The sequence below is a fragment of the Ornithinibacillus halotolerans genome, from assembly GCF_014637405.1.
Lineage (GTDB): Bacteria > Bacillota > Bacilli > Bacillales > Amphibacillaceae > Ornithinibacillus > Ornithinibacillus halotolerans.
In genome coordinates, this window is sequence record NZ_BMEY01000008.1 from 115,343 (window position 1) to 173,013 (window position 57,671).

Genomic DNA, 57,671 nt, shown 5'->3' on the forward strand with positions numbered 1-57,671 from the left:
TCTACCATAAAGAACAGAAAGACCCATATATGGCTCTGCCTTTCCTCTAGAAATATTAATCTTTTCCATCATATCTAGTGATGTTTCATAGCATTCCTCAGCAAGTCTTGAATCATATCTTTCTAGTAATTGAACTGCATGTCCCATTCGCATCCATCCACAAGCTTCTACGAATGGAGATTGTGTTGACAGTCCAAGTTGAATACCATCGGAGGCTAATTTTTTACTCTCTTCCCCATTTCCCATAAACGATTCTATAATAGATAAAATAAGATCTGTCTCACGATGGGATTGTGGCAAGTGCTTTTGGAAGGAATCACTAGTTTGTCCTTTACGTTTTAACAAGACTTCTTTAGCCTTTTGTAACTTACCAGTTCGAAGTAGAATTCTACCTTCTAAATTTCCATCTTCAATTGGGATATTTAACGATTTTGCTCGTTCAAACCACGATTCTGCTTTACCAGCTTGACCTAGGTTTAGAAGATTTTCAGCTAGTAATTGATAGAGTTGTGCCATCTCTTCTTTTGGTGTATCCGCCATTTCTCGCATATGAATGGCTTGCTTCACAAAACGCTCCGCTTGATCAGGCTGGATGGTATCTAAGTAAATTCTGGCCTTCCCCTCAAATGCTAGACCAATCAAATTATAATGTCCCTGGTCATAACCAGGAATAATACTAATAATTTTGTCAAAGTTCTTTTCTGCTTTGTCATATTGGGAGCGGTATCTTTCAATCTCACCTTGGTAGAAATATAGAACTGGGTAAATTTGTTTCAACTCGTCTGGAATCGTTATTAATAAATCATATAGGCTTTGTAATCTTCCAGAACGAAGCATAACTAGTCCATATTCCTGCAATATCATTGCCATTTGTGGAAACTTTTCTATCTTACGGTAATGATATAATGCACTTTCGATGTCGCCTTGCCTTTCAAAATATTGTGCTGCTTTAATATGTAATCGATTATATTCATTAGGATAAGTTTTCTGTAATCGATTCTCCAAAAAAGCTTTAAAAAGTGCATGGTAACGGAAGTAATTCTCCTCACCCTCAACGATAAATAAATTTTGTTCTAGTAATCCTTGTAATATATCTTCAGAACCATTTATTTGTAAAACGTGGTCACAAGCTTTTGGTAGTAAAACATCCATAATACTAGATTGTAGTAAGAACTGTTGAATAATTAGTGATTGTTTATTTAATACTTCTGATGCTAGGTAACCGAACAGATCTTCTAAGGAAGTTTGTCGGTTTTGAAAAATCTTTTCTATCGCTGCCTCATCTTCTAATTGCTGGGTCAACATATTAAACGCAATTGCCCAACCTTCAGTCAATTCATAGATTTTATCAATTTTTTCCTCACTTAATTCTATATCTAATATATCCTCTAGCACAAAGTACATTTCTTGAGGAGAAAGGATTAAATCCTCTTGAGTAATCTCTAATAAATCGCCTTTTACTTTTAGCTTAGACAAGATATCCCATTTCGGTCTATTTCTACTGGATATAACGAGGTGGATATTAGATGGTGCATGTTCTAAAATAAACAGGATCCATTTCTCAATCTCGAATGAAGCATGTACATGATGAAAATCATCTAAAATGATGGTGATTTCTTCCTTGATATCCATTAGCTCATTAATAAAAGTAGATGCTAACGCATAAATTTGCTCCGTATCTATGTAGTGTCCAATCTCTTGATATTTTTTATTAATATTTCCCCCAAAATTAGGATATATTAACTTAACTGATTCTACTATCTTCGTAAAGAATGGTAGAATATCATCATCTGTTTCGGAAATAGAATACCAGCATGCCTTCATCTTCGTGTCATGTAAATATAAAGAGAGCGCTGTACTCTTTCCATACCCTGCTCCAGCATAGAGAAGTGTTAGTGTATGAGTCGAAATAGCCGATAGTTTTTTATTCAATTTTCCACGTCGAATAAACCTCTCACGAATTGGCGGGGCTGCATATTGACTTTGAACGATAGGAATATTTCGCATCATAACTCACTCCTTTTTTAAAAGTAATACCACATAAAAGTCTCAATCTTCTATCATTTTATCACATATCTAGCCTTCTGGAGCAAATTCATTGTATACCTTCTTATAAAATATGGTATAGTTTTTAAATAATATATTCTATTGAAAACGAAATTATGTTGTAAAGCTTATTGTTAAATATGGAGGAAATAGAATGACAAACTTTAAAAAAGCTACTTTTGCTGGCGGTTGCTTCTGGTGTATGGTCAAGCCATTTGATCAGTGGGATGGTGTACATGCTGTCATATCTGGTTACACAGGTGGACATGTGGAAAATCCTACTTATGAACAAGTGAAAACTGGGCAAACCGGACATTATGAAGCAGTTGAAATTACATATGATCCTACTATTATCACGTTTGATGAAATATTAGAAGTCTATTGGCGTCAAATTGATCCAACAGATGCAGGTGGACAGTTCCAAGACCGTGGTGATCAGTATCGAACAGCTATTTTTTATCATGATGAAGAACAAAAAGAAATAGCAAGCAACTCGAAACAAACATTAGAAAATAGCGGGAAATTTACTAAACCTATAGTAACCGAAATTCTACCAGTCGCTACTTTCTTCCCGGCTGAAGAATATCATCAAGATTTTTATAAGAAAAGTGAAAAGGAATATAAAGAAGATCGGGCTAAATCAGGCCGTGACGAATTTATTGCGGAAAATTGGCAGTAATTTTTAAGGCACCCTACTAGTTGGGGTGTTTTTTTGAGCGTAGAACTATTCCTATGAAATATTTCTTAATTACATCCAAAGTAGTATAATTACTTATACTTTATTCCTAAAAGGAGCTGACATCTTGGCAAATCACGAATCATTAGTACCATTAAAAATGCTATTATTTAGTTTTCATGCGACAAACACTATTATACTCAGTTTTCTTCCACTCTATCTAGAATACAAGGAACTATCCGAAACAGAGATTGGTTGGGTTCTTGCAATAGGACCATTAGCATCAATCTTTGCTCAACCGTTCTGGGGGTATATGAGTGATAAATTTAAAACGGTTAAATATGTATTACTCGTATGTGTTATTGGTCTTCTTATCTTCAGTACTATATTCTTTCAAATGAATGGTTTAATTGCCATTATGCTGATGGGGGCAGTATTTTACTTTTTCACTACTCCAATCGGTGGACTGGGAGATAGCCTTGCCCAAAGAAGAGCAGATGAAGTTGGTATATCATTCGGATCCATTCGTACTTGGGGTTCAGTTGGATTTGCCATTTCCTCACTTGTAATTGGTGGAATATTAACCAAATACGGTGTCCAATATATGATTTGGCCTTACCTACTCTTTGGTTTTATTGCTTTACTTGTTGTCCTTCGTATTAAAGACGTCAAAGTTGAATCAGATCCAGTAAAACTGAAAGATGTCGGGATTCTAATGAAAAATAAATCATTTCTTTTTTTCTTACTAGCTATTATCTTCCTATCGGTCACCCACAGAACAAATGATAGTTTTATTGGATTGTACATTTCAGAATTAGGTGGAAGTGCAGGATTAGTTGGATTAGGATGGTTTGTTGGAGTTATGACAGAAGCTATAGTATTTGCTACAGCAGGTTTATGGTACCGGAAATTCCATCCATTAATTTTCGTAATGGGAGCAGGAATTTTATATAGTATCCGTTGGTTTATTTATGGAACTGCAACTGACCCAATGTTTATAATCGGTTTGCAATTCTTGCATGGATTAACATTTGGTGTATTTTATTTAGCGGCATTAGATTTCGTAACACGCCTTATTCCAAATATACTCCAATCAACCGGTCATTTAGTTTATTATGCAGTCTTCTTCGGAATTAGTGGTATTATTGGTTCCCTTGGTGGCGGAGCAATTATGGATCACTTTAATGGTGGTACGTTGTATCATCTATTAGGATTTGTCTCGTTAATAGGAACTGCAGCTATCTTGATTTACCATGTTATGTTCTCTCGGAATCGAGCAGTCAGTCAATAAGTAGGAAAAACCCCTTCCACGTGGTGATGGAGGGGGATTTTTTTGCTGTTGGCGTGGATTAGGCGGTGTTAATATTCATTTTGAATGATAGCTGGTTAAGAAATGAGGTTTGACGGGCTCCCATTCTTCATTTTGAAGAGTTGCTTGCACTGAAATGAGGTTTGGCGTGCTTTCATTCTTCATTTTGAATGGATACTTGCACCGAAATGAGGTTTGACGCACTCCCATTCTTCATTTTGAACGGGCGCTTGAACCAAAATGACGTATGACACGCTCCCATTCTTCATTTCACACAGGTGCCACCCATAAAATAATAAATGAAACTCCTCCTCACCAAAAAAAACATGCGAAATTCAATACTGAACTTCACATGTTTTCCTTAGTTATTAAACTATTAATATATTATAGGAAAATAAAATAACAAACAAAAATTACAAATAGGCCATACATTACTGGATGAATTTCTTTTGCTCGTTTAGCAACTAACATTGTAATTGGGTAGAAAATAAATCCAATCGCAATACCTGTAGCGATGCTGTATGTTAAAGGCATCATTAATACAGTTAAGAATGCTGGTACTGCAATAGCAAAGTCATTCCAATCAATATCCTTCAATGCAGTACACATTAGCACACCGACAATAATTAATGCTGGTGCTGTTACTGCTGACGTTACAACACTTAGTAATGGTGAGAAGAATAGAGCTAGTAAAAAGAAACCAGCTGTTACAACAGATGCAAATCCAGAACGAGCTCCTACTCCAACACCTGCAGTAGATTCTACAAATGAAGTAGTTGTTGAAGTACCTACCACAGATCCGACTACAGTTGCTGCTGAGTCAGCAAATAATGCTCTACCTGCACGAGGTAATTTATTATCCTTCACTAATCCTGCTTGAGATGCTACAGCAACTAGCGTACCTGCTGTATCAAAGAAGTCAACGAATAGAAATGTTAAAATAACAACTAGCATTTCCACTGTGAAAATATCACCAAAGTTTACAAAAGCTTGCCCGAATGTTGGTTCAAGACTTGGTATACTACCGATAATTCCGTTGAATTCTGATTGACCAAAGATTAAGCTTACAATTGCTGTGATAACCATCCCATAGAAAATTCCTGCTTTAATTCCTAATGCCATTAATATTACAGTGACAACAAGACCAAAAATTGCAAGTAATACTACAGGAGAAGTTAAGTCACCTAGTGCTACTAATGTAGCATCATCTGCTTTGATAATTTCAGCACTTTGTAAACCAACAAATGCAATAAATAAACCAATCCCAGCACCAACTGCTTTTTTCAACGCAGCCGGAATAGCGTTAATAACTTTTTCACGAAGACCAGTTAATGTTAAAACGATAAAAATAAGTCCAGAAGCTAAAACCCCAGCTAACGCAGTTTCCCAAGGAATACCCATTCCAATAACAACTGAGAAAGCAAAAAATGCGTTTAGTCCCATTCCAGGTGCAAGTGCAATCGGGTATCTTGCAATTACCCCCATAAATAACGTACCAACTGCAGCAGCTATTGCAGTTGCAGTAAATACTGCTCCCGGATCCATGCCTGCTGCACTAAGAATATCTGGGTTAACGAATAAAATATAAGCCATTGCTAGGAAGGTTGTTAATCCTCCCATAAACTCTGTACGATAATTAGTACCTAATCTTTCAAACTCAAAATACTTCTTCATTACTTTTCCCCCTAATAATAGAATAAGTGCAAAGAAAAAGCATGCTTAAATCCCCCATTTTTAGGGATCCAAGCATGCTACCGTAAAACTATGCAAGAAAAGTAATTAGATCATAGTTATAAACAAAAGCAAACTATTATCTATATGTTACTTATCTGCGTAGTCAGACCATTTACGGTGGTCTGGTAGAAACTTTGGGCCGTATTCCCTAAATTATACGCAAAGAATATATTCTTTTTAATAACTTTCTGATGCTATATTACTATTTCATCCGATATCTGTCAATCGTTTTCCGAACGTTTTTTTGTAAACTTTTTTTAACGTTCGTGTTTTACTCCCACTCGATTGTTGCAGGTGGTTTACTAGTAATGTCGTACACTACTCTATTTATATGTGCAACTTCATTAACAATTCGTGTTGAAACTTTTTCTAACACATCAAATGGAATTCGAGCCCAGTCTGAAGTCATTCCATCAATAGATGTTACCGCACGAATACCAATAGTGTAATCATATGTGCGAGTATCTCCCATAACACCTACACTTCTAATATTAGGTAGTACTGTGAAATACTGCCAAACATCACGGTCAAGCCCAGCTTTAGCAATTTCATCGCGTAAAATAGCATCTGATTCACGAACTATTTCTAGTTTTTCTTCCGTTACTTCTCCTAAAACTCGAATAGCAAGACCTGGACCAGGGAATGGCTGACGCCAAACAATGCGATCTGGTAAACCTAATTGTGTACCAAGCTCACGAACTTCATCTTTAAATAATGTATTTAAAGGCTCGATTAATTCAAACTGCATATCTTCCGGTAACCCACCTACATTATGATGGGATTTAATTGTTTGGGCAGTATCTGTACCACTTTCAATAATGTCCGTATATAAAGTACCTTGAGCAAGGTAATCAATATCCTTTAATTTAGCAGCTTCATCATCAAAAACATAGATAAATTCATTTCCAATAATTTTTCGCTTTTTCTCTGGATCATCGACACCTTCTAGTTTACTTAAGAAGCGATCTTTAGCATCAACTTTAATAACATTCATATCAAAGTCCTCCGTAAAGACTTTCATAACATCATCCGCTTCATTTTTGCGAAGTAAACCATGATCAACGAAAATACAAGTTAATTGATTACCAATTGCTTTATGAATAAGTGCTGCAACAACAGATGAGTCTACGCCACCACTTAGAGCACAAAGAACTTTACGGTCGCCAACTCTTTTCTGTATTGCTGCGATTTCTTGATCAATGAAATTCTCAATCGTCCAATCACCTTTAGCTTTACAAATAGTAAAAACAAAGTTATTTAATAATTGATTTCCAAATTCAGAATGACGTACTTCTGGATGAAACTGTACTCCATACATGTTTTTCTCCGTATTACTAAATGCTGTTACGGGAGTAGATGCATTCGTAGCGTCAACTGTGAAATTTGCAGGTGCCTCTACCACTTTATCACCGTGACTCATCCAAACTGTTTGCTCTTCAGGAGTATCATTAAACAATACTGGATTATTGTTTAACGAAATAACTGCTTTACCATACTCTCGTTTCTCTGTTTTACTAACTTTTCCACCATAATGTAAAGCCATTAATTGCATACCATAGCAGATTCCGAGCACTGGTATTCCTAAATCAAATACTCTTTCATCCGGACGAAAACTATTCTCATCATAAACACTATGAGGACCACCAGAAAGAATGATTCCTTTAGGATTCATTGCTTTTATTTCTTCAATGGTAAGTTTATGAGAATGTAGTTCACTATAGACACCAAATTCCCGAATTCTTCTTGTTATTAATTGATTGTATTGACTACCGAAATCGAGTACTAAAATCATTTCATTGTCCATGTCTATTCTCCCTATTCTAGTTTAGTAAAATTGTAAAATTACAAAAAAACCTGGATTTCTCCTTAATCTACACAATGTAAGAATACATTATACAAATAGAAAAAGGCAGAAATCCAGATTTAAATAATCTAGATATTCGGCCTTCATAGTCAAGGTATTTAAGGTACCTCGGTAGAAACTTTCGAACCATATTATCGAGGATATATGAAAGCAAATATATTATTAAACTTATTTTACTAGTGACATGAAACGTACGTCAACCTAATATCCGTTTAATTAAATTTTTCCACAAATTAGAAACTTCTTCATTAAGCAGATTAGAAGGATCTCTTTGATAAATAAGCTTTTCATAGTGGCTAGTTAATTCGCCCATTTCTGTCGTACCATACCAATCATCAATTCGTAACGCATATTCTCTTAATGTCTGGTCTGGTTCTTTATGAAAGCCTTCTTTACTCAGTAATTTTAAAATATAATGATAGGCATCTTGGTATGCTTGAGCATCATTGTGCTTCAATAGTTTCTTTTGCATAAAGTACGTACGTATTTCATATCTCTTCCAAAATAGGATTGAAGCTATCAGAACTATTATTACTAATAAAATGCCACCATGAATAAGTGTGAAACTAAACTTAGTTTCATCCCCTGTAGAAGGACTAAACACATCTTCCACTTGTTTATCTTGTTCACCACGTATCTCGTCTTGCTCAGGAACTTCCGGTGCTACATCTGGTGCGTCAAGGAAGTCATCCTCAGTTGACGTTTCTACAGCATAATTAGTTGGTGCATTGAAACCTTGAGTTGGTTCAAATGGCACCCAGCCAACATCTTCAAAATATACCTCTACCCAAGAATGTGCATTGGCATTTGTTACTTCGTATACATCATATTCTCCATCATTAATATTACTTTCTATTATATCTCCACTTGTAAATCCTTTTACCCATCTAGCAGGTATATCTAAAGTACGTAGCATTACAACCATGGAAGTGGAGAAGTTATCACAATAACCTGCTTTCGTATCAAATAAAAATTGATCAACATAATCCTCTTCCTCACCTGGAACAGCTACATCACTTATTTGATAGACAAATCCATTCCTGGAAAAGTAACTTTCTATAGCACGAACTTTATCAAATTGGTTGGTGTACCCAGAGGTAATTTCCTCCGCTAAATCATAGACCCTTTCTGGTAATGTTGCAGGTAGTCTAGTGTACATAGTTACAAACTCTTCATTACTTGATGGACCACTTTCCCGCATCATCTCACGGGAATAGGTTGGACTATCATAGATCATTCTATAGTTCGTTAAATAAACATCTTTATTGTCAACTTCTGTTTTTATTTCACCATTTAAGTTATCTAACTTTAATTCGATATTATCGCTTGGCAATTGAACTTGTCTAACACCATATGGATAGATTAATTTTGGAATTCTTGCTTTATCATCGAATTCCAATGTAACATCATGTCGTTCTGTTTCTATTACAGGATGAAATGTTTCAAATTCAATATTATTAGCATCCTGTTCCACAAATTGTTGTTTCTCAGAATTAATCCACCCTTTACCAGTATAGAAATCCTTAGATTCTATCCGAAAATAATTCTTTTCTTTCATATACGCTTTAAAAACAGGGGTATAATCCTGAACAAAGGAGCCACCTAATCGTTCATCATTTTCACCGTACCCTACTTTCTGTACTTTTCCATTTCCAAAACCATTACCGTTTACAGCACTTTCAAGATATGGGACTGGATCTGGCCATTGTGGTTCTAATTTCGGTGCTGCATATCCAACAACAGAAGAAAATAAAACAATACTAATGAGCGGCAGAATCCAAATTGGTCCGGTCTTCAACCGACTCACTTGAATATTTTCACGTTGCATTTCTTTCAGCACATTAGCAATACCTAATGACAAGAATACAATAACAAAGGTACGAAAAATGGCCCAATCTGCACTGTACACCGTAAAAGTATCTAGAAGTGTAATATAGACAAAGGTTAATATACTAAACACTAATACTCGTTTAACTTGTACAAACCAGTAATAGATTAAATAACTCATGAGCCAAATAATGACTAGAAATAATAAAGTACGGAATAAATTAGATAAATCAAACCACTGTCTTGCTAGTATTGCTTTAATATTGAAGACAACATCAGATGTTAACTCACTGTACCACAGTTTACTTAACATGCTATGCTCAGAATAAATTCCATTTAGGATAAAAATAATTCCGAAACCTTTTAATAGGAAGGATAGCCACCATTTTACACGAAGTGCTGTAATGAAAAAGCAAAAAAACGTATAAATAATAAATATGCCAATGTATACCGTATCTGTTACTTGTTCAACAGGATATATCCATTCTAAAAACAATAAAAGACCAGCTACATACAATATTGAGGTATAGATAAACGAACTATTTGTTTGGTTTAAGCGACTCATAGCGTATTCACCTCAATCGGATCTGTGACTAATTCTTTTTCTGTTAGTATACTAATGCCCACCCCTTCATTACGTAGGCTATGGATGATTCGATATTCTTCAGCAGAAATACGATTTTCAGCTTGAATAAATAGAATTAGCATCTTTTTCTCTCGTAATCTTACATGTTGTAAGGATTCTTTTAATTCATCGTCTAAATGGGTTGTGAGAATAACAACATAATAGCTATTATGAAGCTTTTTAGTTTCTTCTTTTAGTTTTCTTGAGAATATATAATTTTTGCTTGGTTGAACTTGTGTTAAGTGCTTTCTAATCCACTCCATTTTAGATGGATCATGCTTAACAGGAAAGGAAACGGTGTCTTCCCCAATCGATAGAAACCCTACTTGTGAAGATTGCTTTCTAATTACTTCCATTAAAGAAATACTTAATTCAACGGCCGCTTCATATGCAAGTAAATTTATTCCATTGTGATAGCAACTGTTTAAAATTACTAGAGTATCCGTGCTTTTTTCCTGTTCAAATTCTTTTGTCATAACATCATTTTTCTTTGCGGTTTGCTTCCAGTCGATCCATGAAAACTTATCACCAGGCATATATTCTCGAACACCGGTTGCTACATTTGTATTCTTTAAGTTCGTAGCATAAGTAGAAATAGAGCCTTGTTCATAGCTATTCATTTTTTCTACTAAACGAAGTGACCTTTCTACTGGATAAACAACTAACTCATTATGAAGTGAAAAAAAATGTTCTTTTTTTACAAGACCAAATATATCTCCTGTTCTTACACGAACTGCTGAAAGAATATGATTACCTCTCGGAAGTTGATTAAGATGATAGGTAATACTAAAATTACGTTTGAACCAAGGAAAGATAATTTTTTTCACTTCTCTGTTATTATAAAGTTTATTCGGTTGCTCCAAATACTGATATTTTGCCTGCCTTAAATCCATTCGGTTTAATGACTCAGGAAATGCTTCTTCTATAATTGCATAATAGATGGGAAATGGGATTTTACGTCTTATTTGAATGGTTACTGTTACTCGGTCTCCTGTTGCAACAACATGTTTCTTCATTTTTCTTTCCACTTTCCAATTTGATATAGGATAAAATGAAATTCCAACTATATAAAGAAAAATTGGAAGAAAGCTATAAAATAAAAACCAACTCGTAAAGCCACCTTGAAACATTGCATAAGAAAATAAGATGGCAAATATTAATAAAATGAAGATAACATTTCGCAGGAAACGGAATGCTCCAGCCATTACTTAAAAGTCCTTTCGAATTGGTACAAACGTTTGTTTAACAATTGTTTCTACAATCTGCCTTGCTGTTTTCCCATCATATTTTGCTTCTGACGTTAAAATAATTCGGTGTGTTAATACAAATGGCGCTAAGTACTTCACGTCATCTGGCAGTACAAAATCACGACCTTTAATATATGCAAAGGCTTTAGCAGCTTTCATTAATGCAATAGATCCCCGTGGACTAACTCCTAGGAAAATAGATTCATGATTACGTGTTTCACGAACTAAATTAATAATATATTGCTGAATATTTTTTTCGATATAAACGTTGTGAACTTCTTCTTGGAGTTTAACTAAATCTTCTTTTGTCATTACAGGTGAGATTGTTTCGATAGGGTGCTCTTTAGAAGTTCTTTCTAACATTTCTAGCTCATCCTCAAGTGTCGGATAACCCATTGAAAGTTTTAATATAAATCTATCTAATTGAGCTTCTGGTAGTGGATAAGTTCCTTCATATTCAATAGGGTTCTGAGTCGCCATAACAAAAAAAGGTTTTTGTAATGGAATTGTGTTTCCATCAACTGTAACACTATGCTCTTCCATTCCTTCTAATAGGGCGGATTGTGTCTTAGGTGAAGTTCGGTTAATTTCATCTGCTAGGACAATATTACCAAGAATTGGCCCACCTCGGAATTCAAATTCCATTTCTTTTGGATTATAAATAGAAACACCTGTTACATCAGAAGGTAATAAGTCTGGTGTAAATTGAATTCTCTTAAACTCACAATCTAATGATCTTGCGAGTGTTCGTACGAGCATCGTCTTTCCTACACCTGGCACGTCTTCTAGTAACACATGCCCTTCAGCTAATAATGCTACTAAACTTAAAATAGCAACATCTTCTTTACCAATCATTACTTTGTTTACATTATTAATAACTCTTTCTACTTTTTCGTTATATACCATGGTCTCCTGCATCAACTACGCCCCTCTAATCTATAATTACTATTTCTCTTTTACTATACTAAAAATATGGTAGTTAGTAAAAGGTTACTTAAAATATATTATTTTCAAAAAAGTTAAATTTTAAACTAGGGGGAAAGTCCCCCCTAGTTTAATTTGTTGCTACTATTTCCTTCAAAAATGGATTTTGCATTAAATCAATCCACATATCTGTTTGTTCTATTTGGTAGGCAAGTTGAAGTAGTCGGTGTTCTTCTCCTTTTGATGCCATTACTTGAACACCTAATGGTAGACCTTCTTCTGATAAATAGACAGGTAAGGAGACTGCTGGTTGACCAGTAAGATTAGCTAATTGGGTAAATGGTGTATACGTTAAACTCGGAAGGAACATTTCATAAATCAGTTCCTGTTTTCCATCCTTGTCCAACTTCTCAATCCTTTCCCTAAGTTCCATTTGACTTTCCTCTGAATGAGTTAATTCTCCTACTTTTGGAGCAGTGTAGGCAGTTGCAGGTGTAATGTAAAAATCATAATGTTCGTGTAGTTTTGCCATTTGTGCTGCAGCAGTGTCCCAAGATGCAAGACTATATGTAAACTCCGCTGCTGAAACTGATTTACCAGCGATATTCAATAACCATGATTCAATCTCCATATCTCCTGCTGTCAATTCTCTACCTAAAGCACGCTCTAAATTAAATACTAACGAAGCCATTTCTCCACTATTCATTAAATAATAGTTACGCATTAATTGAATTCCGTCCACATCATTTTCCTTCTCTTCAACAATATGCCCTTCTTTTTCCAACCAAGAGATAACATTTATAACTGCTTTCTTTGCGTCTTCTGAAACCGGTGTTCCGACAGGGGAATTTGTTGTATATGCAATTCTGAGAGGCTTATTAAAAGGCTTTTTCATCTCTTCTTGATATGTTCCGTTAAAAAGAGGAACCTGAAAAGCTGCCTCTGGTTGAACAACTTGTAATAAATCGAGAAACCCTGCACTATCACGAACCGTTCTAGATAATGCAAAGTCAATGGATGCACCTTGCCATTGGCGTCCAACACCTGGACCTACTGGAGTACGACCTCTTGTTGGTTTTAATCCAAATAATCCTGAGAAAGAGGCAGGAATACGGATAGAACCACCACCATCACTTGCACCAGCAATAGGTACAATTCCACTAGCAATTGCTGCTGCAGCTCCACCACTTGATCCCCCTGGAGAATACTCAGTATTCCAAGGATTTCTAGATGGCCCATAAAGTACTGGCTCCGTTATATTTTTCAACCCAAACTCCGGTGTATTCGTGGAACCAAGAAATAGTAAGCCGGCTTGTTCTATTCTTTTCACAAAATTGGAACTTTGCTTAGAAAAGTTGGAGCGTAGTAGTCTTGAACCAGATGTTATTGGTTCGCCATTTAAACTTTGAGAAATATTTTTTAATAAAAATGGAATACCGGAAAATCCTGTACCAACTTTTCTATTCTCCGCTTCTTGTAATGCTTTTTCTTTTCTATCATGGATCACTGCATTTAAAGTTGGGTTTACCTTTTCCATTTGTTGGATACTTAGTTCTACAAGTTCTTTTGGTGTCACTTCTTTTTTCTGGACTAAATGTGCCATTTCTGTAGCATCTAATGTTACATATGTTCGAAGATCCATTCTTTGCACCTCTTTATATATATTTATTGTCAGTTTATCATTTGAACTAAAAATGTCCATAAAGTGCTCTTAAACTATAATACAAAAAAGCTAACAATATAAATACGAATAATATAAAACAACCATTCATACTATGTTACGAACAAGCGTTAAGTCGTCATGGCTATAACGATTGAACTGAAAATGTCTTTAAATCCTATAATTATGCTCCTTACTCGACCTAATTATTGACTACTAAAAAGGAGGAATTTTTTTGTTGAACAAAAGTAGGTATCCCTTGTTCATTGTTTTTGTGATTCTAGTAGCTATCACTCTATTTGCCTGCGAAAGCAATGAACAAACTAATGAGCCTATAGAAAAACAGAAGATAGAAATAAATAATGTAAAAATGAACGATGAGCCTCTAGGAAGTGTTGAAATAACAGGAGCACTATATGCAACTCCAACTGGGGTGTTTAACCCTATCTTCATCCAAGATGCATACGAAGAAAGCATCCTTTCTTTCACACATGAACAATTAGTTACCCAAAATGAAAGTCTTGAATTCATTCCACAATTAGCAAAGAAATGGGAAGTAAATGAAGATTATACGGAACTTACCGTATATTTGGAGGAAGGAATCAAATGGCATGACGGTGAGAAATTTACAGCACATGATGTTTTATTCACTTATCAAGTAATTGCTGATCCAGATTATATAGAAGCTGGAGGTCTCCGAACCGCTTTTGTCCAGCCTCTACTAGGTTATAATGAATATGTTCAAGGAAATGTGGAAGAATTTACTGGAATTCAAGTTATTAATGATTATACGATTAAATTTGTTTACAAGGAGCCAACCGTTAATCCCTTATTCTATATTAGTGCTCCAATTATTCCAGAACATATTTTTAAAGATATTCCCGTAGCTGATATTCCTAATGCTCCTGAATCAACACAGCCTGATAAAGTAATTGGTACTGGACCATTTATTTTTACGCATTTGGAAGAGGGAGATAGGTATGTTTTGAAACGTTTTGATAACTATTGGCAAGGTCAACCCTTTATAGATACAGTGGTGTGGCAGGTTGTGGCGCCCCCTGTCCTACCTGGGCTAATGGAATCAGGAGAAATAGACTTTATCGCAGATCCAATTGGCATCCAGCCGCCAGAGGTAAATAAGTTTAGTAATCTTACGAAAATCACTTTAATAGAACAATCTGATTTCAATTATCAATTGCTTGGATACAAACACAATCACCTAACTCCAGATGATATTGATGCAGGGATCATTAATCCAAATAATTGGGTTGCTAATGATAAACTATCAACTGAAATTCGGGAAGCTATTTCGTATGCAATAGATCGAAATAAATTAATTGATGAAGTTTACGATGGTCATGGCACTGTATTACATGCACCTATTCCAATTCAATCTTGGGCCTATAACGAAGAATTATCGACTAACTACAATTATAATCCTGAAAAAGCTAAATCAATTTTAGATGAATTAGGCTATATAGATACCGAGGATGATGACAAGTTCCGTGAAGATGCAAACGGAAATGAGTGGGTATTAAACTTTAATTACCCTACTGGGAATGAAATCCGAGAAAAAACTGCCGAACATATCCAAGTAATGCTTAATGAAATTGGCATCAATGTGAATATGCGGAAATCAGATACTTTCGCTCAATACATTAAAGATTTATCCAATAACAGTAATGATTGGGACTTATATTTAATGGAATGGGACATACCAACTATAGACCCAGACCCATCATACATTTGGCAAACAGAGTCTCCTTATAATTTCTCACGCTGGCATTCTCCCGAATCAGAAGAACTGTTGAACAAAGCACTATCTACCCCAGACGCTTTTGATGAAGGATATCGACAAAAAGTTTACAAAGAATGGCAACAGATTTTCTCAACAGATTTACCAGCATTAATATTATTTTCACCGAATACAATTTGGGCTTATAATGAACGTATTCAAGGGGTAAATCCATTACCTACCACCATGTTCCATGACGTCCATTTGTGGCAGGTAAAAGATTGATAGTAATTCATGAATAATAGTATACAAATTTAACGGATATCTTTGCTTCATGGCATAGATATCCGCTTTTCTTTTTATATCCTTTAAAATCCAAACTAGTGCGTTCATTACATCTTATTAAATTTAGTTAACACTTTCCTTTCAATTGTACATGTCATGGAAATTTTGTATAACCAACTAAACCTTTCCTTCATAAAATAACTACATAACATTCTCCTCTGTCACTTTTCCAGATGTCACCTAGACTATTTTTGTCCAATTCACATCAAATATTAAGACCTCTTACAGATCAAACTTATCATCTGGTCATTCTAAAAATCTGCTATTCTTTTGAGGTGTATAATGTGAACGTCGAGTTTATTTTTGTAGGTTTTATTGTAGGTATTTTAATTGGTTTAGCTGGAGTTGGAGGCGCTTCCATCCTCACTCCTTTATTAATCTTCATGGGAATCCCACCTTCTACAGCCATTGGTACAGACTTTCTATACAATTCGATAACGAAAGCTTTCGGAACATGGCAACACTTTAGACAAAAAACAATCAATATTACAATAGTGAAATACCTATCCCTTGGAAGTCTTCCAACAGCAATTATAGCTAATTTCCTTTTCCATTATTATTTGATTGATTACTATAATGAGAGATTGATTCTCCTTATTCTTGGAATTGTACTGTTGACCATTTCCTTAGTTACATTAATTCAAATTCTCTTCCAAATCGAAGTAAATAATCGTTGGAAAGAAAAAACAGTAAAAGATAAAAAAGTATTACTCATAAGCTTTGGTGTATGTATTGGGACCATCGTTGGAATAACCTCGGTTGGTGCTGGTAGTCTAGTTGCCTTATTCTTACTGTATTTCTTCCATATAAAATCCTCTAAATTAGTTGGCACAGATATTGCACATGCCTTTATTCTAACTTCCATTCCCGGTATATTAATGGCTAGCTACGGACATGTCAATCTTGCATTGTTACTTCTCCTAATCTGTGGTTCCATCCCTGGTTCCATTATCGGAAGCAAGTTAACATTGAAGTTTTCTTCCAAGCACATCCGTATTCTTATCCTAGTTATTATAGTAATAAGTGGGATAAAGTTAATTTTTTAAGAAGTCGAGCAAAAATAAAAAGGTGCTTAGTTCAGCGCCTTTTCCCTTTGTAGATGAATATTTAATTGTATCTAATCCACACAGCTTAGTAGTACATATTATATAAAAATCTTGGTGGAATCTATACTGGTTTAGCGTAGACTAAATAACGGTCTTCAGGACGGGTTAACGAGAAAAATGGGTAGCATGTCATTAAAACTAGTTCTTCGAAGTCATTATTTCCTACTCTCCATGTTTCACTTTCATGAGCAACTTCAGAATAATCAATGATATATTCAAACCTACCGAATGGAGTATTTATAAAAATGTTGTCACCAGGGTTCAAATCACCTATGTTTAGAAATGCGGAATCATTATGAGCAGATAGGAAAACTTGCTCCCCATCACTCGGTAAAGCGGTCCTCGGATCATGTCCAATGCCATAACGGAGATGCTCTAATTCCGAACCATAAACTATAGGTAAAAGTAATTCTATTGCCGGTATCTCTAATGTGCCGTACACCTCGCCAATTCTTGGTTCAAAATCTTTCCGTTTTAATAGTTTATTAACATCTATATCGTCATCATTGTAGCCATAATTCATTAAGATATCGTGTGCTTCTTTTGTTTGGTAATTACTCCCAAGATAGAAATCATATAATAAATAACCAACCGTAATTAAAACTATTAATCCAGAAATAATAAATATTCTGCCTATCCACCTTAACAAGGCACACAACTCCCTTAATAAACTTTATAATTCTTATCATTTATAAAAAAGGGGACAAAAGGAATTCCTCTAAAACTACTGGAAAAGTGTAGTTCCATTGTAGTGTATGAGAATCAGTTTTGTCCCCGCCCCATTTTAATTAATCATTTATTATTGTTTTACGTCTTCTATTAATCCCCAGCATTGTGGTACCTGCGGCTAATAATAATAATCCTAATCCTGTTAGACCGAACAAATTATTACTAGTTTGGACTAGTTTATCATCTGTTGGTGGAATCGCTTGTTCTATAGGTATGACAATAGAATCTTTATCCGAAACAGATTTACCATTTGATGTATGCCCTGTTACATCTGCTATGTTCTCTATTTCTTGCTTTTCTAAATCGGCATTAGTCACGATGTATTTCTCTGTCATGATAATTGTCTCTCCAGGTAGAAGTGTTGTTTTTCCTAATGTAATCGTTCCGCCTAGCATAGGGTCATTAAGCACAATATCTTTTAAAGTAACATTTCCTGTGTTCGTTACTTTAAATGTATACGTAACTACTTGACCAACCTTTGTAGCTTTGTCCATATCACTAGTTTTCTCAAGGCTGATGGAAGGTGATAGCTCTCCCTCAACTAATACACTGTCCTTATCAGTGACCTCTTCACCTTTTAAATCCTTACCAGTTACTATTGCATCGTTGATAACTTTTCCATTATCAACATCTTGTTGCGTAATGTTATATGTCGCTTCTGCAACTAGAATATCACCTGGCTTTAACGTGATAGTTGAGGAATCCTTAACCACTTCACCATTAATGGATACATACTGAATCTCACTAACACCTTCTAGTAAATCAGTAATTCTGACATCTGTTAGTGAAACATTCCCTACGTTCACTACTGTAAATCTGTATTGAATGTCTTCATTAACTACTAAGTCTGTACGATCTGCTTCTTTAATTAGGTTAATGGCAGGATTCTGAATAACTGGAACTTCATCCTTAGCCTCATCCCTTGGTTTTTCTGGGTTGTTTGGATTGTCAGGATCCTCTGGATCATAGCCAGGTGGTGTACCTTCTACTGTTGCAATATTTACAATCTCGCCGTTATCCATATCCGCTTGAGTCACGATGTATGTTGCTGTTCCTACTGTTGACTCTCCTGGTGCTAAGGTTGTTTTCTCTAACTCTATTAAAACGTCTAGCATTGGATCATTCACTATTACATCTGTTAATGTCACATTTCCTGTGTTTGTTGCGGTAAAAGTATACGTGATTTCTTGGCCAACTTCTGTTACTTTTTCCACATCACTTGTTTTTTCTAGTTCGATTACTGGGTACTGTTCTTGTTCAACAATTTCGTCGGCAATATCCGTTACTTCCTCATTATTCGGAGATAATCCAATAACGGTTGCTTGATTCGTAACATGCCCATTATCCACATCTTGCTGCGTAATAGTGTACGTTGCCTCTGCTACTAGAACATCATCAGGCTCTAGTGTAATTGATGGCGGATTCGTTATCTCTTCTCCATTGATTGAAATATAGGTAATTTCACTAATACCTTCTAATCTATCTGTAATAGTTATCTGTGTTAATGTCACATTTCCTGTATTTGTTGCTGTAAACGTGTAACCAATCTGTTCTCCAGCAACTAAATCATCACGATCCGCACTCTTTATCAACTGAATGGCTGGTGTTTGTTCTACAGCAACCCTATTCTCATCTTCATCCTTTGGTTTTTGTGGATGATTTGGATTATCAGGATCCTCTGGGTCATAACCAGGCGGCGTTCCTTCTGCTACTGCTAGATTAATAATCTCACCTTGATCGATATCTGCTTGCGTTACAATATATGTTGCTGTTCCTACAGTTGACTCTCCAGGTGCTAATGTTGTTTTTTCTAATTCTATAGTAACATCTAGCATCGGGTCGTTCACGGTTACACCAGTCAATGTCACATTTCCTGTGTTTGTTGCGGTAAAAGTATACGTGATTTCTTGGCCAACTTCTGTTACTTCTTCCACATCACTTGTTTTTTCTAGTTCGATCGCGGGAAAACGTTCTTGTTCTACGATTTCATCATCTTTATCTGTTACTTCTACATTTGTAGGAGATGTTCCTTTTACAGTTGCCTCATTAGCTACTTGTCCATTATCCACATCTGCTTGTGTGATGGTATAGATCGCTTTTGCAAGTAACATATCATCAGGCTTTAATGTAATAGACGGTGTAGAATTTAATGTCAAATATGGTACATCTCTAAGAAGTTTATTAGAATCATGTGTATTTACCTCAGAAGATGCCAGATTTGAATATGTGTTCCATAATTCATATGCTTCCCCAGTTATAATAGGTTGACCATTAATTGAAACATATTCAATCTCACTAATACCTTCTAAAATATCACTTATTACTACATTTTCTAGAGTTACATTCCCTGTATTTACTACTGTAAATAGATATTCGATTTGTTCTCCTGCAATTAGCCCTTCTCTATCCGTTTCTTTTTCTAATGAGATGGCTGGTGTTTGTTCAACTGAAACTAAATCATCATCTTGATCCATTGGTTTTGGAGGACGGTTTGGATCATTTGGATTGTAGTTTGGTGGTGAACCTACTGTTGTTGCCGTATTGAGAATCTTGCCTCGGTCTATATCCTCTTGAGTTACATAATATGTTGCTGTACCTATCGTAGACTCACCTGGTTCTAAAACAGTAGATTCTAGTGTAATATCTCCACCTAACATCGGATCGTTTACTTGAACATCTGTCAAGGTTACTTTACCAGCGTTAGTTACAGTAAATGTATATGTTACCTGTTGGTCAACTTGTGTGACTAAATCAACATCGCTTGTTTTTTCAAGTAAAATACTCGCTTTTAAGGTAACATCACTATCTTGATCTTCTACTTGTGTACCTTTAGGAGTTTCACCTGTAGCCTCAGCCGTATTGTGTACCTCACCAGCTTCAAAATCTTGCTCAGTTATTACATAGTCTACTTCAATTTCAGTTGTCTCACCTGGATCGAGCGTTACATCGTTTAATTCAATATCGCCACCTAATAGCGGATCATTTAATTGAACGTTCGTTAGTCTGATTTCCCCAGTGTTTGTGATAACCAATTTATATGTTACGGTTTGTCCAATCTCGGTAAATACTTCTTGAATGCTGCGTTTTTCAAGATGAATACTACCTACTGGAACTTCTACTTCATCCGTATCCTCTGGTTCTGGATGATTTGGATTGGGTGGTGTACCAGTTGCTGTAGCTACATTCATAATTTTCCCACGTTCCATATCTTCCTCTGTTACGGTATAGATGGCAGTGCCTGTAGTTGATTCATTAGGTGCTAACGTTGTTTTATTTAAACTTATATCTATTCCTAAGTCATTTATCATTGGGTCGTTTACTTGAACATCGGTCAATGTTACATTACCGGTATTCGTTACGGTAAATGTATACGTAATTTGCTGGCCGGCTTCCGTAACTTCTTCTACATTACTTGACTTCTTCAATTCAATTCCAGAGTTAACTACTGCATGTATCTCTACGCTGTCGTTGTCTTCTACCACATCACCATTTGGATCCGTTCCATTTACAGTGGCAAAGTTGACAACTTCTCCAGAATCTACATCAGCTTGTGTTACTGTATATGTTGCCTCGGCAACTAATACATCTCCTGGCTTTAATATAATGTTTGTCGGGTCAGCAACTACATTGCCATTAATTGATAGATAGGTTATCTCACTTAATCCATCTAATTCATCAGTCAAGGTTACATTAGATAATGTCACATTCCCACTATTGGTTGCCGTGAATGTATAACGAATCTCTTCCCCTGTTACAAGGTGGTCACGATTTGCTTCTTTTTCTAATAAAATGTCTGCCGTTTGCTCTGCTAAAACCATGTTATCATCTTCATCCGTTACGATTTGAGGACCATTTGGATTACCTGGATCGTAATTTGGCGGTGTTCCTTTCGTTGTTGCTGTATTGATAATTTCACCACGGTCTACATCAGTTTGAGTAACAACATAAGTTGCCGTTCCTATTGTTGATTCACCCGGTGCTAACTTATTCTTTTCAAGCTCAATCGTCCCACCTAACATAGGGTCATTTACTTGAACATTTGTTAACGTCACATTTCCTGTATTTGTTACGGTAAATGTATACGTGATTTCTTGACCTTGTTCAGTCACTACCTGAATATCACTAGTTTTTTCTAATAAAATATCCGGGACTAACTGTTGAGAAATCTTTACATCATCTTCATCCTTGACGGTAGTTTGATCAGGTGTCGTAGACGTACCAGTTACGGTTGCATGATTAATTACTTGACCACTGTCTACATCTTCCTGTGTAATTGTGTATGTTGCCTTAGCAATTAGTATATCTTGAGGTTTCAAGACGATAGCAGTTGGATCATCTATTTCTTCCCCATTAACAGTTTCAAATGTAATTTCACTTATTCCCTCTAATTCATCTGCTAACTGGATATTGTCAAGAGGGACATTTCCTGTATTCGTTACCGTGAATGTAAATTCAATCTGTTCCCCTGCAACAAGGCCATCACGATTTGCCTCTTTCACTAACGTAATTTCAGGATTAACAATTAGTTTATTAGTAATAGTTAATGGATTATCAGGGTTAACTACGGGTTCATATCCTTCTACCGTCTCTTCTTCCACATAATAATTAATCAGATTTCCGTAGCGGTCAAATTTTATTTGATTTAGGAATTCGTATTCCCATGTTCCACCTGCATCCGGTACTACTGTTGCCCGTTCTACTTCGGTAGGTACTCCTTGTTTATCGCGCATTAACTTAATGGTAATGTTATTTGGTCTATTCTCCTCAAGCCCATAATCCTCCCATAACTTCACACCAGAAACAGAAATACCTTTAGTAGAAGCATAAGGTTCTGGAAACACATTTCTTTCATCTGGGTGGGAGGCCCTCGGTACTAATATTGTTTCACCATTAGTTCGGTAAAATTGGTCTGTTTCAAAACTTTCTTCTTCCGTATCGATTTGTACTTTATAACGAAGAGTAACAATTTCATCTTCCCCAAGATTCAACCCATTTATTTTAATTGTTTGCCCTTCTGTTGTAACAGTAACTCCATTTAACAACGCTGGATTAGATGCATCTAAGTAATAGCTACCATCTGTTAGTTGATTATTTGAAGCTCGTGTGAAATTCTCACCACCTTGTAAAACAAACATTTCTCCGATTGGGTCCACTACTGAACCATTTACAATTGATTTATTGAACTTTGTCGCTATTTCCTCTAAATGTGCTTGCAACTGTCCAACCGTTGATGCAAAATATGCATGATCAGGAGAAGAAGATATACTTGTCATTAACTGCTCTGCTTCTTCTTGTGTTGCACCGTTACCACCACTAATTTCTACAGCAATTGTATAAAGTTCATAACGACTTTTTAATCCGTCAGCTTCACGAATGGTATTATTACCATTATGGAAATTATTTGTAGCGTAATTCGATCCATCACCTACAACATTACGTTGTGTATTGTAGCTGAAGGTAGGTACTCCATCTGTAATAGTTACGATTACCTTTTTGTCAGCCGTACTATTATTTAAAATAATTCCAGCCTCTTCTAATCCTTGTTGCGTGAATGTACCACCATGCCATGTATTCGTATTCCCACCACGGTCCTGAGGTACATTACTTGGGAGTTTACTCGTAATATTAGCTGGATTTTTTGTCAATGTTTTAAATGAATAGTCATCTGTTCGCCCTGGATAGTTTGACCAAGTACGTTGTCTCCCATCAAATACCACACTACCATAAGTAACTAGAGCTACTTGGAAATTGTTATTAGCACCATGTAATAGCCCATTGACAAAGTTTGTCGTGGCATCTTTAGCAATTGTAACTCGTTGATTGTTATTCATACTATTTGAGTTATCATACACGAGCACAATATCTGTTGTTTCAATTTGTGTAGCATCCTTCCCTTCAATAGTTAGATCAATAAAGTACTCTCCTGGTTTATTTCCCCAGGATACCTTTTTATCAATCATTGCCCGTTCATATTCTCTTCCTGTCTTTTCATTACGAATGTCCCCATGTTCGCCCGTTTCTACATCATATTGTTCATTGGCAACCACGATTTGAGTTGGAATTGACGTCGTAAACATGTAGAAGACAATCAAGAAAATCGAAAATAGTTTGAAAGCTCGTTTACTTACTACTTCTTTAAACCAATTCAATATAGATCTCCTCTCCCTATATTATTCCAGTAATACTTTGCAGCCTTTAGTATTGTAACGAATGATTCTATACAAATTCTTTACATAAATGAAAGCGTATTAATGACCACATATGGAATAAAGTATTGTTTAAAAAAAGCTGAGACAAGCTCATTTTCATAGAGTAAAATGATAATAGAACTTTAAGGGGACTGTCCCCACTGGGTTGAAATTGCTGCCTGGTATAAACAGTGGCTTGATTCTACAGAGGGCAGATATAGTTAGAGGAGCGGTTGGAATGAAAACAGGGAAACAAACTTTATCGTTATATAAAATATCAGGTACACATCTGCCCAAGAACTACTTAAGCATATGTGTACCTTTCCATTAATTGTTAGTCTCTTTGGGAATAAAAAGCTTACTGTTGCACCACGATTAGGGCTACTTTGAATTATTAGTCCCTCTCCGTATAGTTGTTTTAAACGGGAATCTACATTTTTTAGGCCTACGCTTGTTCTTTCATTTCCACTTTTGATTTCTTTATTTAAAAGTTGCTCGGTTTTTTCTTGACTCATCCCCCTACCATCATCCTTAACTACAATTTCAATATTGCTCAAATGTTCATTTATTTGAATAGTTACTGTTCCACTACCTGCAACTTGTATTATCCCATGATTAACAGCATTTTCAACTAGCGGTTGGATACTTAGTGGGGGAAGCATGACATTTTTATCAGTATTATTTCCCCGCAGTTCGAGCAGATGAAACTCGACTTCTTCAAATATTGTTTAATGGATGTGGAAATTTAATATTTGCTGTAAGATGACTTGTTATATCATACACTCCTAATACAACTGGTACTCGAATTGTGCCTGTTTGTTGTAGTGGAAAATCAACTCCGGCTGCTACCATAGCCTCTTGAACGGGAGCTGATTTATTTACAGATACACAATTTGAGTTATGAATATTTTTACTCAATTTTCATTCTCTTCCTTTATTTTAACCTCACTGTATTTTATGCAATACACTTGATTCCGCATGGTTGATTGAATCAGTGTTTAAGTGGAATTTCAGGTGTATTAAACCTAGTCATGTAAGTCATATAGGTACTAGCCCAGCCCAGATATTCCTGCATAGGCTATGGTTGAGGAGGGTGAATATAAGTGGATAAGAATATTCTTGCAGTAGACATCGGAAACAGTTGGTATAAAACACTCATTTCCGATGGTGGTAAACTATTTGACTATCAAATGCCAAATACAATTGCATTATTCGATGAAAAATTATATGAAATGCCATATGATGATGACGACATTGAGCTAGAGGAAAATTTAATTGTTGAAGTAAAAAGTCCGGCATTTGTTGATAAACGAGAAAGATATTACGTTGGAAAAGCAGCTGCAAAACAACGGAATGTAAGTTTTACTTCTTACAATAATCAAAAGACAGATGAGATACGGACGTACATTTTATTATTTGCAATAGCAGCATATCATGCCTTACTTTATAAGCTAGGTAATACAGACAATATTGAATATAAGATTGATCAATTAGGTGTTTCATTACCAACTACTCAATATAAAGAAAACAAAGATCGCTTTAAGGAACGTTTAATTGGAACACATACAGTTATCTTCCATAAAGTTCCAGGAATGAAAAAAACAAAAGAATGTGTTGTTAAGCTAACTATTGAGGATGTAATCGTTGGTGTAGAAGGAGCATGTGCCTACTTAGGGTTAACACGTGATCATGAATCCCTATTAATAACTGACGAAACACTTGTTGAAGAATCTAAAAAAGGAATCATTATCGGAGACTTAGGTGGAGATTCAGTAGATTTTATCGGAATTAAGAACAACAAGCCAGTTGCATCTATTGAGGGAGAAGCTTTTGGAATCAATCCTTATTTAGATGTTATTATGCAAAAGGTAAGTAAATTTGAATTATATCAGTTTAATTCTCGTTCTGAACTAGAAGAAAAGTTAATCCAGGGCCCATCCAAATGGTATGTAGAACCATATGCTGGTGTAAAAAAAGATATTAGCATATATCATCCCACAATTACGCTCTTTAGCATCGAAGTACTTGGAGCATTTTGACCGAGTAAGAAGTGGTTCTAGTGAAATAAAAGGGGCATCTCACTATATTGCTGTTGGTGGTGCAGTCGATATCGCACGAAGACAAATTGAAGAGGCATCCTTGAAATGGAAAGAAAGAGGAAGACCAATTAATTTATATTTTCCGGAAAACATGGCGAATCTAAATGTTCTCGGTCTCTTAATTCTTGCTAAAATGAAGCAATACCAGAAAGAGAATATGTATGCTTATTCCAATAGTTAAAGAGTGAGGTGATGAAAATGTCATGGAAATATTCAGATTACCTAAACAAAACCGTTTTATCTATTCCTGACAAATTCATCAATGTCAAAACTAGGGAATCGCAATATATTATACAAAGAGTACATGAACAACTCGCGTACCACTCGCAAAATAACACGTTAATTTACCTTATATTATCAGCGCTTGATGATTATCTTCAGCCTCAGACATCACGGGATGCTGGTGCAGAGAAAATACTAACAGAGCTAGTAGAGATCAAGAAATTAATACTAAACAGAAGCACTACAAATCATTCTATTATAAATACAAATTCCATTAGCAAGCCTCCCCGCCAAAGCAATTTGAGATTACAGGACATTGAAGAATTAATAGAAGCTTTTGGTGGCTAATAAAACTAATAATACTATAATAAAACCGTAAAGAAATCTATCTTATCTCTATTGATTTCAAGCGGTTTATTTTTTTATAGACTTGTAGATATTTCTTGATATTACACTGGAACGAAATTGCACATGACCTCCAAAGGACTAGCAGCTTCATCCATGTTATAAAAAGAATTTACACTAAATTAATTGTACAGGTATTTCTTTATAATAATTACCTATAATCTGATAACATTTAAATTCTAGCCTGTCATCCATAAATGAAAGTATTAGCATGCTAACTGTTTCGTCTGGATGATGTTTAACGTCTACACGGGAAGGGATTGGAGGTGCTGTTGGGTGAGAGTGGTATAAAATGGTTACTTTTTCTTTTTTCCCTTCGATTTTTTGAAGTACTTCTTTTACAGAGTGCTGACTAACATAAAATTGCCCCTTTAATTTTGATTCATTTGGCAAATTCCAGCTAGAACAAATTTCTCCCTTCTTATTACTACTTAAAAACCCGCAACTTTCAAATGGTAGTGACTTCCTGCACTCTTCTACAATACGATTAAAAATTTTTCTAGGAAGTTGAACACCTCCAACAGAATTTTTCATATTAGGTGACCTCCTTATGATTTTTATTACTCCATTTCTTAATATATTTCGTTAACCGTGCATATGTATAAAAGGAAACACTCAAATTGATCATGGAGGTGCACATTGTGGATTCTAAACTTCTATTAGAGAAGATTACTCTATTGAACAATCAAACTAAAACATTTGTAGAAGAAATAAAAGAGTTGGCAAGGAAACAACACCCCAGTAATCCGGTAACTCCTTCTTTACTTGGTTACTTTACCTTTTCTATCAATACAACAAGTAATATTAATGAGGAAAATATTATTCTAGGAGATTTTCAAATTAAAAACCTAAGTCCAAATACTATTAATGACCTATATATTAGTATAAAAATTGACGCCACGGACAGGTATAACTTCTCGGGGAAATATAAAACAAATACATATCAAACTGATCGATCAATATCCACTTATTGGAATAGATTTACCCAAACTGATGGTGAAGATGAAGATAATGTATTATGGTTTAAGTTAAATAATCAAAAAACGTTACTCCCCTTTGAAACTATTTCATTTTCAGACTTTCAATTAACTTGGAAGAGTGAAAGTTTTTTTTCTTGTTCAGTCCAAGGTTTTATATACACTGATTTTGCAAAGAATGGGATTACCGCATTGAATAGTATAAATGTTAGTACAAATGGAAAGGAGATTTGAAAATTATGGTAAGTCAGGATATGTTGTGGATACTCTTGAAAGAAGTCATCTACAAAGAGTTAGATAATGTAACTGCCGATGCTACAAGTCTAGAAAAATTAGACTATATTATTCTTACCATGCTTATTGACTATAGAACAAAGAAATCAAAATTAACTCCAGATAATCGTAATACACAAGAAGTTACGGAGGAGAATATTAATATACTTTATGATGAGTTAGATCAAGCCTTACAATATAATCGCAATCAGCTAGAAGAAATTAAACGACTATTCATTGAATGATATCTATTTAACTATGAGACTGGGATTTATTAATCAGTACTCTAGCCAAAATAGATGACCTGATGTTTTATCCCAGTCTTTTCCTCCATAGTATTCATGTCCTAGTGAGCTTTTTCCACAGTATTCTTATTAATGATTTCTTTTCGACTTGTGGCATTTGCTCTTTCATTCCTATTACATCTATTTCATCCTCAATAACATGTTCCTCTATATCAATTTTCCCTTCCTTCATAGAAGGTTCTACTTTGTCCGCTGTTTTTTCATAATTATCACTGGTAATTTGTACAAAATCGTCACTAGTTTGATTAATATATTCTTCCTTATGATCCATTACTTCTTTCGTAATCTCAGTTGTTTTTTTTCGTTGATTCATTGCATTTACATGATTTAAGTTATTTACCTCTTCTTGGTTAGGGTGGTTTGTAACTGTTGTGTCAATCTCCTGAGTATCGGGGTCAATACTCGATGTTTGTTTATCATCCTTATACTTTATATAGACTGGCTTTGCTTCACTTCTTAACCTAACATGTTTTTTTTCATTATGGCCTTGTTGGTAATTCTGCCTACCTTCAATTATAGAAGTGACACTTGTAGCATTTTTCAAATCTTTATAATTAAATTCTTTCACTTGAAAGTTTGATTTACCTTGCATCTCCTGAAGAAGTTGCTGATTAAAGAAAGTTGTATTAATGAGGTCACCTTTGAGAGTATCCTTTAATTCTTTTTCTTGGTTTGGTGATGTTGTTCGTGTATACTTCTCTTCACTATATTTGGTTCGACTTATAATAGTTTTACTTAATGGGTCTTTCGGAAAATGCCTCTTACTATCATTTATTTTTCTCAAGCTTGGATTAATATGTGGTTCAGCCCCCTTTAAGATTCTATTCCTAAACGAACTATTTAATACGGAGCGCTCCTCTTGTACTATAGAAGATTCACTTTGTGAAATATCCTTCTTCTTTTCAATTTCCATATCATCTACTAACTCCTCTCTCCTCATTAAATGATACTTGTTTTCTATTAAATGAATTAAATTAATAAGTTCTATTGCTAATTCTTTATAGGTCTTTAAATCAAGCATTTCTTCATTTTTTCTATCTGTCGGCACTACTTTTCCAATCGTCTCATTTACTACACTAGAGGATTCATCTTTCTGACTGGGATCATTAATACTATTATTCAGCTTCATTTGCAATTCTAATGCGTCTCTTTCAGTAACTAACTGCTGATACTTATCTAAAAAGTCTTTAAATCTTTCCTCTAATTTTGACAACTTCTGCCTAGTTGCTAATAGCCTCACCTTGGATTCATTATATTCAGACTTCAACCGATAATAGTCATGACTTATATCATTTTGTTGATAGCCTAGAATTATTTTTTTTAATTTCTCTAATTGGCTGATTAGGTTTCCAACACCCTCTCCCCCAAAAGGGTTTTCCATAACGCCCACCTCAAGTGCATTAATTTAGGATATTGTATGAATTTTATATGTTCTTGGTGACTAATTCAGTCTATTAGCCTAGGAAATATCTAGGTAAATATCCATTTTGGTTAATATAACTAGAAAATAGACTATTATAATGTGCAAAAGACACTTATACTACATAAGTTGTTACTGTTAAAATAATTTATGAAAGGGAGAGAGTTATGCAAGAACAATCATTACGAGGCGCTCAAGAGCTTCTATGCATAAATGCAGAAAAAGTCTATGACTGGGTCATACTACAACAAGATTTAAATCAAACTATACTTCCAGCTGCACTCGGTACTCTACCAATTAATCCATGTGGTCCAACAGTTAGTGAGTTAACTGCTACCTGCTATCTAGTAGACCCAGTAACAGGAAATCCACTTCCACCAAATGCAGAAATCCCAATTACAGAAGTTGGCGAGCGCGAAGATCGACAATTTGTTGTAAATGGAGCTTTAGTAACATTACAAAGGGTGTCATTTGTAAAAACACTTAACGTTGTTATTGAATTTAGAGGTATAGATGGTACCACACCTTTTGTAATGGTTTCAGATGAAATTCCTATTGACATTCCTGAATCCGTATTCCTATGTGCACCTGAAGGAACAAGACTTGTAGTTCGCGTATCTGATGTGGACTGTAATGTAAGTGTAAACTGTATTTCTGGCGCCATTGAGAGTGTTGACTTGTTCTTAAATGTCTGCCAAAGTGTTCAATCTGTTGCCGATGTAACAATCGAATTAGTTGCAGACTTCTGTGAACCAAGAGATATCTTAACAGAACAATGTCCTACTCCAGCTATTCCACCACAATGTCCTGTAGTATTCCCGGGTATTATCGGAAATGCAGGTCAAACAACTAGCCAGACTAATGGGGAATAACTATTAGTTAACTTCACGCGTTATAGAATCTATCGATAGATTCTATAACGCTATTTTTTTGCAAAAAAAGCTACTAAATAGGACATAGTAGCCTTTGATTCGTAAGAAAATTACGTTGGTTGTATTGTGTCCATTCCTAATTTGGATTCAAGCAAATTCTTATTAAAAATAATCTTCTCATCGTCTGGTCGATACTTTCTCGCTTCTTCATTGTGATAATAAGATTTCTCAAAGTCTTGAAGATTATAATAGCATACACACATTTGTAGATGTGGGTACCAAGTGGAGTACGCAGGATATGTGAAACTCCACTTATTAAAATCATTCTCTAATTTTGTTGCAAGATCATACCAAAAGATTGCAGATTGATATTCACGCTTTCTTTGAAAATAATAACCGATTCTGCTACAGATTTCAGGACGAGGTGTTTTAGAAAACTTAAAAGACTCAAATAAAGAAGCTAACTCCTCCTCCATTTCTCCTAGTTTACGATAACAATCCGCCTTATTTATACATGCGTATACTTTATCTTCAATCCAACCTTCAGCCATTTGTATATTTTTCTTATAACTTTCAATTGCTTCCTTATAGAGTTCATTTTCGCGAAGCTCATTCCCATAATAGAAGTAATCCCTCGGGGTAAATTCATCACCACGAGCAATTTTATTTTTGTAAATATCTAAGTTTCTACCCACGGAATGCCGAATTTTTTTATGAGTGACGGCTATATCTGAATTAATAATTTTCCCATGTACTTCAAGGTATTGGTGGCAATCACCTTTCCAGACGAAATTTCTACTCCTTTTAACTAACCTATTTCTCCGATATTGTAATGTCACATTTCCAAATTCATCTAATCCTGCATTATAATACATAGACACAGAATCAACGGTAGGATCAAGTGTCTCTTTAAGCTTCTTTAATTTTTCTTGGTCTTCTTCTAGCAAAACATCATCTGCATCTAAATATAAGATATAATCCTTTGTTGCATACTTAAATGATTCATTTCTTGCTGCTGCAAAATTTCCAATCCATTCAAAGAAAAATACTCTATCTGTATATCTTTTCGCTATTTCAACTGTGGAATCTGTAGACCCAGTATCAACTATATTAATCTCATCAACAATGTCTTTAACGGTATCTAAACACCTTGCTAGTACCTCTTCCTCATTCTTTACAATCATACATAAACTAATAGAAACCATTACTCTTCTCCCTTCATATAATAATTAGGTTAAGTAGTATATTATATTTATCCGTTAGGAAAGTTGTTTGTATTAGAACCTACATATTCATTAATAGTAATACTAATTCTAGTCAAAACTTTTTTTCATGAAGAAGTGGCCTAAACACATATTAAGCTTAGACCACTTCTTTATCAGATTGCTACTCGATTCGGATCATAGTTAGAGTTGCTCCTGCACCATCTTGTAATGTAGCTAAACCTAACAACCCAAACAATTCTAACGATACGTTGTCTCCAGCATTTAATGAAACAATAGCCTCCCCATTAAAGCTCGAAACAGACAAGACCGGATTAATCTCTGTAGCTTCAATCGGAGTACCATTAACCGTAACTCGAGCCCCAACTAGTAACCCCGCTGTTAAGTTAACACTATATGAAATATAGTATCTTCCAGCTGTAGGTACTGTAAATATAGTATTTGCGCCATTAACAGTAAATCCGTCTAGGCTCTGTTCATCTGGTAATGGTACTAATGTTCCTCCTAATATAACAGAAATATCACTTCCACCTGTATTTGCAGCAAATGCTGATGTTTCAGTAACTGCTTCAGCTGTAGAACCAGTCGCTCCAGTTACTCCAGTCGCTCCAGTTACTCCAGTCGCTCCAGTTACTCCAGTCGCTCCGGTCACTCCGGTCGCTCCAGTTGCTCCAGTTACTCCGGTCACTCCGGTCGCTCCAGTTGCTCCAGTTACACCGGTTGCTCCGGTTACTCCAGTTACTCCGGTTGCTCCAGTTACACCGGTTGCTCCAGTAGCTCCAGTTACTCCGGTTGCTCCAGTTACACCGGTTGCTCCAGTCGCTCCAGTTACTCCGGTTGCTCCAGTTGCTCCGGTTGCTCCAGTTACTCCGGTTGCTCCGGTTGCTCCAGTTACTCCGGTTGCTCCGGTTGCTCCAGTTACTCCGGTTGCTCCGGTCGCTCCAGTTGCCCCAGGTGATCCATCACCTTCTGCTTCAAGTAATGCTACATCATCAACATATATAAAAGGTGCATTTAGTGCACTGACTGGCTTACTTATAATTACTTGTGCATTAACAGTTCCAGCAGGAGCACTTTCAGTTGTTTGATATATTTCAAACCAGGTATCATCTAATACTACTGGAATATTCCCATATCCAATTTCAACATCAAGTCCGATGTCTAATACATTATTTGCAGCATCTAAAAACAAGACTTGTATATTTACTATAGGACTCGGTTGTAAGTTACTTTTTGATAGGGAAACTAATAGTTCATAAGATTCACCAGCTTCAGCAGGAACAATTTGAGATACAGAAGCTGCAACAGAACTGTTTGCAAGTCTTGCTGAGTATATTCCTGAATGAGCATATAAATTTGTAATGTCTGCATTAAGGACGTGCCATTGGCTAAAATCACCTGTTTCGAAGCTACCATTAATAATCAGATTATTTAGTGACAAACTAGTATCCTCCTTTTTTTACATATTAAGTTACGTACTAGAATATTCTAGTAGCAACTCAAAATTATAATATGTGAGGATTTAATGCTCGTTCAGGCAGTTACCCCTGAATGCTTTTAAATGTGCTAATTTACAGGGTTAATTTCATTATTTTTAAACTAGTTGAGCCTATCAATTTGATACTAAACGTAAGGAGCTACCTTATTGTAGTAGAATGCAATAAAAGAAGTATAGAAAGTTATGGAGAATCAACACAAATATGGTCTATTATTCCTTTAACTAATAAATACAGAACCCCCTGACTAACTATACTAGAAAGGGGGTTCATTACTATTCACTACTTAATATCGATCTTGCCGGATTACCAACTACTACTTGATTTTCCTGTACGTCTTTTGTAACAACAGCACCTGCACCAACCATTGCATTCCTTCCAATTGTAATACCAGGCAAGAGGGTTGCATTATTTCCTATTTTGGCACCATATTTAATTATAGGGCCTTGGTGACTATATTTACCTGTTCCCATATACTTATCATTGGAAGTAGAGCAACATGGTCCGATAAAAACATCATCTTCTATAATCATGTCAGCAGTAATATATGAACCTGTTTGAACAGTTACCCTTTTTCCAATCATTGTATTGGTCTCAATTATGGCATTTCTACCAATTATACTTTCTTCATCTACTACTACCTTTTCCCGAATGCTAGCTAAATCACCTATAAAAACACCTTTGTGAATTGTTGTTCCTCTATAAAGTACAGTATTACAGCCAATCTTAACTTCATCCCCAATTGATAATACCGACAATGTTATTTCTGGTTTTCTTGCCATCTTACTATTCGATTCTGGAGATTTACCTAAAATAGTTAAATCTCCAATTTTCACACTGTCTCCAATTCTAGTCCCTTCTTTTATAACGACAAAGTTCCCAATGGAGACATTATTACCAATAATAACGTTCTTTTCAATTTTCACAAACGAACCTATTTCAGTATTTGTTCCTATTATTGCTGTTTCATGAATCATTCTTTTCCTCCTTCATTTCCATTGTTGAAAAGGTTTCTAAAGGCAGGTTTATCCTTTTAGTTAATGCGGAAGACCGATAGATACCAAAAATAGTCATTAACGTAGGGTATACTTCTTTAATATCTGTATATAACATTTCTTCTTTATTTAATACCTTTATAAAATTTTGATACATGTAAACATGTTCATTATGATCCTCTAAAATTTCGTCTAATTTATTATTATAGTTCGAATTTGGAATGTAACAACGTTGAATTTCATTTAAATTCGGTCCCTCAATTGATATTGTTCCTTTTTCACCAAAAATTGATATAGAATAACCAATATTATTAGGCTGTGTAATTGTATTAGCTTCAACGATACCTGTTGCTTGATTATCAAACGTAAGAATACCTAAAGCAACATCTTCCGTTTCCTTTATATCCAGTTTGTTTGAAATATTACCGTATACCGCCTTAATTTCCCCCATGTACCAAACTAATAAGTCTATTACATGTATCCCTTGGTTCAATAGCATACCACCATCTTTATCCCAAGTTCCTTTCCAGTTAGACTCACTGTAGTATTTCTTTGGACGGTGTATACGGATAGATACTACGCCATAATATAGTTCTCCGAGTAGACCTTCATCAATTACTTTCTTCAGTAATTGGAAAACAGGACGATAACGTAACTGATGACATACCAAAACATGCTTATTGCACGAAATAGATCGTTCTATTAGTTGTACAGCATCCCTTGTCGAAAGGGCAAATGGCTTTTCTAGAATGACATGCTTGTCATGGGCCAATGCACGCATTGCTATTTGTGCATGCGCATTGGAGGATGTCGCTATCACAACCACATCGATTGTTTTATCTAATAATAATGCTTCATAATCAGTGTATAATTTTACTTCTGGTTGTTGTATCCCTGACAATTGACTATAAATTTGTACTGCATCAATCATCCTACATGAATCTAAATCACTCACGGCAGTTAACTTCATATCTTTTACAATAGAAATAGAATTTAAATGTTTTCTAGCAATATACCCACATCCGATTAAACCAATAGTAATTGTCATTCCTTTTCACAAACCTTTTTAATAACAGCAATAACTCTATCTTGATCCACATTTGTTAAAAAAGGATGCATTGGAATAGCGAAAATCTCATTCGAGACTATTTCTGCTACCGGAAAATCTCCCGTAGAATAACCTAAATGCTCATACACCTTCTGAAGATGAAGGCATTGAGGATAATATATACCAGCTTGAATACCAGCTTTTTCAAGTGCATCCATTATCTCTTGTCTTCTCTTTGAACGAATACAAAATAGATGAAAGACGTGGATGCACTGTGGCAGTACCACTGGTAATGTAATAGCTTCAACATCCATTAGTTCAGTAAAATAATAATTAGCTAGGTTAATCCTATTTCTACTCCAATCATCGATTTCTTTTAAACAAACAAGTAATATCGCTGCATGTATTTCATCTAGTCTACTGTTATAACCAATATCTTCATGGAAGTATTTTTTTCTGCTACCGTGTACACGTAACTTACGTAGCTTTTTCGCAATATCGTCATTAGAAGTTACAATTAATCCACCATCCCCAATTGTCCCGAGATTTTTTGTAGGAAAAAAAGAAAAACAACCGGCATCGCCAATACTACCCACTTCTTTTCCATCATAAGTTGCTCCAAATGCCTGGCATGCATCTTCGATTACTATAAGATTTTCCTTCTCTGCAATTTCAATAATGCTATTCAAATCAGCTGGCTGACCAAATAAATGAACTGGGATGATTGCTTTTGTACGGTCGGTAACTTTTTCATAGATTTTATCAGGATTAATTTGATAGGTGAGAGGATCAATATCTACAAATACTGGTGTTGCACCAACTCTAGAAATAGCTTCAGATGTAGCAAAAAAAGTAAATGGTGTAGTAATCACTTCATCCCCTTCTCCGATACCAAATGCATCTAAAGTTAGAACAAGTGCATCTGTTCCGTTACCAACAGCTATCGCATGTTTCACACCTAATCGTTTTGCAATTGTTTCTTCTAATGCTTCTACCTTTGTGCCAAGAATATACTGACCGTTGTCTAAAACCTCTCTAATTGCTTCCACTATATCTTCTTGAATAGCCCCATATTGTTTTTTTAAATCAATTAACGGAATCATTTACTCCCTCCTTTAAACTAATAAATCCATATATATGTATTGGAACAAAATTACTAGGGGAACGGCGGATAATCAGGATGATTTAAAAATCAACATACACCCTAGTAAATCAGCCTTTTTTATTACTGAATTGGAACAGTCAAGAGATTTCATTCATATAAAATATTAGCTCGTAAATAATAGAAGGAGTATTATCGATGAGAACAAGATTAGTAACAATAAACGGAGATTTAGAAAACTTAACAAAAGAGGATTTACCGGTTATTGGAGTAGTTGGTCTTGGTTATGTAGGTTTACCAGTTTCACTAGGGTTTTCTAAAAGATACCAAGTTATTGGATATGATATAAACCAAGAGAGAATTACTTCTCTAAAAAAATCTATTGATGCAACCAATGAAGTATCTAAAGAAGAACTTGTAGATGCTGCCATAAACTTCACTACCGATGAGAAAGAGCTAAATTCTTGTGATGTTATTATTGTAACGGTACCAACCCCATTAAACGTTAATAACAAACCCGATCTTTCATATCTTTCTCAAGCTTCAACAGTAATTGGAAAAAATATGAAAAAGGATACGATTGTTATTTATGAATCTACTGTCTATCCAGGAACGACTGAAGAAGTCTGTATTCCCATATTAGAAGAAAATTCAAACCTAAAATGTGGAAAGGAATTTCATATAGGGTATTCCCCAGAAAGAATTAACCCTGGTGATAAAACACACACCTTCTTCAATACGAATAAAGTTGTTGCAGCTCAAGATAATAACACGCTTGAAGAGATATTTTTACTATACCAAAGTGTTATCCACGCCCAAGTCTATAAAGCTAGTTCTATTAAAGTTGCAGAAGCTTCCAAATTAGTAGAAAACACACAAAGAGATTTTAATATAGCATTGATGAACGAACTGTCCTTAATCTTTAGACAAATGGGAATTAACACATACGATGTATTAGAAGCAGCAAAAACGAAGTGGAACTTTATTCCATTTAATCCAGGCCTAGTGGGGGGACATTGTATTGGTGTTGATCCTTATTACTTTATATATAAATCAACTATAGAAGGATATAAGCCAGAACTAATTGAATTAGCACGTCGGTTAAATGAGCGTATGTCTGATGTTATTGTTGACCTAGTTTGGGATGAAATAAGAAAGCGCAACCTGAACAAAGAAGAGGTAAAGATTGGACTTTTAGGACTAACATTTAAAGAAAATGTGCCCGATATTCGAAATTCAAAATCTATTGAAATTGCCAAAAAGTTATTAGATTCCGGTTTAGATATCTATTCACATGATCCTTATATCGATTCTACAACTCTATTTAACGAACATGGTATTAAATTATATGAATGGAAAGAATTAGAAGAAGTAAATATCCTTATTGTAGCAGTGCCTCATCAAGAATATCGCGACAAGGGGATAGTCGCTTATCAAAACTTTTTTTCTGACGGTGAGGGAACAATAATCGATATTAAAGATATACTAAGAAATCGATGTTTTTCAAAGGAAATTAACGTAATTACATTGTAAATTCTTAATTAGAGGAAAGGTGTGTGAAATATTTGAAAGGAAAACCGCTTGTTAAACTCAATTCTACTTCTCCAAGAAAAGTAGTTGCAAAAAAGGTATCTGGTGGTGGGTGTTTATGTGGACAGATTAACAAAATTACTAATCAAAAAACAAGATATCGGAGCGTAGCTAGAATTAGACAACGATAATATATTCATTACTACTAATGGATTATTACTTATAAATCCTAAACAAGCTTCCTCATTAGGTACAACGAGGAAGCTTATTTTAAAAAAATATTAATCTATATGATGTACACCTATCTTCACATGCTGCCTTAGATTAGATAGATTATTCCTTTATTACACTAATTTCTGACCACAATTCGAACAGAAGTTAGCCCCATTTGTCTTTTGACCACAGTTTGGACAGAAATTAGGAACCTTTTTCGATTGATTCGCTGAATCATTATGTGATGGCTCATTCTGTTTTGGCTGTGATGGTCCAGATTGTTTATTCTGGCCTTCATTTGAAGAGCTACCTTTATTCATATTTTCCATCATTTTATTGGCCATGGTCATCCCCATCATCATGCCAGCCATATCACTAGCAGTATTAGATCCTTGTAACTTACCAGAAGCCATCGCATCAGTCATAGAGATTTGCTGATATCTAGACACATCCCCAACCATACCATGGGAAGCATTTTTATTAATCATTTCTTGAATCTCTTTCGGATAGTTAAAGCTACCGACACTAAAGTTCGTCAGTGTCATACCCATATCATGAATTTCCATATCTAAATCTTCGCGAATACCTCGGGAAATTTCAAAACCATTTGCTTGTAAGTTAAACATATCTTTTCCTTCTCGGGTAATCCACTTCATGAGTAATTGATCTAATATAGAAGTTATACGAATTTTCACGTCATCTACTAAATAACGACTTTTCACGCCAGCAATATTATCAATCAATGTAATATAATTATTCACCTTAAATTCAAACGTGCCATTTGCCCTAATTGGCATTCCACCTGGCAGACTTGGCGCAGGGATATTAATGGCGTTTCTCGTTCCCCATTTTACATTGAAGCTCTTCGTATTCACAAAGATTACCTCAACCCGTAATCCACTATTAAATCCAAATTTAAAGCCTTTTAATGTGGACAGAAAAGGGATAATTTCCGATTCAATATTATAATCCCCTTCATCTTTAAAAATCCCTTCGACTTTTCCGTTATATAGGAAAATAGCATCCTGTCCAGGACGGATAATTAGCCTACTACCTTTCTTAATCTCCTTATTACTCCACTTCCAAAAAATCATATCATCACGAAATTCATCCCATTCAATGACATCTGCAAATTGATTTCTAAAAAAAGACATGTACAGCACCCTTTCCAGTTCTTATTTAAAATGCATATTTTATTAAAAGCTTCCACGGCCACCGCTATGAGAATGTCCTCCGCCAGTAATTCCTCCGCCGCCTCCACTGCTATTATTTTTCGGTTTTCTACGTCTTGTTACACTTTTCGTAATAAATCTATCTTTTCTATGAATTACTCGGAAGTCTCCTGTATATGTTCGTTCATTCACGGTTACTTTTCCACCTGAATTATATGCCATAAAAAAGACGATTCCACCAGCAATCACTATGGCAGCCAATAAGTGGAACCACGTTTGCATGTAAAAGCCTTCTGGATCAATACCTGGGACATACTCTGCATATTCTGAACCTGTTTCAATTAACGTTGCAAATGCAGTGTAATAATTTCCATCCTTCAAGTAGGGAGTTATTTTAGAAATAATATGGTTTATACGGGTATCATCTATATATTTTTTACCCTTATAAAAACCTGCTAGATAAAATTCTCTCACCGCGTCATCCATATCTATCGCAAATATTACTGCGTTTCCATGTGGTTTATCGTATCCCGGTGCATTATCATCATAATAGTCTTGAACAAACTTTTTAATATCTTTACCAGCTTTTGGCGTCGTAACGATAATGAAGTCTATTTCATGCTTTTTACTATGTTCATAGGTTAGTTGCTCTAACTGTTGTACCTCGTTATCTGTTAACAACTCCGCTTCATCAAAAATACGTTGTTTTCCGTCATTTGCTAAAACAGTTGGCTGAAAACTAAACATAATAATAGTCGTTAAAATTGCTATTGTAATACCTCGTAATTTAGTTCTCACCACAAGTCACCCCCGACTAGTATGGTGATAGCCTTTAATACAACAAAAGTTGTTGCAGCTATTCCACTAAACCAAGCCATCACTTTCTGCATACTTAGTGGTGGTTTTCCTACAACTTTTCCATTAACCCCGTTCATTGCAAAAGTATGTTCTTGCTTATCAAAATCATAATATACCATCCAAACAGGGAGTAAACAGTAGTAGGCTTTTCTTTCTTCTGTATTTACATGTTTATTTTCATAATGATACGATGTATAACCGTTTATAGTTGAACGAATGTATTGATCTACATATTGATTAACCTTGGATTTTACTCTTGGGAATAAATCTTTATTTGTATAATTATATTTTTCAGCTAAATATCCTGCTAAATATGGAGTTTTAAAGTCTTTCAAACTTCCGTAGTCATAAGGCTCTAATTTATCCATCATTTCATCATTCATCTTCTCTGAAGCATCAACAGGCACCTTTTGAAACGTTAAATCAATTTTCCGTTCTACATCATAATAACTTGTTTCGGTGTATATATAATCCCCTCTTGAATATGTTCGTACTTTTGTGGCCTTCGCTTTTACATCAGCCTCACTGTGTAGATCATATAGCCAGAATGGGACATAAATGCCTGTAATGTTTTTAATTCGATCAGCTGTCATAAATCCTTTTGGAGTTAGTCTACCATTTTTACACCATTTTTTAAAAGCATCCATAGCCTGTTCTTTACTAATTTGAAATGGAATTACTTTATCTGGTGCCAAACTTCCCGATACTCGATCTGCTAAAACGACTGCAGCTCCACAAAAACTACATGATGTTGCCGAAGTATCTGCATCAGTAATGACAGCAGCACCACAGTTATTACAATTATACTCTTTCGCTTCCTCATCAGAAAATGTCGTCGTAATAAATTCATCAGAAAAATCCTCTATATTATCTGTTCGTCCACAACTTGCACAAGATAACATTCCGGATTCCGTATCAAATGCCATGTCATCCCCACAATTAGGACATTTATAATGAATAACCATCGTATCACCCCTTAATTAGTACTACTTTCAATTATTCTTTCTTTCTTAAACTGTCAATTTCCTTCTCTACTTCCACACTTTTATCATATTGTGGTAATAGAGTATCTATGTCAGAATCCACACCTTTTCTTAATTCTTCTAATGCTTCAGCTTCTGCTAAAGCCCTATTAGCCTTTTCTTCTAGCTCATCAAATGCAGTTAAACAAACGTTTGATTGACTTTTACCTACTTGATTTGTCTTCTGTTTACTCTTAGCAATTGCTAATCTATTAACTAATCTATCACGCTCATCGGAGAGCTCTGCAACATCTTGAGCAAGTTTGTCTTGAGCTAATCTCAATTGGTCTAATTGAATAGATGTTAGCTCATATTGTTTTTCTAGTTTTACTTTTTTAGGTTTCAGAATTACTTTTTCTTCTAAAAATCTTCTTGCCCTCAGCTCATCGCCAGATTCTAAAGACTTTCTGGCAAAACGGTCCATTTTATCCATCTCGGACTGAATTTCATATAGGTTTCTCCTAATTCGTTCCATATTTGCAGTTGCAGCATCTGTTTCTGCCTTTATTTCCCGTAGATCCCTTTCCATTTCTCTTATAAACAGGTTTACCTCTTTTTCTGGATCTTTTGATTGCTCTAATTTTGCGTAGTAATTACTTGCTATAATATCTCTTAATCGTTTGATAATACTCAATTTACACACCCGCTCTCTTAATTAATCACACTTATTTATACGAAAAATGACTATGTAAAGTTTCAGAAAAATTGAGGTGAAGAAGTGAGATGCTAAAGATTGCTTTAAACTTGCTAAAGATTGGCTCAAAGTTGCTAAAGTTTACGTCAAAGTTGCTAAAGTTTCCCCAAAACTAGCTAAAGATTATGTCAACCAACTAAACCCCTTCGCTTATCAACATAAAAAAAGCACCTATTAGTGCTTTTTTATTATACGTTCATTCATTTTTATTCATGTCCTTTTTCCAAGGAGGATCACCAGCTTCATGTAACTTTTGATTAATTTTATAAACGCCATATGGAACTAGAAAAGCTAAAATTGTACAAATGATAATTAAATTCTTTGGTAAAAGGCCAAAAAGGACGTCCCACATCTTATTCTGTTTCCTCCGTTTCCTTAGACTTATCAACTACTCCGTCTGAACGAATTTTAGCTTTGATATTCACATTAACATTAGCTTTACTAAAGGAGTTCTCTCCTCTATCCCAATCTTTTTTACTTTTTCCCATGTATGATGATGAAACTTATTTAAATTATCTCCAAAGCCAAATATATCTGCTTTGAGTTCTTCCTGTGCCTTAGTAATTGTATCCTTTACAAGCTTTTCAACCTTTTTTATTACTAATTGCTCTATTTCTTGGATTACTCCTTTTTTTTGCAATAAAACCGTTCCAAAAGTTTCTTGCATTTCACCCTCTAATTCAATCGTAACGTTAATGGTAATGTTCTCAGGTTCTTTCGCATCTATCTTAATCTTACTTTTGGATGCTATGATCGAATAGACTGTTAACTTATCATTATAGTTTACTTCAATTGGTCCACGCACTTTTTCGCCTATAATCAATTCATAACCTAGCATTTCATCTAATGTTAAACTTCCATCGACTTTACTAGAATCGCCTTTATAGACTACTCCCCCGTCAAAGTTGATTTTTGTGTCGTTTGGGCTTACTTCAGACAAGACAAAGCTACTCTTGTTTAGTAAGTACTCATGAATATCACCGACTCTTACTGGCTTCATTTCACCTGTCTTTTTCAGACTATTTTCTAGTATTCGATCGATGAAACGTATAGGTATTTTTTCAATCTCAGGCTGTATATTTAATAAATCCATTGCCTTTTCTTTTGCTATAATTACTTTAATTCCCCGGCGGGTATCTCTATTCCGTATAAAAACATCCATTACATTTGCAAAAAGTTGTGGTTTAGATGCAACTTCTTTTGAGATAATTATTACTTTTAAATGCTCAAAAAAGGGTAATTTATTTGTTTGATTTGCTAAATCTTGAGCCATCGAATAAATACTGTATCCACTTTCTGTAATATTCATGAAACCTTTACCCCCACCACCTCCACTTGGCGTACCTAGGCCTGACGGTACTGCAAATTGGTTCGTTAACAATAATTGATAATTTCCATTTGCATCCTTTTCCTCGGCTAAATCAATTGCCATTCCTAAGATAAAGCCTCTTTCTTCAATATTTACTGCATCCCAACACCCTGTGAGCATAATTAACGCCAATAAAGAGAAGAAACTCTTACTTACTCGCATTATCATTCCCCCCAACTTTCCTAAGTTTAGCAATAAGGAACAATGCAACTACTGTAATGGAGGAAAAAGCCACCATCGCGCTTCGTATTATTTCACCAAACATATTGACTTCGCTAATATCTTTCGGGAATAGTGCTAAATAATAAACAATCGGACTTAATATAAGTACAAAATGGATTTTCTTCATACGCTTAAATATGGAATTTAGTGCTAAAATGGCAACGTCAAATGCTATTATGGTTGCAGCAAAAACCCCCATTGTCCAGACGATAAAGAACAAAGCCTCCACACGTTCTAATATTCCACCAGGAATCTCAATTCGTTTTGCTAAATCAATGGTAGGATATAACAAGTGAGACGTAGCAGTACGTCCAAAAATCATAAGAGAAAATAAATATACTAATAAATATAGAACAATGGGAGTTACCATACCAAACATCATATGTTTTGATGCTTTTTTAGGTTGGTCAACAAGCGCGAGATAAAATAGAACAATACTATATCCTCCATAAACAAGGACACTTGTCTTCAATCCACCCCCAAAACCCTTAACATCAGTCTGAAAAGCAGGCATTAAATTCGATAACTCTACCCATTTTACATTTACAAGTAATACAAACAGTAAAACAGTAATAATAATTGGAAAAAACATCATATTTAATCGAAATAGAGCTGCGCGAGATCCGGAAATAGCATAGACAACAACGAATAAAAAAGATAAACTGACTACTTCTACCGGTGTATTATCAAACAGATACTGTTGTGAAGTATGGCCAAGAACACGGATATCGAAGGCAGCAAGACCAATGAATAAAACTGCAAATAAAAAAGTTAGTACTATAGCAACTTTTTTGGACACTATACTCGTTGCATAGGAAAAGAAAGTTTGTTTAGGAAATCTTAGTGCTAGACGTGTCATGATCCATACAAGAAATAAACTTATTGCCCCACCTACTATCAAAACAATCCACCCATCGGCTCCATCCATATCAACAGCAAGATCCTTCGGTAATTGCAGGATATCAACTCCAAGTATTACGGACGGTATGGCAAGCATTAATTGATTTTTACTTATTTTTTCATCCCCGTACTGAAAAGATTTCATCTAGTTTTTTTCTCCCTTTTTAGCAGATTTCAAGTCCTCTGGAGATAAGAACCTCGGCCGCTCAGTTAACATTGTCATTGGTGCACGAACGATAAGATCTTTCCAGTCCCCAACGAATGTTGGAGAAAATGGAGTCGAATAAGGTATTCCAAAACTTCTCAAATTAACTAGATGAATATTTACCATAATATAAGCAAGTACAATCCCATACAATCCAAAAAAAGATGCAGCTAGCATGAATCCAAAGCGAATAATACGAAACGTAATCCCAATACTAAATGTCGGATTGGCAAAAGCTGCAATGGCCGTGAGTCCTATTATTATAACCATGATCGGACTTACGACACCTGCAGAAACTGCTGCTTCTCCAATTACCAATCCTCCTACAATCCCTATTGTAGTTCCAATTGGCGTAGGTAATCTAATACCTGCCTCTTGTAGTAATTCCATCGTGATCACCATAAGAAATGCCTCAACTACTGGTGGAAATGGTACCCCTTCTCTTGATGCTGCAATGGAAAGTGCGAGATCAGTAGGTAACATTCCAGGATGAATCGTAACCAATGAAATGTATAATGCAGGCAATATCAAAGCGATTATTGCTGCAAAATAGCGGAGTATTCTAAGGAATGTACCAATAAGCCACCGTTCGTAGTAATCTTCTGGAGATTTTAATATATCCCCCAATACTACTGGAGCTATTAACACAAATGGAGTACCGTCTAATAATATAACAACTTTCCCCTGCATAAGGGCGGAGGCTGCTTTATCAGATCGTTCGGTATTATCGAGTTGAGGAAACGGTGACAGAAAACTATCTTCAATCCATTGTTCTATAAATCCTGATTCTTGAACATCATCCATATCAATCGATTGAATTCGTCGATTAACTTCATCTGCAATTGTCGGATTCACAATTCCATCCACATAGGCAACGATTAAACTTCTTTTACTTCGCTTTCCAATCTGATGTGCTTTAAATCGTAAATCCTGTGTCTGTACTGCTCTCCTAAGTAATGATAAATTCGTTCCTAAGTTTTCAACAAATCCAGTCCGAGGACCACGTACTACTGTCTCAGAGATTGGTTGCTGAATGGATCGACTTTCCCCACCTTTTGTATCCATTAATAATGCCTTTTCTTGCCCGTCTAACATAAAAACAGTCTTTCCGGCAAGAATTCCGTTAGCAATATCATCCATGGTCTGCCCGATTTCAACTGCAGTGATTGATATAAAGGATTGTTGTATTTGATTAAACAACTTCTTATTTTCCTCAGGAGCTGATTCGTTAGTCGTTATATCCTGTAAATTAACTAAAATACTATCTTGTACTAGCTGCCTATCTATTAACCCACTAATATAAATAATCGCGCTGGTAGTACTTTTTTTACCTATTTTAATTTCTCTTATGACTAAATCATTTGGTTCATCTAGAAGTTTTTTCAGTTTTTGTAAAGTCAAGTCGATATTACTATCTAAATTCGATTGTAGGGTATTCTGTTTCTGTTGATTTTCTTTATGTTGGAAATTAGTCTTACGAAATATTCTTCTTACCATAGAAATCCCTCAAGTCTGGAATAGTTACTGTTCTTTAATTTCCCTAAAATGGTAATTTCTATTCGAAAGTGTAATATTTACTACTATCTAGGCAAGATGCTAAAGTTTGCTCAAAAGTGGCTAAAGTTAATAGAAAAGTGGCTAAACATTTACTAAAAGTGGCTAAAGTTTTAGCGAGTTTGGCTAAAGATTACTAAATAATAAACAATATGTGTAGAAAAAATCCAAATAAGTATTGAAAAAGTTCACTAAACATTATATTATTGTTTATAATTTAAATTGAACTTACGAAAAGCGATGAAAAGGACATGGGTTATTTTGATTCAGTTCTCAGAGAGGGAAGTATTTGCTGAAAGCTTCCTAACTAGAAGAGATAACTTACCACCTTGGAGCTGATTGGGAAATTTATTAACCAATTCCGCTACTGCTAGCGTTATAGCACCAAAGCCATAAGGAATCGTACTTATGGGAAGTTGGGTGGAACCACGGGTAAACATACTCGTCCCTTTGTTGGGATGTGTATGTTTTTTTGTTATATATGAATAGCTATGATTAGGACATGAATTATTTTACCAGTTTACCAGAGAGGGAAGAATTGCTGGAAACTTCCTAAACCAGGAAAATAATTTACCGCCTATGAGCTGTACTGGGGAAATTTAGTATCCAGTACCGTATTGCTTGCGTTAAAGCATAGAGCCATAAGTGCATTTACTTATGGGAAGTTGGGTGGAACCACGGGTAACATACTCGTCCCTTTATTGGGATGTGTATGTTTTTTTTATTTTTGTAAAACACCTATGATCATACTTCTATAAATTTATATAGAAAGTGAGGGTTGGATGGTTTAATTCAAGGTTTTAGAATTTTAAAAACGGAGGTAAAAAAAATGAAAAAAGCACTTATAAAATGGAATGAAATTAGTCTTGTTAAACGCATACTCATTGGTCTTTTGTTAGGTATAATATTAGCTTTACTCGTACCAAATGGAGCTAGTTGGATTTCCATCTTTGGAAACTTATTTGTAGGTGCATTAAAAGCTATAGCACCAATGTTAGTCTTTATTCTTGTAATTCATGCTATATCTGGGCATAAAAAAGGAAATAAAACAAATATGAAGACGATACTTGCTTTATATGCGATTGGAACATTTTTGGCAGGTTTAGTCGGAGTACTAGCAAGCTTTCTTTTTCCTGTTAGTTTAACTTTATCATCTGAAGCCAGTGATTTGACACCACCAAGTGGAATTATAGAAGTATTAGAAAACATTTTATTTAATATCGTGGATAATCCAGTGAACGCATTAATGAACGCCAATTACATCGGAATTCTTACATGGGCAATTCTTTTCGGGATTGCATTACGAGGTGCAGCAGAATCAACTAAAAAAATGATTGAGAATTTCTCAAGTGCAATATCTACAGTAGTTAAATGGGTAATTAATTTAGCTCCTCTTGGAATAATGGGACTTGTATTTGAAGCAATTGTAACAAGCGGATTATCTTCTCTAGCTGGATATGGAAAGCTACTGTTAGTTTTACTAGGATCCATGTTTTTTGTAGCATTAGTTATTAACCCTATTATCGTTTATGTAAATATCCGTAAAAACCCATACCCCCTTGTTTTAACTTGTTTAAGGGAGAGTGGAATTACAGCATTCTTTACACGGAGTTCAGCGGCAAATATCCCTGTAAATATGAGACTATGTGAAAAATTAAACCTTGATAAAAACACGTATTCTATCTCTATCCCATTAGGCGGGAATATAAATATGGGTGGGGCAGCAGTTACAATTTCTGTCTTAACTCTTGCAGCTGTTCATACGCTCGGGATACAAGTAGATATATTTACAGCGGTCATACTAATTGTATTATCTGCTATATCTGCTGCAGGTGCTTCGGGAGTTGCTGGTGGGTCACTATTACTTATCCCATTAGCTTGTAGTTTATTTGGGATATCTAATGATGTTGCTATGCAAGTTGTGGCAATCGGGTTTATCATTGGTGTACTGCAAGACTCTTGTGAGACAGCCCTAAACTCATCTACCGATGTACTATTTACAGCAACAGCAGAATTTGCTCAAAAACGCAAATCTGTAGGTGAAGATTCTAAACAAGTTGAAACTATATAACCGTTAACAAATAAAAATAGGAGTGTCAAATCGACACTCCTTTAATCCGTTATATTAAGTATTTCAATTAGCTGATGAATTCTATCAATCATTTTAGTCTGTATGCTTCTGTGAAATGATATATAAGACGATTCCATACATCATTTCACAATGGAAATTGCCGCGAAATGATAGATAGGACTCTCCCTTTCATCATTTCACACCGGATACTGTAACGAAATGATAGATGGGCTCCTCCCATTCATCATTTCACAACGGATACTGCTGCGAAATGATAGATAGGACCCTCCCTTTCGTCATTTCACAACGGATACTGCCATGAAATGATAGATAGGACCCTCCCATTCATCATTTCACAACGGGTACTGTAACGAAATGATAGATGGGCTCCTCCCATTCATCATTTCACACCGGATATTGCCGCGAAATGATAGATAGGACATTACCAATCATCATTTCACACTGGATATTACCATAAAAAGATATAATCTATCTCTTACCTTTATCATAAATCTCACCTAATGCTCTTGGAGCACGATTCGATTTGGAGAAGAATATTAGTAATAGTAATGTTAGTACATAAGGTAACGTCATAAATAAATCCGTGAAACTACTTGGTAATTCCATAACCATTGCAATAGCAGATCCACCTGATTTTGCAAATCCAAAAATTAGACAAGCCACTAATGTCGGTAGAATCTTCCAATTCCCAAAAATTAAAGCAGCAATAGCTAAAAAGCCATATCCCATATAAATACTGGAAGAAAAGTTAGCTGAAATAGAGTATGCAAAACACATACCACCTAAACCAGACAATAAACCTGAAATTAATACGGCAGAAAATCTTACTTTGGAAACATCTACTCCAGCAGCATCAACTGAATGAGGGTTTTCTCCAGCCGCTCGAAGACGCATACCAAATTTACTTTTATATAGAAGATACCAAGCAAAACAAGCAATGATAACAATAATAATTTCAAATGGATAAATATTCGTAAATGCAGCTCCAATTACTGGAATATTAGCTAGAAACTCGATCGTAAATCGGTCAGATACTCCTAACTGAAATCGATCCGAAGCTTGACCAAATACAAGTACATTAATTTGTGCCGTTAAAAAAGTCGTTAGTGCTAACGCCAAAATATTAATAACGACACCACTAATTACTTGGTCTGCCTTAAATTTTATACAAAGTACTGCATGAATTATAGAGAACATCATTCCACCAATCATGGAGAATAGTAATGCCACGTAAAATAGATGTTCTACACCAATACCAGAAGTATGAGCAATTAAGACCGCTGAGAGTGCACCAACAAAAGCACCAAAACCTTGAAAACCTTCTAACGCTAAGTTAGTAATCCCACTCTTCTCACTATAAATCCCACCGATAGCAATAATAAATAGCGGAAGTGCAAATGATAACCCATCTATAATTACTGTATCCATCAAGATCTACGCTCCTTTCGGTCCACATTTTTTTCCTTCAACTGGCTAGCTTTATGTTTTAAATATGCACCACATGCGCTAAACAGCAAGATTAGCCCAATGATAACTGATGCAATTTCCTGTCTAATCCCAGCTTGTGAACTCATATACGTGCTTCCTTGATCAATGATAGACACTAAAAATGAAGAAAATATAATCCCGATTGGATGAATATTTCCTAATAAAGATACGGCAATCGAATCAAATCCCATGCTTGATAAGACTTTCGGTTGTATCGAAGCATAATATCCTAGATAGTAGGTAACACCAGCAAGGCCTGCTAAACCACCTGAGATTACCATTGCCAATACCATATTCTTTCCAACATTAATTCCGGCAAATTTTGCTGCTTTACGATTTGCACCAACAGCTTTTATCTCATAACCAACTACCGTACGGTCCAATAAGAACTTCAATAGGATGGCAACTACAATAGCTAGTATAAACCCTAGCGGGATATCCATCTTTAAGTTAGCCATTTCCACATTCACTAGCGTTAAACGCGCTTCTTCGGAGACATATTTTGATTGCCTTGAAAGAGGATCAATATAATACATCTGAATAAAGAAGCTAATAATATATTGTGCAGTATAATTTAGCATAATGGTAGATACAACTTCATTAATATTAAATCGATATTTTAGCCATCCAACAAGACCACCGACCAATCCTCCAGTAATAAATCCAACGACTAATACGAGCGGTTTTGCGATGATTGCATCCAGTCCACTATAACCAACAATAATTGTCGCGATAAAACCAGAAACTAGCATTTGACCTGAAACACCTATATTAAATAAACCAGCTTTTAGAGCTACCGCAACAGCAAGACTCGCAAAAACAAGCGGAGTCATTGCATTTAAAAGACTTAAAAAATCAGTCAACATACTTTTATATCCAGCATAAGCAGGCTTAGGCATGATTCCTGCGCCTTGCAGTAAGTTATAAAATGCTTGTAGTGGGTTTTTCCCAATCAATAGAATAACAATAGCTGCAGCAATAAAACTTATTACGATAGAGACTACTGGAATAGTGATTGGTTGCCATTTCTCATTACGAATTGGCTTGAATATAATTTTACTTAAGTTCAATTTTCTCTTATCTTTATCCATGCTTAGCCCCCATCATATATTCGCCTACTTCATTCTTCGTTAGTGATTCACTACTTGCTACTTTTTGAAGCCTGCCATTATATATAACACCAATCGTATCTGCAACATCCATAATCTCATCCAGTTCTAATGAAACAAGTAAAATTGCTTTTCCTTTGTCTCTTTCTTGAATCATCATCTTATGGATATTTTCAATTGCGCCTATATCCACACCACGAGTCGGTTGCACAAAAATCATGAGTGGGGATTGCAATTCAATTTCTCGAGCTATAATCGCCTTTTGTTGATTACCCCCACTCATGGAACGAACTTGCGTCTGAATTCCTTGTCCACTTCTAATATCATATTTCTCAATTAATCTATTTCCGAACTGGTCAAACTCTTCTTTATTTAAAATTCCATTTCGAGAAAATGGCTCTTTATAATATTGTTTCAATGCTAGATTTGTAGCTACATCAAAATCCAATATTAAACCAACACTTTGTCTATCCTCTGGGATGTACGATATGCCAGCCTCTGTTCTTTTTCTAATTCGTTCATCTGTTATATCTTGTTCATTTAAAAGGATTTTCCCACTAGATACCTTGGTTAATCCTGCAATGGCATCTGCTATTTCCACTTGTCCATTGTCTGCTACTCCGGCAATAGCAAATATTTCTCCACCACGGATAGAGAAAGATACATCTTTAACGACTTCAAATCCATCTTCATTTTTAACCGTTAGATTTTCTACCTTTAAAACTTCATCTTTCATCTGGGCAGGCGTTTTCGCTGATTCAAAGCTCACTTCTCTTCCGACCATTAATTGAGCCATGTAATTAGTAGAAGTTTCCTTTACATCTAATACATCTATTAACTTACCTTTATTCAGTACAGCACATCGATCAGCTACTTTTTTAATTTCATCTAACTTATGAGTGATTAAGATAATTGTTTTACCACCTTGTCGTAACCCTTCAATAATATCAAGGAGGAATTCAATTTCTTGAGGAGTCAAAACAGCTGTAGGTTCATCAAAAATGAGGATTTCTGCTTCACGATACAGTACTTTTAAAATCTCTACACGCTGTTGCATGGAAACAGTGAGATCAGTAATTCGTTTCTTTGGATCTACTTCTAATCCGAAACTTTTCGACAACTCTTCAATTTTGCGATTTGCACTCTGAATATCTACATATGGGAAAATTCCTGCAAATCGTTTCATTGGCTCGATACCTAAAATAATATTCTCTGTAATCGTATAATCAGGAACGAGCTTAAAGTGTTGATGCACCATTCCGATATTTAGCTTTGCAGCGTGATTAGGTGAACTAATTTGTACCTTTTCTCCACGGATATAAACTTCTCCTTCATCAGGTTCGTACATTCCGCTTAGGATACTCATCAATGTTGATTTACCAGCACCATTTTCACCAAGTAAAGCAAAAATCTCTCCTTTTTTAATCCCAATGGATACATCATCATTAGCTACTATTCCAGGGAATCGTTTGGTTATATGTTTCATTTCTACAATATAATCAGACATTGCTTTTCTCCTTAGGTTCAATTTAGAAATACTTTTTTCGAATGTTAAAAATATTATCTCTGAAGGTTAAAAAAGTTCATTATTCCCCTAAGCGTTTTAGGGAAATAATAAACTTTTATAGAATCTTCATGACCAATAGTTACGAATTAATTATAGCCCTGGAAAGCTTTCTGGAGTGTGGCCATTAAAGTTTGACGCAGGCTCAACTTCTCCACTTTGCATTAAATCGTATGCTTCATCAATTTTACTAATCGTATCTTCAGATAATTGGTGACGTCCTTCTTCTTTCACATAACCAGTTGAATCGGTATCTGCTTTAAGAAGTACATTAGCACCTTCAAATGTTCCATCAACAATAGCATTTAGAGAACGTTCAACGTTTAGGTCCATTACTTTTAAAGCACTTGTTAAAATAACATTTTCAGAACCATTTACTCCGTCCTCCCATTGGTCAACATCTCCACCAATGATTTTCACATCTTTGTCAGATTCTTTCACTGCTGTAATAACACCATTACCAGTACCACCAGCAGCGATGAATATTGTATCTACACCTTGTTCAATTAATGCATTTCCAATTACTTTACCTGTAGGCTCATCAGCAAAATCCCCTGCATAGTTACCACCTACATCAGCACCAGTTACATCAGTACCTGCGTAACCTGCTAATTCTACGATTTCAACATTTTTACCGTATACTTTATTTACATAATTCACACCAGATTCGAAACCGAACTGATAGTTAACGTTTGAAGGATAAGCAATTCCGTTCACAACTGCTACTTTATTTGTTTTTGTTTCTAAAGCAGCTGCCATTCCAACTAAGAATCCACTTTCTTCTTCAGCAAATGTCATTGCATACACATTTTCAAATTCAGTTTGTCCATCAACTTCTGCTGGATGAGAGTCAATTAAAATAAATTGTTTATCTGGGTTTTCTACCGCTAATTGAGAAATTCCAGCAAATTGGAATCCTGGTGTTACGATTACATCATAATCAGCAACAACGTCAGCAACTGCTTGTACACCAGCAGCTGGGTCACCAGTTGGCTCTTTAATATCTTTAACTGTTGCATTTGGGTGTTCTTCAATAAAGCTTAAAATACCTTCGTAGTTATTTTGGTTAAAGCTACGATCATCAACACCTGATGGACTTGAGATAATCACAATTTTTAATCCATCTTTTTCTGTTTCTGAATCTGTATTAGCTCCGTTATCATTACCTGAATCATTAGAGCACGCTACTAAAACTGCTGCCATTAGAGCAACAAATAAAATCATTACTAATTTCTTCGTATTTTTCATCGAAAAAATCCTCCTCAGTGGTTTCTTTGTTGAATTGTGTGTAAAAATAATAAAAATAGTACCGTGTTTATAAAAAGGAAAAAGCCCCGATTAATAACCGGAGCTTGACTTTAGGCATCAGTAAATAACGGAGATAAACATAGACATATGTTTACCGTTTATATACATAACCTCGTAGTCAAGCTATTTATGGTAGCTTGGTAGAAACTTTCGGGCCATATCCCCAAATTTATACGAGAACTTATTTAATTTTTACTAGTTCATAATATCACCATCATTTTTGCCTGTCAACAGAAAAAACGAATGTTTATTTATGTAATCGTTTTATCGTTCGGAAATTAGACGTTTTTGTGAAGTGATTATAATTGTACGTTCACTTTAATACACAACAGAGGCTTCACCACTTTTCTTAAAAATGGAGAAGCCTCATCCTAACGCTATATTATTCAGGTATTACCTTGTATGCCATTTTCTTAATAATATCTTCGTGCTGAGGATAATCTTTCAAAAGTTCACTTTGTGTAAAAAGTTCAAAATCAATAAATTCAAATCCTGGGGAGACCATACAACCTACTAAAGAAAATGTATCCTCCTCCATAACAGAAGATCCAAAAATAGTATTTTTAGGTACTAATACTTGTGGAACTTCTCCATTATCCAATTTCAGTCCAAGTTTATATTCATTATAGTTTCCACTTTCATCAATGGTATGAATGGTGAGAGGGCTTCCTGCGTGGAAGTACCATAATTCATCTGATTTTAAACGGTGGAAATGAGATATATCTTTTGATGTTAAAAGAAAATAAATACTTGTATAAAGTTTACGTTTCTCATCAAAATTCACTGTCAGTTCACTATCAGAAATATTTTCAGAAGAGTGAAATGTCCTTTTAAAATACCCACCTTCTGGATGTGGTGCTAGACCTAGTCTAGAAATATAGAATTGTGGATTATTCTGCTTCAAATTACATACCTCCTAAATTTAGTAATTAATTGATTCTATCGGATGTAAAATTTTTAGTCAAAAAAAGACCACTAATGTGGCCTTATTATAAATCAAATCGTTCACATAAAAGTTGTACTGCTTTCTCACCGTTTTCTAAATCTACAACATAAGATATGCTTATTTCTGAGGTAGTTACTTGATAGAATGGAAGATTTGCCTCAATTAATGTACGGAATACTTTTGAAGCAACCCCTGTCATATCACGCATCCCAGATCCAATAACAGACACTTTTGTGAATCGGTTTTCTATTTTAAAATATAGAGCTGGATAGTATTCTTTTAGTTGTCCGAAGATTTTTTGGATTTGGTATTCCTCCGTATCCTTCATGGTAAAGGAGAGTTGTAACCCTTCATTACTGGTAATCTGTGAAATCATATCGACATTAATTTCTTCTTTCTCCAAATACATAAATAATTGATCCAGTAGTTGTGTATTATTTTCAGGATAGTTTAGTGTAACGTGAATCATATCCTTATCAATTGCAACACCTGTTACCGCTTTTTTCTCGATCATTTCTATTGTTGACATAATCCAAGTTCCTTTCTCCTCCGATAATGTCTTACCTAAGTAAATCGGAATGTTGTAGTTTTTTGCAATTTCTATACTTCTAGATACAAGAACTCCAGAACCTAATGCACTCATCTCCATCATTTCCTCGTATGATACCACTTGATGTCTTTTTGCTTGAGGATAAATACGGGGATCCGTACTGTAAACTCCATCAACATCGGTATAAATCTCACAAGGACATTGTTGCGCTGCAGCAAGTGCTACAGCTGTTGTATCTGAACCACCACGGCCAAGGGTTGTAATCTCATTATCTGTATTAAACCCCTGAAAACCTGCCACAATTAGAACATTATATGTATTAAAAAGTTGATCAAAAAGCTTACTATTAATTTTAGAAATTTTACTCTTTAAATGATGACCAACTGTTTCGATTCCCGCTTGATATCCTGTGAGCGGCTTTGACCTAACACCTATATCATTTAATATAATAGATAAATAAGAGATAGTTTGTTGCTCACCTGTTGTTAAAAGTACCGCTAAATCCTGTTCATTTGGGGTTTTGGTAATAGAGTTTACTTGTTTTAAAAGCTCATCTGTAGTTTTCCCCATAGCACTGACAACTACGACTAATTGTTCCCCTTCTTCCACACGATTCTTTAAGTAAATAGCAATATCCTTGATCTTCTCTATGTTACTAACACTTGAACCACCAAACTTAAGCACAGTACGTCTCAAAATATCCCTCTCCCTCTCTTTGGTGCCTGACACTCCCCGGAATTTGTCACATTTTGTCGATTTAGGATTTATACAAAATAAAAAAACAAGCCGAGAATTCCGACTTGTTTTTATTCATCCTATGTACAAGTGGAAGCACTCCATTATTACTAAGAATAATGACAGACTGCATACTATTAATATACAATCCAACAAAGTTTCGTCTGCAAACAAAACTCCATTTCGGCAAAGTCCCCTTTCACTTATTACAATTTGCAGATTTACCGTAATAAGATACTGATGGCCTTTGCACCTCAACCATTTCATATTCAATTTAATATTGTAAGTATACGAAAGTTTCTTGTAATTGTAAACTTAATTAAATAAAAGACACATTTTTAAATAAATGTAAAATTTAAATAGCAATTTGATCAATGAAAAAATATTCAATCTTAACTCTTCTGCCTTTATAGTTATTTCACCAATAAAAAAGCATTGCTCCATCTGAAGCAATGCTTTAAAAATATTATGGTTGATAATATAGCGGTCCACCTGGTCCTAGTGGGAGTCCAAGTAGCATCCAAATAATTAACATAATTGTCCAACCTACGAGGAAGAACATAGAGTAAGGAACCATTGTGGAAATTAACGTTCCAATTCCCATTTTTTTATCATACTTTTGTGCAAATGCAATAATAATTGCAAAATAAGTCATTAATGGCGAGATAATATTTGTAGTAGAATCTGCAATACGATAGGCCATTTGTGTTAACTCTGGAGAATATCCTAGTCGCATCATGATTGGAACAAATACAGGTGCCATCATTGCCCATTTAGCAGAAGCACTACCGATAAATAAATTAATAAATGCTGTAATTAGAATAAACAAAATAAGTAACGGAATACCTGTTAACTTAACACTACTTAGAAAATCTGCACCATATACACCTAAAACTAGTCCCATATTCGTTTCATTAAAGAATGCAACAAATTGTCCAGCTGTAAATGCTAATACGATAAATGTTCCCATCGATGCCATTGTATCTGACATCTGTTTAGCAACGTCCTTATCGTTATGGATTGACTTTGTTACGATTCCATAGGCAAGTCCAGGAATAAAGAATAAAATAGCAATAATCGGTACTAATGATTTCATAAATGGCGACTGTACGATTTGTGCCATCGTATCTCCTTCTGTACCGCGCATTGGTGCATCTGGAGGAATAATAAGAAGCGCTGTTAATATAATACCAATTACTACCGCAATACCAGCCCAAACAAGACCTTTTTTCTCAATTGGTTGAAGACCTTTTATTTCTTCTTTTTGGTCGCCTGTATATGATCCAAGACGTGGTTCTACAATTTTTTCTGTAACCCACGTACCAATGATCGTTAACACAAATACAGAAACGGCAATAAATGCCCAGTTCATCGCAATATTCATCGTTTCTGCATATGCAGGGTCAATAATTGCAGCTGCAGCTATTGTCATTTCCCCTAACATTGCGTCCGTACCTGATAATAGCAAGTTCGCACTAAATCCTGCTGATACACCGGCAAACGCAGCTGCTAAACCTGCTAGTGGATGTCTACCAAGTGCTGCAAAGATAAGCGCACCTAATGGTGGTAATACAACGTATCCAGCGTCAGATGCTACACTAGACATAATACCTGCAAATACTAAGCCTAAAGTGATAAATCTATTCGGTACAGATAATACAAACCCTCTTAGTAATGCACTGATAAGT

Annotated in this window: 44 protein-coding genes, 4 riboswitches and 2 other annotated features (2 of these 50 running past the window's edge); of the genes, 12 read left to right on the forward strand and 32 right to left on the reverse strand. The window is 35.2% G+C overall.

Annotation, left to right across the window (positions count from 1 at the left end; all coding sequences use genetic code 11):
• Window positions 1-2,010, reverse strand: the 5' portion of a protein-coding gene (locus tag IEV35_RS09685) for an AfsR/SARP family transcriptional regulator (RefSeq protein ID WP_229740709.1). Its footprint begins 1,245 nt before the window's first position; 2,010 of the gene's 3,255 nt are visible here — the first part of the coding sequence; it begins with the start codon at window positions 2,008-2,010; its stop codon lies off the left edge, out of view.
• 190 nt (window positions 2,011-2,200) lie between these two features.
• On the opposite strand from IEV35_RS09685, the gene msrA reads away from it, so the two are divergent.
• The gene (gene msrA / locus IEV35_RS09690) at window positions 2,201-2,725 is read left to right on the forward strand and encodes a peptide-methionine (S)-S-oxide reductase MsrA (RefSeq protein ID WP_188384455.1); all 525 of its coding nucleotides are present in this window, start codon (window positions 2,201-2,203) and stop codon (window positions 2,723-2,725) included.
• 124 nt (window positions 2,726-2,849) lie between these two features.
• Window positions 2,850-4,013: an MFS transporter gene (locus tag IEV35_RS09695; RefSeq protein ID WP_188384456.1), complete on the forward strand. Its 1,164-nt coding sequence runs from the start codon at window positions 2,850-2,852 to the stop codon at window positions 4,011-4,013.
• Window positions 4,014-4,415: 402 nt separating this feature from the next.
• On the opposite strand, the gene IEV35_RS09700 is transcribed toward IEV35_RS09695, so the two are convergent.
• From IEV35_RS09700 to IEV35_RS09725, 6 genes are all read right to left on the reverse strand, one after another.
• Complete coding sequence (locus IEV35_RS09700) at window positions 4,416-5,705, reverse strand: NCS2 family permease (protein ID WP_188384457.1); 1,290 nt, start codon at window positions 5,703-5,705, stop codon at window positions 4,416-4,418.
• A gap of 140 nt (window positions 5,706-5,845) precedes the next feature.
• A riboswitch (purine riboswitch) is annotated at window positions 5,846-5,946 on the reverse strand.
• 90 nt (window positions 5,947-6,036) lie between these two features.
• Window positions 6,037-7,569, reverse strand: coding sequence for a glutamine-hydrolyzing GMP synthase (gene guaA / locus IEV35_RS09705; protein ID WP_308419780.1), 1,533 nt, complete (start codon window positions 7,567-7,569; stop codon window positions 6,037-6,039).
• Window positions 7,570-7,695: 126 nt separating this feature from the next.
• Window positions 7,696-7,797, reverse strand: a riboswitch (purine riboswitch).
• A 28-nt stretch (window positions 7,798-7,825) separates the two neighbouring features.
• Window positions 7,826-10,021 carry a DUF4129 domain-containing transglutaminase family protein gene (locus IEV35_RS09710; RefSeq protein WP_188384458.1) on the reverse strand — a complete coding sequence of 732 codons (2,196 nt, stop codon included), beginning with the start codon at window positions 10,019-10,021 and terminating at the stop codon, window positions 7,826-7,828.
• Window positions 10,018-11,286, reverse strand: a complete 1,269-nt coding sequence (locus IEV35_RS09715; RefSeq protein ID WP_188384459.1) for a DUF58 domain-containing protein — start codon at window positions 11,284-11,286, stop codon at window positions 10,018-10,020. The genes IEV35_RS09710 and IEV35_RS09715 overlap by 4 nt, the downstream gene beginning before the upstream one ends.
• Before the next feature lie 3 nt (window positions 11,287-11,289).
• On the reverse strand, window positions 11,290-12,246 hold the full coding sequence (locus IEV35_RS09720) for an AAA family ATPase (protein ID WP_188384460.1): 957 nt from the start codon (window positions 12,244-12,246) through the stop codon (window positions 11,290-11,292).
• A gap of 136 nt (window positions 12,247-12,382) precedes the next feature.
• Window positions 12,383-13,894, reverse strand: a complete 1,512-nt coding sequence (locus tag IEV35_RS09725) for an amidase (RefSeq protein WP_188384461.1) — start codon at window positions 13,892-13,894, stop codon at window positions 12,383-12,385.
• A 256-nt stretch (window positions 13,895-14,150) separates the two neighbouring features.
• Here IEV35_RS09725 and IEV35_RS09730 point away from each other — a divergent pair, with 256 nt between their 5' ends.
• Both IEV35_RS09730 and IEV35_RS09735 read left to right on the forward strand, forming a co-directional pair.
• A complete protein-coding gene (locus IEV35_RS09730) occupies window positions 14,151-15,932 on the forward strand; it encodes an ABC transporter substrate-binding protein (protein ID WP_188384462.1) in 1,782 nt (593 codons plus the stop codon).
• Window positions 15,933-16,276: 344 nt separating this feature from the next.
• Window positions 16,277-17,038 carry a sulfite exporter TauE/SafE family protein gene (locus IEV35_RS09735; RefSeq protein ID WP_229740710.1) on the forward strand — a complete coding sequence of 254 codons (762 nt, stop codon included), beginning with the start codon at window positions 16,277-16,279 and terminating at the stop codon, window positions 17,036-17,038.
• Window positions 17,039-17,159: 121 nt separating this feature from the next.
• Here the strand turns inward: IEV35_RS09735 and IEV35_RS09740 are convergent, their stop codons facing one another.
• The 4 genes from IEV35_RS09740 to IEV35_RS09755 all read right to left on the reverse strand — a co-directional run bounded on the left by IEV35_RS09740 (window position 17,160) and on the right by IEV35_RS09755 (window position 24,933).
• On the reverse strand, window positions 17,160-17,747 hold the full coding sequence (locus IEV35_RS09740; RefSeq protein WP_188384464.1) for a class D sortase: 588 nt from the start codon (window positions 17,745-17,747) through the stop codon (window positions 17,160-17,162).
• Between the two features lie 139 nt (window positions 17,748-17,886).
• A complete protein-coding gene (locus IEV35_RS09745; protein ID WP_188384465.1) occupies window positions 17,887-23,976 on the reverse strand; it encodes a CLIPPER-2 domain-containing protein in 6,090 nt (2,029 codons plus the stop codon).
• Between the two features lie 260 nt (window positions 23,977-24,236).
• Window positions 24,237-24,677, reverse strand: a complete 441-nt coding sequence (locus IEV35_RS09750) for a sensor histidine kinase (protein ID WP_188384466.1) — start codon at window positions 24,675-24,677, stop codon at window positions 24,237-24,239.
• 55 nt (window positions 24,678-24,732) lie between these two features.
• On the reverse strand, window positions 24,733-24,933 hold the full coding sequence (locus tag IEV35_RS09755) for a hypothetical protein (protein WP_188384467.1): 201 nt from the start codon (window positions 24,931-24,933) through the stop codon (window positions 24,733-24,735).
• Window positions 24,934-25,118: 185 nt separating this feature from the next.
• On the opposite strand from IEV35_RS09755, the gene IEV35_RS09760 reads away from it, so the two are divergent.
• Both IEV35_RS09760 and IEV35_RS20145 read left to right on the forward strand, forming a co-directional pair.
• A complete protein-coding gene (locus IEV35_RS09760) occupies window positions 25,119-26,054 on the forward strand; it encodes a ParM/StbA family protein (protein ID WP_229740711.1) in 936 nt (311 codons plus the stop codon).
• Complete coding sequence (locus IEV35_RS20145; RefSeq protein ID WP_229740712.1) at window positions 26,041-26,295, forward strand: hypothetical protein; 255 nt, start codon at window positions 26,041-26,043, stop codon at window positions 26,293-26,295. The genes IEV35_RS09760 and IEV35_RS20145 overlap by 14 nt, the downstream gene beginning before the upstream one ends.
• A 563-nt stretch (window positions 26,296-26,858) precedes the next feature.
• Here the strand turns inward: IEV35_RS20145 and IEV35_RS09765 are convergent.
• Entirely contained in the window at window positions 26,859-27,275 is a 417-nt protein-coding gene (locus IEV35_RS09765; RefSeq protein ID WP_188384468.1) for a M67 family metallopeptidase, read from the reverse strand.
• Window positions 27,276-27,382: 107 nt separating this feature from the next.
• Between IEV35_RS09765 and IEV35_RS09770 the strand changes: the two genes are divergently transcribed.
• Window positions 27,383-27,952, forward strand: a complete 570-nt coding sequence (locus IEV35_RS09770; RefSeq protein WP_188384469.1) for a hypothetical protein — start codon at window positions 27,383-27,385, stop codon at window positions 27,950-27,952.
• Between the two features lie 5 nt (window positions 27,953-27,957).
• Complete coding sequence (locus IEV35_RS09775) at window positions 27,958-28,236, forward strand: hypothetical protein (RefSeq protein WP_188384470.1); 279 nt, start codon at window positions 27,958-27,960, stop codon at window positions 28,234-28,236.
• A 94-nt stretch (window positions 28,237-28,330) separates the two neighbouring features.
• Here IEV35_RS09775 and IEV35_RS09780 read toward each other — a convergent pair whose 3' ends face one another.
• Complete coding sequence (locus tag IEV35_RS09780) at window positions 28,331-29,677, reverse strand: hypothetical protein (protein ID WP_188384471.1); 1,347 nt, start codon at window positions 29,675-29,677, stop codon at window positions 28,331-28,333.
• A 206-nt stretch (window positions 29,678-29,883) separates the two neighbouring features.
• Here IEV35_RS09780 and IEV35_RS09785 point away from each other — a divergent pair, with 206 nt between their 5' ends.
• The gene (locus IEV35_RS09785) at window positions 29,884-30,588 is read left to right on the forward strand and encodes a BMQ_0737 family morphogenetic spore coat protein (RefSeq protein WP_188384472.1); all 705 of its coding nucleotides are present in this window, start codon (window positions 29,884-29,886) and stop codon (window positions 30,586-30,588) included.
• Window positions 30,589-30,698: 110 nt separating this feature from the next.
• Here IEV35_RS09785 and IEV35_RS09790 read toward each other — a convergent pair whose 3' ends face one another.
• The 5 genes from IEV35_RS09790 to IEV35_RS09810 all read right to left on the reverse strand — a co-directional run bounded on the left by IEV35_RS09790 (window position 30,699) and on the right by IEV35_RS09810 (window position 36,453).
• Entirely contained in the window at window positions 30,699-31,793 is a 1,095-nt protein-coding gene (locus IEV35_RS09790) for a glycosyltransferase (RefSeq protein WP_188384473.1), read from the reverse strand.
• A gap of 181 nt (window positions 31,794-31,974) precedes the next feature.
• Window positions 31,975-33,252, reverse strand: a complete 1,278-nt coding sequence (locus IEV35_RS09795; RefSeq protein WP_229740713.1) for an NTTRR-F1 domain — start codon at window positions 33,250-33,252, stop codon at window positions 31,975-31,977.
• 330 nt (window positions 33,253-33,582) lie between these two features.
• Window positions 33,583-34,284 (reverse strand): N-acetyltransferase, encoded by a 702-nt coding sequence (locus tag IEV35_RS09800; RefSeq protein ID WP_188384474.1) that lies wholly within the window; start codon window positions 34,282-34,284, stop codon window positions 33,583-33,585.
• Entirely contained in the window at window positions 34,274-35,350 is a 1,077-nt protein-coding gene (locus IEV35_RS09805) for a Gfo/Idh/MocA family protein (protein WP_188384475.1), read from the reverse strand. Before IEV35_RS09805 ends, IEV35_RS09800 begins: the two co-directional genes overlap by 11 nt.
• Window positions 35,347-36,453 (reverse strand): DegT/DnrJ/EryC1/StrS family aminotransferase, encoded by a 1,107-nt coding sequence (locus tag IEV35_RS09810; protein WP_188384476.1) that lies wholly within the window; start codon window positions 36,451-36,453, stop codon window positions 35,347-35,349. Before IEV35_RS09810 ends, IEV35_RS09805 begins: the two co-directional genes overlap by 4 nt.
• Before the next feature lie 197 nt (window positions 36,454-36,650).
• On the opposite strand from IEV35_RS09810, the gene IEV35_RS09815 reads away from it, so the two are divergent.
• Together IEV35_RS09815 and IEV35_RS09820 are read left to right on the forward strand one after the other, a co-directional pair.
• Window positions 36,651-37,985 (forward strand): nucleotide sugar dehydrogenase, encoded by a 1,335-nt coding sequence (locus tag IEV35_RS09815; protein ID WP_188384477.1) that lies wholly within the window; start codon window positions 36,651-36,653, stop codon window positions 37,983-37,985.
• 23 nt (window positions 37,986-38,008) lie between these two features.
• Complete coding sequence (locus tag IEV35_RS09820; protein ID WP_188384478.1) at window positions 38,009-38,173, forward strand: hypothetical protein; 165 nt, start codon at window positions 38,009-38,011, stop codon at window positions 38,171-38,173.
• Window positions 38,174-38,326: 153 nt separating this feature from the next.
• On the opposite strand, the gene IEV35_RS09825 is transcribed toward IEV35_RS09820, so the two are convergent.
• From IEV35_RS09825 to IEV35_RS09860, 7 genes are all read right to left on the reverse strand, one after another.
• Entirely contained in the window at window positions 38,327-39,349 is a 1,023-nt protein-coding gene (locus IEV35_RS09825) for an SPFH domain-containing protein (RefSeq protein WP_188384479.1), read from the reverse strand.
• Window positions 39,350-39,391: 42 nt separating this feature from the next.
• Window positions 39,392-40,165, reverse strand: coding sequence for a TPM domain-containing protein (locus IEV35_RS09830; RefSeq protein ID WP_188384480.1), 774 nt, complete (start codon window positions 40,163-40,165; stop codon window positions 39,392-39,394).
• Window positions 40,162-41,190 carry a TFIIB-type zinc ribbon-containing protein gene (locus IEV35_RS09835; RefSeq protein WP_188384481.1) on the reverse strand — a complete coding sequence of 343 codons (1,029 nt, stop codon included), beginning with the start codon at window positions 41,188-41,190 and terminating at the stop codon, window positions 40,162-40,164. The genes IEV35_RS09830 and IEV35_RS09835 overlap by 4 nt, the downstream gene beginning before the upstream one ends.
• Window positions 41,191-41,221: 31 nt before the next feature.
• On the reverse strand, window positions 41,222-41,881 hold the full coding sequence (locus IEV35_RS09840; protein ID WP_188384482.1) for a PspA/IM30 family protein: 660 nt from the start codon (window positions 41,879-41,881) through the stop codon (window positions 41,222-41,224).
• 481 nt (window positions 41,882-42,362) lie between these two features.
• The gene (locus IEV35_RS09850) at window positions 42,363-43,472 is read right to left on the reverse strand and encodes a Ger(x)C family spore germination protein (RefSeq protein ID WP_188384484.1); all 1,110 of its coding nucleotides are present in this window, start codon (window positions 43,470-43,472) and stop codon (window positions 42,363-42,365) included.
• Complete coding sequence (locus IEV35_RS09855; RefSeq protein WP_188384485.1) at window positions 43,459-44,577, reverse strand: GerAB/ArcD/ProY family transporter; 1,119 nt, start codon at window positions 44,575-44,577, stop codon at window positions 43,459-43,461. The genes IEV35_RS09850 and IEV35_RS09855 overlap by 14 nt, the downstream gene beginning before the upstream one ends.
• Window positions 44,578-46,134, reverse strand: coding sequence for a spore germination protein (locus IEV35_RS09860; protein ID WP_188384486.1), 1,557 nt, complete (start codon window positions 46,132-46,134; stop codon window positions 44,578-44,580).
• Between the two features lie 288 nt (window positions 46,135-46,422).
• Window positions 46,423-46,644 (forward strand) — a binding site (T-box leader).
• A 29-nt stretch (window positions 46,645-46,673) separates the two neighbouring features.
• Window positions 46,674-46,892, forward strand: a binding site (T-box leader).
• Between the two features lie 128 nt (window positions 46,893-47,020).
• On the opposite strand from IEV35_RS09860, the gene sstT reads away from it, so the two are divergent.
• Entirely contained in the window at window positions 47,021-48,262 is a 1,242-nt protein-coding gene (gene sstT, locus IEV35_RS09865; RefSeq protein ID WP_188384487.1) for a serine/threonine transporter SstT, read from the forward strand.
• A gap of 489 nt (window positions 48,263-48,751) precedes the next feature.
• Here sstT and IEV35_RS09870 read toward each other — a convergent pair whose 3' ends face one another.
• The 7 genes from IEV35_RS09870 to IEV35_RS09900 all read right to left on the reverse strand — a co-directional run.
• Window positions 48,752-49,711 carry an ABC transporter permease gene (locus IEV35_RS09870; RefSeq protein ID WP_188384488.1) on the reverse strand — a complete coding sequence of 320 codons (960 nt, stop codon included), beginning with the start codon at window positions 49,709-49,711 and terminating at the stop codon, window positions 48,752-48,754.
• Complete coding sequence (locus IEV35_RS09875; RefSeq protein WP_188384489.1) at window positions 49,711-50,862, reverse strand: ABC transporter permease; 1,152 nt, start codon at window positions 50,860-50,862, stop codon at window positions 49,711-49,713. The genes IEV35_RS09870 and IEV35_RS09875 overlap by 1 nt, the downstream gene beginning before the upstream one ends.
• The gene (locus tag IEV35_RS09880; protein WP_188384490.1) at window positions 50,855-52,387 is read right to left on the reverse strand and encodes an ABC transporter ATP-binding protein; all 1,533 of its coding nucleotides are present in this window, start codon (window positions 52,385-52,387) and stop codon (window positions 50,855-50,857) included. Before IEV35_RS09880 ends, IEV35_RS09875 begins: the two co-directional genes overlap by 8 nt.
• Window positions 52,388-52,537: 150 nt before the next feature.
• Window positions 52,538-53,692: a BMP family lipoprotein gene (locus IEV35_RS09885; protein ID WP_188384491.1), complete on the reverse strand. Its 1,155-nt coding sequence runs from the start codon at window positions 53,690-53,692 to the stop codon at window positions 52,538-52,540.
• Between the two features lie 155 nt (window positions 53,693-53,847).
• Window positions 53,848-53,949, reverse strand: a riboswitch (purine riboswitch).
• A 185-nt stretch (window positions 53,950-54,134) separates the two neighbouring features.
• On the reverse strand, window positions 54,135-54,656 hold the full coding sequence (locus IEV35_RS09890; RefSeq protein WP_188384492.1) for a cupin domain-containing protein: 522 nt from the start codon (window positions 54,654-54,656) through the stop codon (window positions 54,135-54,137).
• An 85-nt stretch (window positions 54,657-54,741) separates the two neighbouring features.
• Window positions 54,742-55,944 (reverse strand): aspartate kinase, encoded by a 1,203-nt coding sequence (locus IEV35_RS09895; RefSeq protein ID WP_188384493.1) that lies wholly within the window; start codon window positions 55,942-55,944, stop codon window positions 54,742-54,744.
• A 125-nt stretch (window positions 55,945-56,069) separates the two neighbouring features.
• Window positions 56,070-56,249: riboswitch (Lysine riboswitch) on the reverse strand.
• 200 nt (window positions 56,250-56,449) lie between these two features.
• On the reverse strand, window positions 56,450-57,671 hold the 3' portion of the coding sequence (locus IEV35_RS09900; protein WP_188384494.1) for an AbgT family transporter. It continues 317 nt past the right edge of the window; 1,222 of the gene's 1,539 nt are visible here — the last part of the coding sequence; the start codon falls outside the window, past its right edge; the stop codon is at window positions 56,450-56,452.

Bases quoted from the DNA above. Each gene is read 5' to 3' on its own strand.
- IEV35_RS09790 (WP_188384473.1), bottom strand. From the start codon at position 31,793: ATGGTTTCTATTAGTTTATGTATGATTGTAAAGAATGAGGAAGAGGTA.
- IEV35_RS09710 (WP_188384458.1), bottom strand. From the start codon at position 10,021: ATGAGTCGCTTAAACCAAACAAATAGTTCGTTTATCTATACCTCAATA.
- IEV35_RS09870 (WP_188384488.1), bottom strand. From the start codon at position 49,711: ATGGATACAGTAATTATAGATGGGTTATCATTTGCACTTCCGCTATTT.
- IEV35_RS09885 (WP_188384491.1), bottom strand. From the start codon at position 53,692: ATGAAAAATACGAAGAAATTAGTAATGATTTTATTTGTTGCTCTAATG.
- IEV35_RS09720 (WP_188384460.1), bottom strand. From the start codon at position 12,246: ATGCAGGAGACCATGGTATATAACGAAAAAGTAGAAAGAGTTATTAAT.
- IEV35_RS09715 (WP_188384459.1), bottom strand. From the start codon at position 11,286: ATGGCTGGAGCATTCCGTTTCCTGCGAAATGTTATCTTCATTTTATTA.
- guaA (WP_308419780.1), bottom strand. From the start codon at position 7,569: ATGGACAATGAAATGATTTTAGTACTCGATTTCGGTAGTCAATACAAT.
- IEV35_RS09775 (WP_188384470.1), top strand. From the start codon at position 27,958: ATGGTAAGTCAGGATATGTTGTGGATACTCTTGAAAGAAGTCATCTAC.
- IEV35_RS09785 (WP_188384472.1), top strand. From the start codon at position 29,884: ATGCAAGAACAATCATTACGAGGCGCTCAAGAGCTTCTATGCATAAAT.
- IEV35_RS09825 (WP_188384479.1), bottom strand. From the start codon at position 39,349: ATGTCTTTTTTTAGAAATCAATTTGCAGATGTCATTGAATGGGATGAA.
- IEV35_RS09880 (WP_188384490.1), bottom strand. From the start codon at position 52,387: ATGTCTGATTATATTGTAGAAATGAAACATATAACCAAACGATTCCCT.
- IEV35_RS09805 (WP_188384475.1), bottom strand. From the start codon at position 35,350: ATGACAATTACTATTGGTTTAATCGGATGTGGGTATATTGCTAGAAAA.
- IEV35_RS09780 (WP_188384471.1), bottom strand. From the start codon at position 29,677: ATGGAAAACCCTTTTGGGGGAGAGGGTGTTGGAAACCTAATCAGCCAA.
- msrA (WP_188384455.1), top strand. From the start codon at position 2,201: ATGACAAACTTTAAAAAAGCTACTTTTGCTGGCGGTTGCTTCTGGTGT.
- IEV35_RS09835 (WP_188384481.1), bottom strand. From the start codon at position 41,190: ATGGTTATTCATTATAAATGTCCTAATTGTGGGGATGACATGGCATTT.
- IEV35_RS09815 (WP_188384477.1), top strand. From the start codon at position 36,651: ATGAGAACAAGATTAGTAACAATAAACGGAGATTTAGAAAACTTAACA.
- IEV35_RS09700 (WP_188384457.1), bottom strand. From the start codon at position 5,705: ATGAAGAAGTATTTTGAGTTTGAAAGATTAGGTACTAATTATCGTACA.
- IEV35_RS09765 (WP_188384468.1), bottom strand. From the start codon at position 27,275: ATGAAAAATTCTGTTGGAGGTGTTCAACTTCCTAGAAAAATTTTTAAT.
- IEV35_RS09800 (WP_188384474.1), bottom strand. From the start codon at position 34,284: ATGATTCATGAAACAGCAATAATAGGAACAAATACTGAAATAGGTTCG.
- IEV35_RS09725 (WP_188384461.1), bottom strand. From the start codon at position 13,894: ATGGATCTTCGAACATATGTAACATTAGATGCTACAGAAATGGCACAT.
- IEV35_RS09810 (WP_188384476.1), bottom strand. From the start codon at position 36,453: ATGATTCCGTTAATTGATTTAAAAAAACAATATGGGGCTATTCAAGAA.
- sstT (WP_188384487.1), top strand. From the start codon at position 47,021: ATGAAAAAAGCACTTATAAAATGGAATGAAATTAGTCTTGTTAAACGC.
- IEV35_RS09860 (WP_188384486.1), bottom strand. From the start codon at position 46,134: ATGGTAAGAAGAATATTTCGTAAGACTAATTTCCAACATAAAGAAAAT.
- IEV35_RS09875 (WP_188384489.1), bottom strand. From the start codon at position 50,862: ATGGATAAAGATAAGAGAAAATTGAACTTAAGTAAAATTATATTCAAG.
- IEV35_RS09855 (WP_188384485.1), bottom strand. From the start codon at position 44,577: ATGAAATCTTTTCAGTACGGGGATGAAAAAATAAGTAAAAATCAATTA.
- IEV35_RS09850 (WP_188384484.1), bottom strand. From the start codon at position 43,472: ATGCGAGTAAGTAAGAGTTTCTTCTCTTTATTGGCGTTAATTATGCTC.
- IEV35_RS09750 (WP_188384466.1), bottom strand. From the start codon at position 24,677: ATGCTTCCCCCACTAAGTATCCAACCGCTAGTTGAAAATGCTGTTAAT.